Origin of the sequence: Micromonospora sp. DT178, from assembly GCF_049841695.1 — a bacterium.
Classification (GTDB): Bacteria; Actinomycetota; Actinomycetes; order Mycobacteriales; family Micromonosporaceae; genus Micromonospora.
This window is the reverse complement of sequence record NZ_JBNCKV010000013.1, coordinates 85,037-142,707: the sequence shown is the minus strand read 5'-3', so window position 1 is coordinate 142,707 and position 57,671 is coordinate 85,037. Positions and strand designations below refer to the sequence as shown.

The 57,671-nt window shown below is 73.9% G+C and carries 40 protein-coding genes and 1 pseudogene (2 of these 41 running past the window's edge); 27 read left to right on the top strand and 14 right to left on the bottom strand.

The window, feature by feature from the left end; genetic code table 11:
- From ACLQ22_RS22775 to ACLQ22_RS22730, 10 genes are all read left to right on the top strand, one after another.
- Positions 1-1,629: the 3' portion of an RICIN domain-containing protein gene (locus ACLQ22_RS22775; RefSeq protein WP_425694102.1), read on the top strand. The gene continues 456 nt to the left of window position 1, outside the view; the window shows 1,629 of its 2,085 coding nt (coding positions 457-2,085); the start codon falls outside the window, past its left edge; it ends in the stop codon at positions 1,627-1,629.
- 363 nt (positions 1,630-1,992) lie between these two features.
- On the top strand, positions 1,993-2,982 hold the full coding sequence (locus tag ACLQ22_RS22770; protein WP_425694101.1) for a LacI family DNA-binding transcriptional regulator: 990 nt from the start codon (positions 1,993-1,995) through the stop codon (positions 2,980-2,982).
- 150 nt (positions 2,983-3,132) lie between these two features.
- Entirely contained in the window at positions 3,133-4,731 is a 1,599-nt protein-coding gene (locus tag ACLQ22_RS22765) for a glycoside hydrolase family 64 protein (RefSeq protein ID WP_425694100.1), read from the top strand.
- Positions 4,732-4,905: 174 nt separating this feature from the next.
- A complete protein-coding gene (locus ACLQ22_RS22760; protein ID WP_425694099.1) occupies positions 4,906-6,042 on the top strand; it encodes a CaiB/BaiF CoA transferase family protein in 1,137 nt (378 codons plus the stop codon).
- A 339-nt stretch (positions 6,043-6,381) separates the two neighbouring features.
- Complete coding sequence (gene kdpF / locus ACLQ22_RS22755) at positions 6,382-6,471, top strand: K(+)-transporting ATPase subunit F (protein WP_425694098.1); 90 nt, start codon at positions 6,382-6,384, stop codon at positions 6,469-6,471.
- A complete protein-coding gene (kdpA, locus tag ACLQ22_RS22750) occupies positions 6,471-8,126 on the top strand; it encodes a potassium-transporting ATPase subunit KdpA (protein ID WP_425694097.1) in 1,656 nt (551 codons plus the stop codon). Before kdpF ends, kdpA begins: the two co-directional genes overlap by 1 nt.
- A gap of 20 nt (positions 8,127-8,146) precedes the next feature.
- A complete protein-coding gene (gene kdpB, locus ACLQ22_RS22745) occupies positions 8,147-10,333 on the top strand; it encodes a potassium-transporting ATPase subunit KdpB (RefSeq protein WP_425694096.1) in 2,187 nt (728 codons plus the stop codon).
- Positions 10,333-11,214: a potassium-transporting ATPase subunit C gene (locus tag ACLQ22_RS22740; protein ID WP_425694095.1), complete on the top strand. Its 882-nt coding sequence runs from the start codon at positions 10,333-10,335 to the stop codon at positions 11,212-11,214. The genes kdpB and ACLQ22_RS22740 overlap by 1 nt, the downstream gene beginning before the upstream one ends.
- Positions 11,215-11,306: 92 nt before the next feature.
- Positions 11,307-13,859: a DUF4118 domain-containing protein gene (locus tag ACLQ22_RS22735; protein ID WP_425694094.1), complete on the top strand. Its 2,553-nt coding sequence runs from the start codon at positions 11,307-11,309 to the stop codon at positions 13,857-13,859.
- Complete coding sequence (locus tag ACLQ22_RS22730; RefSeq protein WP_425694093.1) at positions 13,856-14,539, top strand: response regulator; 684 nt, start codon at positions 13,856-13,858, stop codon at positions 14,537-14,539. Before ACLQ22_RS22735 ends, ACLQ22_RS22730 begins: the two co-directional genes overlap by 4 nt.
- Before the next feature lie 80 nt (positions 14,540-14,619).
- Here the strand turns inward: ACLQ22_RS22730 and ACLQ22_RS22725 are convergent, their stop codons facing one another.
- A complete protein-coding gene (locus ACLQ22_RS22725; protein WP_425694092.1) occupies positions 14,620-15,963 on the bottom strand; it encodes a carbohydrate-binding protein in 1,344 nt (447 codons plus the stop codon).
- Positions 15,964-16,227: 264 nt separating this feature from the next.
- Here ACLQ22_RS22725 and ACLQ22_RS22720 point away from each other — a divergent pair, with 264 nt between their 5' ends.
- The gene (locus tag ACLQ22_RS22720) at positions 16,228-16,587 is read left to right on the top strand and encodes a hypothetical protein (protein ID WP_151457056.1); all 360 of its coding nucleotides are present in this window, start codon (positions 16,228-16,230) and stop codon (positions 16,585-16,587) included.
- A 57-nt stretch (positions 16,588-16,644) separates the two neighbouring features.
- On the opposite strand, the gene ACLQ22_RS22715 is transcribed toward ACLQ22_RS22720, so the two are convergent.
- Positions 16,645-18,513, bottom strand: coding sequence for an adenylyl cyclase (locus tag ACLQ22_RS22715; protein ID WP_425694139.1), 1,869 nt, complete (start codon positions 18,511-18,513; stop codon positions 16,645-16,647).
- Positions 18,514-18,917: 404 nt separating this feature from the next.
- On the opposite strand from ACLQ22_RS22715, the gene ACLQ22_RS22710 reads away from it, so the two are divergent.
- Entirely contained in the window at positions 18,918-20,864 is a 1,947-nt protein-coding gene (locus ACLQ22_RS22710) for a DUF6461 domain-containing protein (protein WP_425694091.1), read from the top strand.
- Positions 20,865-21,003: 139 nt separating this feature from the next.
- Here ACLQ22_RS22710 and ACLQ22_RS22705 read toward each other — a convergent pair whose 3' ends face one another.
- Complete coding sequence (locus ACLQ22_RS22705; RefSeq protein WP_425694090.1) at positions 21,004-21,291, bottom strand: DUF1905 domain-containing protein; 288 nt, start codon at positions 21,289-21,291, stop codon at positions 21,004-21,006.
- 119 nt (positions 21,292-21,410) lie between these two features.
- Here ACLQ22_RS22705 and ACLQ22_RS22700 point away from each other — a divergent pair, with 119 nt between their 5' ends.
- On the top strand, positions 21,411-22,259 hold the full coding sequence (locus tag ACLQ22_RS22700; protein WP_425694089.1) for an ATP-grasp domain-containing protein: 849 nt from the start codon (positions 21,411-21,413) through the stop codon (positions 22,257-22,259).
- Between the two features lie 290 nt (positions 22,260-22,549).
- Positions 22,550-23,947, top strand: coding sequence for an endo-1,4-beta-xylanase (locus tag ACLQ22_RS22695; protein ID WP_425694088.1), 1,398 nt, complete (start codon positions 22,550-22,552; stop codon positions 23,945-23,947).
- 111 nt (positions 23,948-24,058) lie between these two features.
- Here the strand turns inward: ACLQ22_RS22695 and rox are convergent, their stop codons facing one another.
- From rox to ACLQ22_RS22675, 4 genes are all read right to left on the bottom strand, one after another.
- Positions 24,059-25,543 (bottom strand): rifampin monooxygenase, encoded by a 1,485-nt coding sequence (rox, locus tag ACLQ22_RS22690; RefSeq protein ID WP_425694138.1) that lies wholly within the window; start codon positions 25,541-25,543, stop codon positions 24,059-24,061.
- A 330-nt stretch (positions 25,544-25,873) separates the two neighbouring features.
- Entirely contained in the window at positions 25,874-27,160 is a 1,287-nt protein-coding gene (locus ACLQ22_RS22685) for an MFS transporter (RefSeq protein ID WP_425694087.1), read from the bottom strand.
- Complete coding sequence (locus tag ACLQ22_RS22680) at positions 27,157-27,729, bottom strand: ArsR/SmtB family transcription factor (protein ID WP_425694086.1); 573 nt, start codon at positions 27,727-27,729, stop codon at positions 27,157-27,159. Before ACLQ22_RS22680 ends, ACLQ22_RS22685 begins: the two co-directional genes overlap by 4 nt.
- 198 nt (positions 27,730-27,927) lie before the next feature.
- Positions 27,928-30,558, bottom strand: coding sequence for a CHAT domain-containing protein (locus tag ACLQ22_RS22675; RefSeq protein WP_425694085.1), 2,631 nt, complete (start codon positions 30,556-30,558; stop codon positions 27,928-27,930).
- Between the two features lie 186 nt (positions 30,559-30,744).
- Between ACLQ22_RS22675 and ACLQ22_RS22670 the strand changes: the two genes are divergently transcribed.
- Genes ACLQ22_RS22670 through ACLQ22_RS22660 form a run of 3 tightly spaced genes read left to right on the top strand, consistent with a single transcriptional unit; the run spans position 30,745 to position 33,164 of the window.
- Positions 30,745-32,055 (top strand): S8 family peptidase, encoded by a 1,311-nt coding sequence (locus ACLQ22_RS22670; RefSeq protein WP_425694084.1) that lies wholly within the window; start codon positions 30,745-30,747, stop codon positions 32,053-32,055.
- A 31-nt stretch (positions 32,056-32,086) separates the two neighbouring features.
- Positions 32,087-32,725, top strand: a complete 639-nt coding sequence (locus ACLQ22_RS22665; protein WP_425694083.1) for an RNA polymerase sigma factor — start codon at positions 32,087-32,089, stop codon at positions 32,723-32,725.
- A complete protein-coding gene (locus tag ACLQ22_RS22660) occupies positions 32,700-33,164 on the top strand; it encodes a hypothetical protein (RefSeq protein WP_425694137.1) in 465 nt (154 codons plus the stop codon). The genes ACLQ22_RS22665 and ACLQ22_RS22660 overlap by 26 nt, the downstream gene beginning before the upstream one ends.
- Positions 33,165-33,261: 97 nt before the next feature.
- Here ACLQ22_RS22660 and ACLQ22_RS22655 read toward each other — a convergent pair whose 3' ends face one another.
- The 3 genes from ACLQ22_RS22655 to ACLQ22_RS22645 all read right to left on the bottom strand — a co-directional run bounded on the left by ACLQ22_RS22655 (position 33,262) and on the right by ACLQ22_RS22645 (position 35,089).
- Positions 33,262-34,305 (bottom strand): hypothetical protein, encoded by a 1,044-nt coding sequence (locus tag ACLQ22_RS22655; RefSeq protein ID WP_425694082.1) that lies wholly within the window; start codon positions 34,303-34,305, stop codon positions 33,262-33,264.
- Positions 34,306-34,479: 174 nt separating this feature from the next.
- A complete protein-coding gene (locus ACLQ22_RS22650) occupies positions 34,480-34,908 on the bottom strand; it encodes a hypothetical protein (RefSeq protein WP_425694081.1) in 429 nt (142 codons plus the stop codon).
- Positions 34,898-35,089 (bottom strand): helix-turn-helix transcriptional regulator, encoded by a 192-nt coding sequence (locus ACLQ22_RS22645; protein WP_121399264.1) that lies wholly within the window; start codon positions 35,087-35,089, stop codon positions 34,898-34,900. The genes ACLQ22_RS22650 and ACLQ22_RS22645 overlap by 11 nt, the downstream gene beginning before the upstream one ends.
- 260 nt (positions 35,090-35,349) lie before the next feature.
- Here ACLQ22_RS22645 and ACLQ22_RS22640 point away from each other — a divergent pair, with 260 nt between their 5' ends.
- The 3 genes and pseudogenes from ACLQ22_RS22640 (at position 35,350) to ACLQ22_RS22630 (ending at position 38,653) form a co-directional block, all read left to right on the top strand.
- Positions 35,350-36,684, top strand: a complete 1,335-nt coding sequence (locus ACLQ22_RS22640; RefSeq protein WP_425694080.1) for a hypothetical protein — start codon at positions 35,350-35,352, stop codon at positions 36,682-36,684.
- Positions 36,685-36,810: 126 nt separating this feature from the next.
- Positions 36,811-37,107, top strand: coding sequence for a hypothetical protein (locus tag ACLQ22_RS22635; RefSeq protein WP_425694079.1), 297 nt, complete (start codon positions 36,811-36,813; stop codon positions 37,105-37,107).
- Positions 37,108-37,319: 212 nt separating this feature from the next.
- A pseudogene (locus ACLQ22_RS22630) lies at positions 37,320-38,653 on the top strand (GNAT family N-acetyltransferase).
- 92 nt (positions 38,654-38,745) lie between these two features.
- On the opposite strand, the gene ACLQ22_RS22625 reads toward ACLQ22_RS22630, so the two are convergent.
- On the bottom strand, positions 38,746-39,468 hold the full coding sequence (locus ACLQ22_RS22625) for a VOC family protein (protein ID WP_425694078.1): 723 nt from the start codon (positions 39,466-39,468) through the stop codon (positions 38,746-38,748).
- 161 nt (positions 39,469-39,629) lie between these two features.
- Positions 39,630-40,040: a nuclear transport factor 2 family protein gene (locus ACLQ22_RS22620; protein ID WP_425694077.1), complete on the bottom strand. Its 411-nt coding sequence runs from the start codon at positions 40,038-40,040 to the stop codon at positions 39,630-39,632.
- An 80-nt stretch (positions 40,041-40,120) separates the two neighbouring features.
- Here ACLQ22_RS22620 and ACLQ22_RS22615 point away from each other — a divergent pair, with 80 nt between their 5' ends.
- The 7 genes from ACLQ22_RS22615 (at position 40,121) to ACLQ22_RS22585 (ending at position 55,181) form a co-directional block, all read left to right on the top strand.
- Positions 40,121-40,570 (top strand): MarR family winged helix-turn-helix transcriptional regulator, encoded by a 450-nt coding sequence (locus tag ACLQ22_RS22615; protein ID WP_425694076.1) that lies wholly within the window; start codon positions 40,121-40,123, stop codon positions 40,568-40,570.
- A gap of 359 nt (positions 40,571-40,929) precedes the next feature.
- Positions 40,930-41,787, top strand: a complete 858-nt coding sequence (locus ACLQ22_RS22610) for a DUF4132 domain-containing protein (RefSeq protein WP_425694075.1) — start codon at positions 40,930-40,932, stop codon at positions 41,785-41,787.
- Between the two features lie 5 nt (positions 41,788-41,792).
- Positions 41,793-46,841 (top strand): hypothetical protein, encoded by a 5,049-nt coding sequence (locus tag ACLQ22_RS22605; RefSeq protein WP_425694074.1) that lies wholly within the window; start codon positions 41,793-41,795, stop codon positions 46,839-46,841.
- A gap of 117 nt (positions 46,842-46,958) precedes the next feature.
- Complete coding sequence (locus tag ACLQ22_RS22600; protein ID WP_366642378.1) at positions 46,959-48,149, top strand: ATP-binding protein; 1,191 nt, start codon at positions 46,959-46,961, stop codon at positions 48,147-48,149.
- Positions 48,146-51,838, top strand: a complete 3,693-nt coding sequence (locus ACLQ22_RS22595; RefSeq protein WP_425694073.1) for a vWA domain-containing protein — start codon at positions 48,146-48,148, stop codon at positions 51,836-51,838. The genes ACLQ22_RS22600 and ACLQ22_RS22595 overlap by 4 nt, the downstream gene beginning before the upstream one ends.
- Positions 51,835-53,748, top strand: coding sequence for a hypothetical protein (locus ACLQ22_RS22590; RefSeq protein WP_425694072.1), 1,914 nt, complete (start codon positions 51,835-51,837; stop codon positions 53,746-53,748). Before ACLQ22_RS22595 ends, ACLQ22_RS22590 begins: the two co-directional genes overlap by 4 nt.
- 425 nt (positions 53,749-54,173) lie before the next feature.
- Positions 54,174-55,181 (top strand): hypothetical protein, encoded by a 1,008-nt coding sequence (locus ACLQ22_RS22585; protein WP_425694071.1) that lies wholly within the window; start codon positions 54,174-54,176, stop codon positions 55,179-55,181.
- 25 nt (positions 55,182-55,206) lie between these two features.
- Here ACLQ22_RS22585 and ACLQ22_RS22580 read toward each other — a convergent pair whose 3' ends face one another.
- Both ACLQ22_RS22580 and rph read right to left on the bottom strand, forming a co-directional pair.
- Complete coding sequence (locus tag ACLQ22_RS22580; protein WP_425694070.1) at positions 55,207-57,198, bottom strand: acyl-CoA dehydrogenase; 1,992 nt, start codon at positions 57,196-57,198, stop codon at positions 55,207-55,209.
- A gap of 248 nt (positions 57,199-57,446) precedes the next feature.
- Positions 57,447-57,671, bottom strand: partial view of a rifamycin-inactivating phosphotransferase gene (rph, locus tag ACLQ22_RS22575; protein ID WP_425694069.1) — the end only. The gene runs 2,373 nt beyond the window's last position; 225 of the gene's 2,598 nt are visible here — the last part of the coding sequence; its start codon lies beyond the right edge, outside the window — the gene reads right to left on this strand; it ends in the stop codon at positions 57,447-57,449.

Below are 57,671 nucleotides of genomic sequence, written 5' to 3'. Positions count from 1 at the left end.
AACTCGAACAGGGCGATGGAGGTGCAGAACGCCTCGACCGCCGACGGTGGCAACGTCGTGCAGTACGACGACTTCAACGGCAGCCACCAGCAGTGGCAGCTGGTCCGCGTCGGCGACGGCGGAAACCCCGGCGGCACCTTCACCAACCCGGTCGTCTGGCAGGACTTCGCCGACGTCGACATCGTCCGGGTCGGCGACGTCTACTACATGTCCGCCTCCACCATGCACTACTCGCCCGGCGCCCCCGTCCTGCGGTCGTGGGACCTGGTGAACTGGGAGTTCGCCGGGCACTCGGTGCCCCGGCTGGACTTCGGCGCGAAGTACGACATGGCCAACGGCAGCCACGGGTACGTGGACGGCATCTGGGCCTCCACGCTGAACTACCGGCCGAGCAACCGGACCTTCTACTGGGCCGGCTGCGTCGACTTCGCCCAGACGCACATCTACACCGCGTCCGCCGTCGACGGCACGTGGAGCCGGCACACCACCATCCCCAACTGCTACTACGACGCCGGGATGCTGATCGACGACAACGACACCATGTACGTCGCGTACGGCAACGGCACGATCAGTGTGGCGCAGTTGTCGGCCGACGGGCGCACCCAGGTGCGGGCCCAGCAGGTGTACCAGACGCCGTCGAACATCGGCACGCTGGAGGGAGCGCGCTTCTACAAGCGCAACGGCGCGTACTACATCTGGCTCACCCGCCCCGCGAACGGCCAGTACGTGCTGAAGTCGACGAGCGGCCCGTTCGGCCCGTACGAGCAGCGGCAGGTGCTGCTCGACATGGCGGGCCCGATCTCCGGCGGTGGCGTGCCGCACCAGGGCGGGCTCGTGCAGACCCAGCACGGCGCCTGGTACTACATGGCGTTCACCGACGCCTACCCGGGTGGTCGGATGCCGACGCTGGCCCCCATCACCTGGACCGGCGACGGCTGGCCGCAGGTGCAGACGGTGAACGGCTCCTGGGGCGTCAACTACCCCAACCCGTTGCCGCCGCGTCCGGTCAAGCCGCTCACCGGGACCGACACCTTCCCCGGCACCGCCCTCGGCGTCCAGTACGAGTGGAACCACAATCCGGACGACAGCCGGTGGTCGGTGGACAACGGGCTTCGTCTGCAGACCGCGTCGGTGACCGACGACCTCTACCGCGCGCGCAACACGCTGACCCACCGGATCCAGGGTCCGACCTCGACGGGCACCATCGAACTGGACTACTCCGCCATGCGCGACGGCGACCGGGCCGGACTGGCGATGCTGCGTGACACCTCGGCGTGGATCGGCGTCAAGCGGGACAACGGGGCCGCCCGCGTGGTCATGACCAACGGCCTGACCATGGGCAGCGACAACTGGAACACCACCGGCAAGGGAACGGAGACAGCCGGCGCCCCGGTTTCCGGCGGGCGGATCTGGTTGCGGGCCAACGCCGACATCCGGCCCGGCCCGGGTCGCCAGGCCAGGTTCTCGTACAGCACCGACGGGGTCACCTTCGTCCCGCTGGGCAACGCCCTGACCCTCAACAACGCCTGGCAGTTCTTCATGGGATACCGGTTCGGCATCTTCAACTACGCCACGCGGTCCGTTGGCGGCACGGTGACGGTGCGTCAATTCGCCCTGACAACGCCGTGACGTCACCTACCCCCTGGTCCGGTTCGGCGCATTCCCGCAACGCCGCACATCGCCGCTCGCGCCGCGGGCAGTCATGTTCGGCCGCCCCGTCGAATCGCTGGAAAAGGACGCGGTATTCCGCCCCGGCAACTGGCGCTGATCGCGATTGGGCAACCCCGACCATCGGCTCAGCCGCACCAGGGCCGGCGGTACTGCTGGCGTAGACTGTCGGCGTTCCAGCCTCGGCCATCCGGCACGCGCGTCGGCGTGCCGGCGGCGAGGGTGATTTCGTACCACGAAGGCCGCTCCCGTCGTCGTCGGACGTGGCGCAGCCGCCGGACGGGGCGGGCGGGGGGAGGCGAGGTGGCCGTGCGCGGTCCTGCGATGACGGACGTGGCTCGCCTCGCAGGCGTCTCCCACCAGACGGTGTCCCGGGTCCTCAACGGACACCCCAACGTGCGCGAGCAGACCCGGCTGCGGGTCCAGGCGGCCATCGCGGAGCTCGGCTACCGGCCCAACCGCGCGGCCCGGGCGTTGGTCACCGGCCGGTCCCAGGTGATCGGCGTGGTCGCGCAGAACACCACCCTCTACGGTCCGGCCTCGCTGCTGGCCGCCCTGGAGCAGGCGGCCGCCGAGGCGGGGTTCGCGGTCAGCGTCGGCAGCGTGAGCGACCTCGACCACCAGTCCATCTCCGCGGCGGTGGAGCGGCACCTCGCGCACCGGGTTGCCGGCATCGTGGTGATCGCGCCGGTCGAGTCGGCGGGGGAGGCCCTCGAACGGCTCCCCAAGGACGTCCCGTTGGTCACCGTCGACGGCGACCCGCGCCGCCCGGTGCCCCTGGTGACGGTCGACCAGGTCGCCGGGGCCCGAGCCGCCACGCAGCACCTCCTCGACGCCGGGCACCGGACGGTCTGGCATGTCTCCGGGCCGTCGGACTGGTTCGACAGCGCCGGCCGGATCGACGGATGGCGGGAGACGTTGCAGGCGGCGGGCGCGGAGTTGCCGCCGCTGCTGCCGGCGGACTGGTCGGCGGCAGCGGGCTACCGGTGCGGGCAGATGCTGGCCCGGATGCCCGAGGTCACCGCGGTCTTCACCGCCAACGACCATCTGGCGCTCGGTGTGCTGCGGGCGTTGCACGAGCACGGCCGGCGGGTGCCGGACGACATCAGCGTGGTGGGCTTCGACGACGTGCCCGAGGCGGCGTACTTCATTCCGCCGCTGACCACCGTGCGCCCCGACTTCGCCGCGGTCGCCCGGGCGAGCCTGGACCTGCTCCTGACGCAGATGGAGTCCGGCATCGCCGGCCCGCTGCGGCAGACGGTCGCGCCCACCCTGGTCGCCCGCCGCAGCGTCGCCGCCCCGCCGCGGCGCTGACCCGGCCGGCCGTCCCGCCGGTCGCTGGCGGCGCCCCGGATCGGTGGGCGGGAGGCTGCATCGGCATGTGTCTATTGACAGGAGGGCCGCTTCGGGCCGACGCTGAGAGAGCGCTCTCTCAGCCGTCCACCACCTTGAGGAGGACCTTTCGTGAAGCTACGAAGAAGGCTGCTCGCCGCCGTGTCCGCGCTGGTCGCCGCCGTCCCGGTGACCCTCGCCGCAGCCCCCGCCCACGCCGTCGGCCCCGCGCTGCTGCCCGTCACGGTCACCAACAGCACCGGCCGCGGCGAGGCCGTCCACCTGTACGTGATCGGCGTGCAGCTGTCCAGCGGCCGCCTCGGCTACGTCAACCAGGGCGGCACCTTCGTCCCGTGGTCGGGCGGACAGCTCCCGCCGTCGCCCGCGCCGGACGCCTCGATCCCGGGCCCCGGCAACGGCGGCAGCACGACCATCCGGTTCCCGCGCGGGTTCTCCGGCCGCGTCTACTTCTCCTTCGGCGAGAAGCTGAAGTTCTTCCTCACCCCGGACGGACTGGTCCAACCCGCGCCGTGGGCGGCCGGCGACGCCAACCGCGACATCCTGTTCGACTGGAGCGAGTTCACCTACAACGACGCCGGACTGTGGCTCAACAGCTCGCAGGTCGACATGTTCGCGGTGCCGCACGCGGTCACGGTGACCGGTGCCACCGGCGTCACCAAGCGCACCGGTGACGTCGTCGCGGGCGGCCGCAACGCGATCATCGAGGGCGTCCGGTCCCAGCCGGGCTGGGCCAACACGGTCTACACCCGCTCCGACGGGACGGTGTTGCGGGTGCTCGCGCCCGGCAAGGCGGCCGGCGCCGGCCTGTTCAGCGCCACCTACCTGGACTCCTACATCGCGTCGGCCTGGAACGCGTACACGACCAGGACGCTGACCGTGGTGCCGTTCGCCGACCAGCCGAACACCCGCTACTTCGGGCGGACCTCGGGCAACGTCATGACCTTCACCAACAGCGCCGGCCAGCGGGTCGCCTCCTTCAACCGGCCCTCCTCGGCGAGCGTCTGGGGCTGCGACGGCGACCTGCCCGCACCCAACGACCCGGTCGTCGGCCCGATCTCCCGCACGCTCTGCGCCGCGCTGAACCGGGGCACGCTCGGCACCATCGACACCCAGCCCAGCACCAACGCCGCCGAGTTCTACCGCAACAACCCGACGAACCACTACGCCCGCGTCATCCACGCCAACATGACCGACGGCAAGGCGTACGCCTTCGCCTTCGACGACGTCGGCGCGTTCGAGTCCCTGGTCCACGACGGCGACCCCCGCGCGGCCGGGATCGTCCTGAGCCCGTTCGGCGCCACCGGCGGCGGGCCGGGGAACCCCGGCGGCGCGGTGCCCGTGCTGAGCAACTGGAACAACAAGTGCATCGACGTGCCGAACGCGAACTTCGTCGACCGCGCGCAGTTGCAGATGTGGAGCTGCAACGGCACCGACGCCCAGAAGTGGACGTTCACCGGCGACACCGTGCGCAGCCAGAACAACAAGTGCATGGACGTCGACGGCGGCGCGACCGGCAACGGCGCGGTCGTCCAGCTCTACACCTGCAACGGTACGGGCGCGCAGCGGTTCACCCTGACCGCGGCCGGTGACCTGGTCAACGTCCAGGCCGGCAGGTGCGTCGACATCCGGGAGTGGAACAGCGCCGACGGCGCGAAGCTCCAGCTCTGGGACTGCGCGGGCACCGCCAACCAGAAGTGGCGCAAGGGCTGACCCGCTCGGCGGATGGCGGCGACCCCGTCGCCATCCGCCCCGGCCCGGGCCGTCGGGGCGACCGACGTCCGTCGCGTCCGCTGTGCCATCGTGGTCCTGCCATCGGACGTGCCGGGACGCCGGCACCCGGCAGGTGCCGCGCCGGCCGTGGCGTCGACGGGAAGGGGAGCGGCGATGGGGGAGCAACGGTCCGGGCCGCTCAGCGGCATCCTCGTCGCCGACTTCTCGCGGATCCTCGCCGGACCGTACGCGACCATGCTCCTTGCCGACCTGGGCGCCGAGGTGATCAAGGTAGAAGGGCCCGGCGGGGACGACACCCGGACCTGGATGCCGCCCGTGCGCGAGGGCACCTCCACCTACTACCTCGGCGTCAACCGCAACAAGCGGTCGATCGCCCTCGACCTCGCCGACCCCGACGACCTGGACGTCGCCCGGGAACTCGTGCGCCGCGCCGACGTCATGATCCAGAACTTCCGGCCCGGCGGCCTGCGGCGCTTCGGCCTCGACTACGACAGCGTCGCCGCCGTCAACGAGCGGATCGTCTACGCCTCGATCAGCGGGTTCGGCGCCGGCGCCGGCGCCAACCTGCCCGGCTACGACCTCGTGGTCCAGGCCGCGTCCGGCCTGATGAGCCTCACCGGCGAGCCGGACGGCCCGCCCTACAAGGCCGGGGTCGCCGTGTTCGACGTGATCGCGGGCCTGCACGCGGCCGTCGGCATCCTCGCCGCCCTGCACCACCGCGACCGCTGCGGCACCGGCCAGCACGTCGAGGTGGACCTGCTCTCCTCCGCGCTGTCCGGCCTGGTCAACCAGACCAGCGGCCACGTCGCCGGCGGCGCGACGCCGTTCCGGATGGGCAACGGGCACCCGAGCCTGTTCCCGTACGAACCGCTGCCCACCGCCGACGGCGACCTCGTCGTCATCGCCGGCAACGACGGCCAGTTCCGCAAGCTGTGCCAGGTCCTCGGCCTGCCGGAACTGCCCGACGACCCCCGGTTCGGGCGCAACCAGGACCGCACGGTCAACCGGGAGGCCCTGCGGCCCCTCCTGGTTGCGCGACTGGTGCGGCGGACCCGCGACGAGTGGTTCCGGGACCTGCGCGCGGCCGGCGTGCCGTGCGCCCCGATCAACACGGTCGCCGGGGGCGTCGAGCTGGCCCGGGAACTCGGGCTCGACCCGGTGGTCACCACCGGCGGCGTGCCCGGCATCCGCCACCCGATCGGCCTCACCGCCACCCCGGCGCGCTACGACCTGCCGCCGCCCGGGCTCGACGAGCACGGCGACGAGATCCGCAACTGGCTGGCCGGCTGACGCCGCCTCCCGCCACGCCTGCCGTCTCGCCATGCCTGCCGTCTCGCTCTCGCCGCGCCAGCCGGGCGGTGATCCGGCAGGAGGTCGCCGGTGAGCGGCGTCACGCCGGAGCCCGGCCGCGTGAAGAAGGCGTCAAGAAACGCGTCGCCGCCGTCATGATCGCGTGATGACCCCTGTCCCTCGCGGAGCCACGGAGTTTCGATTGCCCGGCACGGCCGGAAGGCGGTCGTGACGAGCGGTTCCGGCAAGAGGAGTCAGCGTGTCCGACGTGGTGTTCGTCCTGGTGACGGTGGGGCTGTTCGCCGCACTCGCCCTCGTGGTGAGGGGCGTGGAGAAGCTGTGAACGTCGTCGATGCCGTCGGCCTGGCGCTGGCGCTGGGCCTGGGTGTGTTCATGGTCGTCGCGTTGCTGTTCCCGGAGCGCTTCTGATGTCCACGACGGCAGCCGGCGCCCTCTTCGTCCTGTCCCTGGTGGGGGCCCTGGTGGCCGTCCACCGGCCGTTCGGCGACCACCTGCACCGGGCGGTCGCCGGGACCCGGCACTCGCGCGTCGAGCGCGGTGTCTACCGCCTGGTCGGGGTCGACCCCGCCGCCGGGCAGACCTGGGGCGTGTACGCCCGCGGCGTACTGGCCTTCTCCGCCGTGTCGATCTTGTTCCTGTACGCCTTCCAGCGCTGGCAGGACCACCTGTGGCTGTCGCTCGGCCGCGACCCGGTCGTCGCCCACGGCGCCTGGAACACGGCGGTGTCGTTTGTGACCAACACGAACTGGCAGTGGTACGCGGGCGAGTCGACGATGGGCCACCTCGTGCAGATGGCCGGCCTGGCGGTGCAGAACTTCGTCTCCGCCGCCGTCGGCATCGCCGTGGCGGTGGCCCTGGTCCGCGGCTTCGCCCGTGCCCGCACCGGTGAGCTGGGCAACTTCTGGGTCGACCTGACCCGGATCACGATGCGGGTCCTGCTGCCCGTCGCGGTCGTCGGGGCGCTGGTGCTGATGGCCGGCGGAGTGGTGCAGAACCTCTCCGGCGGCACCGACGTCGCCACCCTGGCCGGTGGCGCCCAGACCGTCACCGGTGGGCCGGTGGCCAGCCAGGAAGTGATCAAGCAGCTCGGCACCAACGGCGGCGGCTTCTACAACGCCAACAGCGCGCACCCCTTCGAGAACCCGACCCCCTGGACGAACTGGATCGAGATCTTCCTGATCCTGCTGATCCCGTTCAGCCTGCCGCGCGTCTTCGGCCGGATGGTCGGCCAGACCCGGCAGGGCCACGCGATCGTCGCGGTCATGGCCGTCCTCGCGATCGCGAGCGTCACGCTGACCAACGCCTTCGAGCTCGCCGCCGGCGGCACCGTCCCGCAGGCCGTCGGTGCCGCGCTGGAGGGCAAGGAGGTCCGCTTCGACGTGTCGAACTCGGCCACCTTCGCCGCCGCGACGACGCTCACCTCGACCGGGGCGGTGAACTCGTTCCACGACTCGTACACCGCGCTGGGCGGCATGATGACGCTGGGCAACATGATGCTCGGCGAGGTCGCGCCGGGCGGCGTCGGCGCCGGCCTCTACGGGATGCTGGTCCTCGCCCTGATCACGGTGTTCGTGGCCGGGCTCATGGTCGGCCGCAGCCCCGAGTACGTGGGCAAGAGGATCGGCTCCCGCGAGATCCGCCTGGCCTCGCTGTACTTCCTGGTCACCCCGACCCTCGTGCTGGTCGGCACCGCCGCCGCCTTCGCCACCGGCAACCACGTGACCGCGCTGAACGTCGGCCCGCACGGCCTCACCGAGGTGCTCTACGCGTTCACCTCGGCCAGCAACAACAACGGCTCGGCCTTCGCCGGCATCACGGTGAGCACGCCGTGGTGGAACACGGCGCTGGGCCTGTGCATGCTGCTCGGCCGTTTCCTGCCGATCATCTTCGTGCTCGCCCTGGCCGGCTCGCTGGCCCGCCAGCGCCCCGTGCCCGCCTCCGCGGGCACCCTGCCGACCCACCGGCCCCTGTTCGTCGCGATGGTCGCCGGCGTCACGGTGATCCTCGTGGCGCTGACCTTCCTGCCCGCGCTCGCGCTCGGCCCGCTGGCCGAAGGGCTGTGACCCCCATGAGGAAAGAGACCATGACCATCGTCACGCGGGCATCCCAGGCCCGGGCCGAACCGGACATCCCCGCGCTGCGCGGCGGCCGGGGTGGGGGCCTGCTGGACGCGCGGCGGCTGCTGCGGTCCCTGCCCGACGCGCTACGCAAGCTCGACCCCCGCACCCTGTGGCGCAACCCCGTGATGCTGATCGTCGAGATCGGCGCGGCCTGCACCACCGTCCTCGCGCTGGCCGACCCGTCGGCGTTCGCGCTGGCCGTGACGGCCTGGCTCTGGCTGACCGTGCTCTTCGCCAACCTGGCCGAGGCCGTGGCCGAGGGCCGGGGCAAGGCACAGGCGGCCAGCCTGCGCCACGCCCGGGAGGACACCGTCGCCACCCGGCTGCGCGGCTGGACGCCGGGCGCCGCGGCCGACACCTGCCGCGACGAGGCGGTGCCCGCCCCGGACCTCGCGCAGGGCGACATCGTCCTGGTGGAGGCAGGGCAGCTGATCCCGGGCGACGGCGACGTGGTGGAGGGCGTCGCCAGCGTCGACGAGTCGGCCATCACCGGCGAGTCCGCCCCGGTGATCAGGGAATCCGGCGGCGACCGCAGCGCGGTCACCGGCGGCACCCGGGTGCTCTCCGACCGGATCGTCGTGCGGATCACCCAGCGGCCGGGGGAGAGCTTCGTCGACAGGATGATCGCGCTGGTCGAGGGCGCGAACCGGCAGAAGACGCCGAACGAGATCGCGCTGAACGTCCTGCTCGCCGCGCTCACCATCGTCTTCCTGCTGGTGGTGGCCACCCTCCAGCCGATGGCCGTGTTCGCCAAGGGCCACCAGGCGGCGGCCCCCGACAACGGCGCGATCACCGACGCCGGCGTGACCGGCGTGGTCCTGGTGTCGCTGCTGGTCTGCCTCATCCCCACCACCATCGGCGCGCTCCTGTCGGCCATCGGCATCGCCGGCATGGACCGCCTGGTCCAGCGCAACGTCCTGGCCATGAGCGGCCGCGCCGTGGAGGCCGCCGGTGACGTCGACATCCTGCTGCTGGACAAGACCGGCACCATCACCCTCGGCAACCGGCAGGCCGCCGGCTTCCTGCCCGTCGACGGCGTCGACGTCAGCCGGGTCGCCGACGCGGCGCGGCTGGCCAGCCTCGCCGACGAGACCCCCGAGGGTCGCTCGGTCGTCGTACTGGCCAAGGACGGGTTCGGGCTGCGGGAGCGCGAGCCGGGCCCGATCCCGCACGCCACGTTCGTGCCGTTCACCGCGCAGACCCGGATGAGCGGCGTCGACCTCGACGCCGACGACAGCGTGCCCTGGCCGGCCCGGCGGATCCGCAAGGGCGCCGCCTCCGCCGTCACGGCGTGGGTGCGCGAGCACGGCGGGGACCCCACCGCGCAGCTCGGGCGGATCGTCGACGAGATCAGCGGCGCGGGCGGCACGCCGCTCGTGGTCGCCGAGCACGTCGACGGCGAGCCGGCCCGCGCCCTGGGGGTGATCCACCTCAAGGACGTGGTCAAGGCCGGCATGCGGGAGCGGTTCGACGAGATGCGCCGGATGGGCATCCGCACCGTGATGGTCACCGGCGACAACCCGCGTACGGCCGCGGCGATCGCCGCCGAGGCGGGCGTCGACGACTTCCTCGCCGAGGCGACCCCCGAGGACAAGCTCGCCCTGATCAGGCGCGAGCAGCAGGGCGGCCGGCTGGTGGCGATGACCGGGGACGGCACCAACGACGCCCCCGCCCTCGCCCAGGCCGACGTCGGCGTCGCGATGAACACCGGCACGTCGGCCGCGAAGGAGGCCGGCAACATGGTCGATCTCGACTCCGACCCGACCAAGCTGATCGAGATCGTGGCGATCGGCAAGCAGTTGCTGATCACCCGGGGTGCGCTGACGACGTTCTCCATCGCCAACGACGTGGCGAAGTACTTCGCGATCATCCCCGCGATGTTCGCCGGCATCCACCCGGGCCTCGACACGCTGAACGTCATGCGGCTGGCCAGCCCCGAATCGGCCATCCTCGCCGCCGTCGTCTTCAACGCCGTGGTCATCGTCGCCCTGATCCCGCTGGCCCTGCGCGGCGTGCGCTACCGGCCGGCGTCGGCGTCGCGGCTGCTGCGCCGCAACCTGCTGGTCTACGGCCTCGGCGGCATCGTCGTGCCGTTCCTCGGCATCAAGCTCGTCGACATGCTCCTGCAACTCGTCCCGGGGGTCTCCTGATGCGCCTGCCCACCTGGCTCTCCGCACACGTGGCCGCGCTGCGCGCGCTGCTGGTCCTCACGGTGCTGCTCGGCCTGGCGTACCCGCTCGCCCTCGTCGGCGCCGGCCGGCTGCCCGGGCTGCGTGACAGGGCGGACGGGTCCCTGCTCACCGCCGACGGCCGGCCGGTCGGCAGCGCGCTGATCGGTCAGGCGTTCACCGACGCCGACGGCGAGCCCCTGCCCCGCTACTTCCAGTCCCGGCCGTCGGCCGCCGGCGACGGCTACGACCCGACCTCCACCGCGGCGTCCAACCTCGGCCCCGAGAGCGTGGTCGACACGCTCGCCGCGGACCCGCGCGAGTCGAGCCGGAGCCTGCTCAGCCAGGTCTGCGCCCGCAGCCGCGCCGTCGGCGAACTCGAGGGCGTCGACGGCCGGCGTCCCTACTGCACCGCCGACGGCGTGGGAGCGGTGCTGGCGGTGTTCCGCGCGGACGGGCTGACCGGCCCCGTCACCCGGGTCGTCAGCGTCAACCAGAGCGTGCCGGCCACCCCGTTCCTCGCTGCGTACCAGGGGGTGGCCGTGGAGCTGGCCCGGCCCGGCGAGGACCTGGTGGCCGCCGGAGGGCTGATCGTGCCGGTCCGCGGCGACGCCCCGCAGGCCCCCGCCGTGCCCGCCGACGCCGTCACCGCCAGCGGCAGCGGCCTCGACCCGCACATCAGTCCGGCGTACGCCGACATCCAGGTGGCCCGGGTGGCCCGCGAGCGTGGCGCGGACCCGGCGGTGGTCCGGCGCCTCGTCGCCGAGCACACCCGTGGGCGGGCGCTCGGCTTCATGGGCGCCCCCGCCGTCGACGTGCTCGCCCTCAACCTCGCCCTCGACGAGGCGCTGCCCGTCGCGTGAGCGTCGGCGTGGGGCGGGGCCAGCTCGCCCCGCCCCACCCGTGGTCCGTGGTCCGACGGCCGGCCGTGCCGGTGATCAGGGAGGATGTCTGCGTGCCCAGGGGAGAACTGCGCATCTACCTCGGGGCCGCGCCCGGCGTCGGCAAGACGTACGCGATGCTGGAGGAGGCCCGGCGGCGCGCCGGGCGCGGCACCGACGTGGTGGTCGGCCTGGTCGAGACCCACGGCCGCGCCCAGACCGCCGCGATGCTCGGCGACCTGGAGGTGCTGCCGCGTCGGGTGGTGACCCACCGAGGCGCCGCGTTCACCGAGATGGACCTCGACGCGGTGCTGGCCCGTCGGCCCGAGGTCGCCGTGGTCGACGAGTTGGCCCACACCAACGTGCCCGGCTCCCGTCACGAGAAGCGCTGGCAGGATGTCCAGGAACTCCTCGACGCCGGCATCAGCGTCCTGTCGACCGTCAACGTCCAGCACCTCGAATCAGTCAACGACGTCGTCGCGCGCATCACCGGCACCACCCAGCGGGAGACGGTGCCCGACGCGGTGGTCCGCGCCGCCGGTCAGGTCGAGCTGGTCGACATGACCCCGGAGGCGCTGCGCCGCCGGATGGCCCACGGCAACATCTACCCACCCGACCGGATCGACGCGGCCCTCGGCAACTACTTCCGGATCGGCAACCTCACGGCCCTGCGCGAGCTGGCCCTGCTGTGGTTGGCCGACAAGGTCGACGAGCAGCTCGGCGCGTACCGCGCCCAGCAGGGCATCTCCGAGCCCTGGGAGGCCCGCGAGCGGGTGGTGGTGGCGCTCACCGGCGGGCCGGAGGGCGCGACGCTGGTCCGTCGTGCCGCGCGGGTCGCGGCCCGCAGCAAGGGCGCGGACCTGCTCGCCGTGCACGTCGCCCGCAGCGACGGGCTGGCCGGCGCCGACCCGGCGCAGCTCGCCCGGCAGCGTGTCTTGGTGGAGAGCCTCGGCGGCACGTACCACCAGGTGCTCGGCACCGACATCCCGGCGGCGCTGCTCGACTTCGCCCGGGGCGTCAACGCCACCCAGCTGGTGCTCGGCGCGAGCCGGCGCGGGCGGTTCGCGCAGCTCTTCTCCCGCGGCGTCGGGGTGACCACCACTGCGCTGTCCGGGCCGATCGACGTGCATCTGGTCACCCATCCGCAGGTGGGACGGGGGCGGCGCGGCGCGGGCGTGCCGGCCGCGCTGTCGCGACGGCGCCGGCTGCTCGGCTTCGGCCTCGCCGGGCTCGGCATGCCGCTGCTGACCGTGCTGCTGCGGGCGCTGCCGGACCTCAGCCTCACCAACGACATCCTGCTCTTCCTCACCGGCGTCGTCGGGGTCGCGCTGGTCGGCGGGCTGTGGCCGGCGCTGGTCGCCGCGCTCGGCGGCTCCCTGCTGCTCAACTGGTTCTTCACGCCCCCGTTCCGGACGCTGACCATCGCCGAGGCCGACAACCTGCTCGCCCTGGGCGTCTTCGTCGCCGTCGCCGTCGCCGTCAGCGGGGTCGTCGACGTCGCGGCGCGGCGCACCAGGGAGGCCGCGCGTGCCTCCGCCGACGCGCAGACCCTGGCCACGGTGGCCGGTGGCGTCCTGCGCGGCGAGCGGCCGCTGCCCGCGCTGCTCGACCGGCTGCGCGAGACGTTCGGGCTGCGCGCGGTCAGCGTCCTCGAGCTCGTGGCCGACGCCGGGGGTCGGCCGGGGCGGGCCAGCGAGGACGAGGCGTGGCGGATCGTGGCCAGCGTCGGCGAGGATCCGGCGGGCAACCCGGGCGCGGGTGAGACGGCCGTGCCGGTGGACGACCGCCTCACGGTGGTGCTCTCGGGCCGGCGGCTGGAGGCGGCGGACCGGCGCGTGGTGGAGGCGTTCGCCGCCCAGGCCGCCGTCGCGCTGCGGCAGGAACGCCTCGCCGAGGAGGCGGCCAGCGCCCGGCCGCTCGCCGAGGCCGACCGGATGCGTACGGCGCTGCTCGCCGCGGTCAGCCACGACCTGCGTACGCCGCTGGCCTCGGCGAAGGCCGCGGTGAGCAGCCTGCGCAGCCCCGACGTCGAGTTCGACGCGGCCGACCGCGAGGAGCTGCTGGCCACCGCCGACGAGTCCCTGGACCGGCTCGGCCGGCTCGTGGCGAACCTGCTGGACATGAGCCGCCTACAGGCCGGTGTCCTCGGCGTGACCCGCGTGCCGCTCGGGTTGGAGGACGTCGTGCCCCGGGCCCTGGACGAACTGGGTCCGGCGGCCGCCGACGTCAGCACCGACATCCCCGCCGACCTGCCCGCCGCCACCGCCGACCCGGGGCTGCTGGAACGGGTGCTGGTCAACATCGTCGCCAACGCGCTGCGGCACAGCCCGCCCGGGCGGCCCCCGGCCATCACCGCCAGCGCCCACGCCGGGCAGGTGGAGTTGCGGGTCGTCGACACCGGCCCCGGCATCCCCGAGGACCAGTGGGAGCACGTCTTCCTGCCGTTCCAGCGCCTCGGCGACCGGGACAACGCCACCGGCGTCGGTCTCGGCCTGGCCCTGTCCCGTGGTCTCGCCGAGGCCATGGGTGGCAGCATCACCCCCGAGACCACGCCCGGGGGCGGTCTCACCATGGTGCTGCGGTTGCCCGCCGCCACCCCGAGCGTCGCGGAGGGGCAGCAGGAATGACCCGCATCCTGGTCGTCGACGACGAGCCGCAGATCGTCCGCGCCCTGCGGATCAACCTGCGGGTCCGGGGCTACGACGTGCAGGCGGTCGCGACCGGCACGGCGGCGCTCAAGGCCGCCGCCAGCGACCCGCCCGACCTGGTGGTGCTCGACCTCGGCCTGCCCGACATCGACGGGGTCGAGGTCATCCGGGGCCTGCGGGGCTGGACGCACGTGCCGATCATCGTGCTCTCCGGCCGGGCCGGCAGCCAGGACAAGGTCGCGGCCCTGGACGCCGGTGCCGACGACTACGTCACCAAGCCCTTCGGCATCGACGAGCTGCTCGCCCGCATCCGTGCCGTGACCCGGCGCCTGCACGCCAGCGCCGACGCGGCCACCGCCACGCTGCGGGTCGGCCGGCACACCGTCGACCTCGCCGCCCGTACGGTCACCCGCGACGACGGCGCCGACGTCAGGCTCACCCCCACCCAGTGGGGGGTGCTCGAACTGCTGCTGCGGCACCCGGGCAAGCTCGTCAGCCAGCGCCAGCTCCTGCACGACGTCTGGGGGCCGGAGTACCAGGACGAGACCAACTACCTGCGCCAGTACCTGGCCCAACTGCGCCGCAAGCTGGAGGACGATCCGGCCCGCCCGCGCCACCTGATCACCGAGCCCGGCATGGGCTACCGGTTTCGGCCCTGAGCGCGGTCCGGGCACCCGGCCGCGCGGCCCGCCTCCCTGCCGTGAGGAGGGGTACGACCGCGCGGCCGGTGTCCGGCGGCTCAGCGGCCCTGGAGAGCCCTGACGTTGTCGCCGAAGGTCCAGCCCTTCGACCCGTCCCAGTTCAACGACCAGGTCATCAGGCCCTTCAGGCCGCCGCGGTAGGTGTTCCACGCCTGGGCGACCGTCGCCGGGGCCATGTGGCCGCCCCCGGCGCCGGGCTGCGCCGGCAGTCCGGGGACCTGCTTGTCGTACGGGACCCGGATGGTGGTGCCCTGCACGACCAGCCCGGCGTTGAGGCAGTCGGTCTGGGCGGTGAAGCCCTGCACGGTGCCGGCCGGGTAGGAGTCGCCGGAGCAGCCGTACATGCTGCCGTTGTAGTACTGCATGTTCAGCCACCAGAGCCGGCCGTTGTCGGCGTACCGCTTGATGATCGGCAGGTACGCGCCCCAGATGGAGCCGTAGGTGACGCTGCCGCCGGTGACGTACGCGGTCTCCGGAGCCATGGTGAGGCCGAAGCCCGCCGGCATCCGCGCGAGCACCCCGTCGATGATGCGGATGAGGTTCGACTGCGACGGGGAGAGCTGGGAGATGTTCCCGCTGCCGGTGAGCCCGGTCTCGATGTCGATGTCGATGCCGTCGAAGTTGTACCGCTGGAGGATCGGTACGACGGTCGCGACGAACCGGTCGGCGACCGCGGCCGAGCTGAGGTCGATCCCGGCGGTCGCGCCACCGATCGACAGGAGGAGGGTCAGGCCGGCCGCCTTGGCGCGGCACATCTCGGCGGGGGTGGGCACCCTGACGGTGGCGTCCATGCCGTCCTCCCAGAGCACGGTGCCGTCGGCGCGGATGACGGGGAACGCCGCGTTGATCACGTTGTACCCGTGCGCGGGGATCCGGGGATCGGTGATCGGGATCCATCCCAACGGCGGGTGGACGCCGTTCGCCGCGCCGTCCCAGTTCTCCCAGTAGCCCTGGAGCACCTTGCCGGTCGGCTTCGGCTTGCCGGCGCAGGTGTCGGGGCCAGGGGGCGTGGGCGTCGCGGTGGGTGTCGGCGTCGGGGTGGGGGAGGGCCCCGACGTGGCGGTCGGGGTGGGTGACGGCGTGCCGCCGCCGTCGCAGGCGCCGAGGTCTTTCCAGAGGGAGGGCGTCGCGGCGGGGTTCCAGCCGGCGCCCGGCGGGGGCGTGTGCGTCACCAGCGCCTGGTAGGAGCGTCCCGCGTAGCTGACCCGGCTGCCGGCGGCGTACGTGGTGCCCTCGGCCCAGGCCGGCGCGGCGCAGGCCGCGAGGGCGATGTCGGGGGCGGTCCTCGCGGCGGCGCGGCCGTCCACGGCGGGCACGGCCGCCAGGGCGGCGGTGAGCGCCGCGCCGGCCAGCAGCGCGGGCATCGTACGTCGAAGTCGCATGGCATTCCTCCTCGTCGATGGCGGGAGGTTATCAATTAACTTTGTTAAATGTAAACGGTGAGCCGGAGGCTGGTGTGGAGCGGCCCATCGCGGAGCGGCTGGCTGCGCCCACGCCACCGGGCTCGACGGCGGGCGGCGCGACCGCCGGCGGCCGGGCGACCCGGTAAAACTTTTCGCCAATATCGATGATGGCCGTGGAGCTAATCTCCGCAACGGGATACCCTCCTGTGGACCACCTGCCGTCCATCGTGGAGGAGATCGAGCATGCGCAAGTTGATGTCGGCGATCGGAGCCGGAGCGATGCTGACCGTGGGGCTGCTCGCCGGCGCCGGCCCGGCGCAGGCGGCGAGCTGTACGCTCGTGCAGTCCGAGATCTACAACGGGGCCAACATCATCGCCTGGTCGCAGGGCCTGCAGGGCTGCTCCGGCGACGTCTACTGGGAGATCCAGTCGGGCGACGCCGGCGGCTGGCAGGTCGCGCAGAGCGGCACCACGCACTACGCCAACGAGGTGCAGAGTTACTACGGCGACGTCGAGCTGCCGTGTTACCTGCGGGTCTACGCGAAGTTCGGCACCCAGGAGAAGCTGACCCAGCCCGCGCGCAACAACAACTGCGCCGGCTGAGGACCGGGTCGGACGGGGCGGGGTGCGCGCCCCGTCCGACCCGGTCTCCCGCGACGGCTACGGAGCCGGGTACCGCGTGACGTAGACGGGTTCGCCGACCCGCGTCATGTCGGCCGCCGCGCCCACGCCGTTGACCACGTGGTCGATCGTGCCGGCGCTCAGGTTCACGGTCATGACGTGGTGCAGCCTGACGCCCGGGGCGACGGGGACCTCGAAGCCGTTCTCGGTGCGGATCGACGGGTTGTTCTGGTTGAACACGTACACCCCGCCGCCGTGCAGCGTGTGGTGCCGCACCCGGTCGCCGACCTTGTACCCGGCCCAGCCCTCGACGGCGCCGTTCATCCAGTCGGCCTGCGTCGGCGGGTCGTACGGCAGCTCGTTCTGGTAGAGGATCGTCGTGCCGTGCTCGCCGTTCCAGACCGTGTTGTACCGCTGGAAGTGCTCGACGAACAGGCCGGTGGCCGTCACGTGGTCGCCGTTGATGACGGCGCCGTAGCGGCCGGTGTTGGTACGCCAGCGGTCGGTGTCGCCGTTGATGCCCTCGGTGAAGCCCTCGACTCCGTGGTCCCCGCGCCACACCCAGGTGTGGTCGATCAGGACGTGGTCGGCGTTGACCTCCAGCGCGGTGTGTGTCCTGCCGATGTGCGGCCCGCCGACGCGGAAGTACACGTCGGACAGCGTGATCGGGTTGCGCGGGGTGCTGGCGTTGCGGCCGTGCTTGCGCCCCACGCGCAGCAGCACCGGCGACTCGGTGCGGCCGGCGTCGACGGTGACCCCGGCGACGACCACGCCGGGCACGCCGGCGACGTCGAGTGGAACGGCGCCGTCGACGGCGGTCAGCGTGGCGTGGCCGATGCCGAGGACGACGGTGTCGGGCCGCTTGACCTCGATGCTGCGGGCGATGTCGTACACGCCGGGGGTGAGCAGCAGGTGCTTGCCGCGGGCGAGCTGGCTGTTGATCACGTGCACCGGATCGGACGGCTTGGCGATGAAGAAGTCCCGGATGCCGATGGTGCGGCCCGGCGTCACGCCGTCGCCCCAGGAGACACCCCGGCTGTCGCGCCGGACGGCGGGGACGCGGACCTGGTACCGGCCCCGGTCGTCGACGAACAGGTACGGCTTCTCCCTGCTCACCGGCGTGGTGTCCAGCGTGGTGTACGGCGGGTCGGGGAAGTCGGCGTCGTCGGGGGCGCCCACGGTGCCCGCGAAGACCTGGTTCCACACCGCGTTGGACCAGCTCTCGACCTCGCTGTTGCGGGTGAGCCACTGCTGCTGGGAGCCGTTGGTGGTGGCGGGCAGCCGGGAGTCGGCGATGAAGCCGCCGCTGGCGTACTGCGGGCCGGGGGTGCAGTAGTCCATCAGCGACAGGCCGCCGCCGCTGATGTCGAGGCGGCGCATGGACACCGCCTGGGACACCGCCCAGAAGTTCGCCGAGGAGCGGCAGCCGTCCTGGCCGGTGGCGTTGATGGACAGCGACAGGTTGGACAGGGTGCGCCAGAAGTTGACCAGGGCGATGCAGTTGCCGGTCCCGCCGCCTTCAAGGCAGCGGTTGTAGGTCTCGATCTTGCCGTTGACGGTGACGTCGGTGGGGGAGGCGCCCAGGCCGGAGACCTCGGTGTAGTAGCCGACCTTCACCTGGAGGGGCTGCGCGGCGGTGCCGTAGCTGCCGGGCTTGAAGAGGTACGCGTGCCGTGCGGTGCCCATCTCGGCGTCGACCTGTCGGGCATGCGCCGCGTCGAGGGTCGCCTGGATCTCGGCGACCGGTGTGTCGGGGTCGAAGATCGTCACGTTGGGCCCGAAGTCCGGGGCGCCGTGGCGGGCCGGTCCGGCGGTGGCGGCCGTGCCGGTGGTGCTGGTGACCGCCGTCAGCACCAGGCCGAGGGCGAGCGCCCGGCGGAGCCGCCGTCGCGCGTCGGGGGACTGCATCCTCATCGTTCGTCCTCTCCGCCGGCCGGGACGGGTGCCGGGCTCGGCGACGTGGTGGGGGAGGTGTTCCGGCGCGGGCGCGGGTGGGCGCGCCGATGGCCGGCTCGCGGTCGTCGTCGACCTGCCTCGTGGGGCGGCGGCGGGGACAGCGCGCCCGTGAGAGCGCTCTCTCGCCGCCGCGACTTCTATCACGCCGTGAAAGAAGGGTTGGCATGTTTCTACCCTGTCGATCCGTCCGGCGCTACCGCTGCGCCGCCGCGATCAGGGCAGGTTCCCGTGGGGCCCGTTCCCGCCGGGCCACCGCACGTACGCGGCCGGCGTTCCTGCGTGACGGCGTGGGCGCGGTGCCGCTCCACGACCTCGGGGGCTCGACCGATGTCGTGAGGGCCGTCGATGGTAGGAATGTGCGTCCGGTACGGGTGGTCGGCGGGGGTGCGGTGTCGGAGATTCCTGACGCGGTGGTGGCGGAGTTGGCGGGGCCCGTGGCCGCCGCGTTGCCGCTCATCGCCGCCCGTGTTCCGGCGGCACCGGCGGCCGAGCTCGGCCGGCTGCGGGCGGTCGCCGAGGGCGACACCTGGCCGACCCGTGAATCAACCCTCGGACACCGGGCGGTGACGGGGTTCTACTCCGGCTCGGGGACCGGGCTGGACGACTCGCCGGTGCGGGACGCTCTCGGCTCGCTGCCACCGTTGCTCACCGAACGCCTGCTCGGCGCGCTGGAACTGACCGTGGCGGAGCTGGACCTGGCCGGCACCACCCCGGACCTGACCGGCCTCCTGGGCGCACCGTTCACCGGCACGTTCGGCATCGCGATCCTGAGCGGGCAGAGCGAGGCGATCACCGGCGCAGCCGTGCTGGAACAGGTCCGGCCCGGCGTGTCGGCGCTGGTCGCCGCGCTGGCCCGCCGGCTGGCCAGCCACCCGCAGACGGCCGCCCTCCTGACGGTCGGACCCGGCATCACCGCCGAGCAGGACATCGCCGCGGCGCACGGTGCGAACCAGCTCGCGCTGGCCGTGGCCACCGCCACCGCCGTCCTGCACCGGGTCGGCATCCACCCCAGGGCCACCGAACCACCGGCCGTGCTCGGCGTGGCGATCGGCACCGCCGTCCTGCTGCTCCGCCAGGCCCCGATGCCCACCGGCTACGCCGCGGCGTTGCTCGCCCGGGCCCGGGCGGAGTACCTGCTGCCCCGCCACTCCAGCGGGTCGGCGTCGGTGTCGGGGCACCGGTTCGCGCTGCTGGAGGGCGCCGGCGTCCCGGACGTCGACTTCGGCGGCAACGGACTGGTCGCGGTCGTCCCGGGCGGCGCGGTGATCCGCACCGGTGTCGAGAGCGGACACGTGCGGATCATGCTGAGGGTCCTGGACGGGCCGCCACCGGAGGTCGCGACCGGCTGGGAGGAGATCGTCGAGGTCAGCTGGCAGGCGGCCGTCGGCGGCGCCTCGGTGCTCGTGCCCCGCGCCGGTGAGTCACGCCTCAGTCAGGCCACCCCGCCCTGGCCGGGCGACTACCGGCTGCGGGTGCACGCCCGGGGGCGGGACGAGACCGACGAACGCGACGCCGAACACTACGAGCTGGTGGTGTGGCAGGCACCCGCCGCACCCGAGGTCGTGCATGCCCGGACGGACCGGCTCGGCCACCGGCTGCGCGGCGAGCCGGAGCCGGCGCGGCCCGAACGGCCCGAAGCCGCCTATCGGTGGGTACGTCAGAGCAGCCTGGGCCAGGCGGCGACGGTCACGGTGGTGACCGGGGCAGGCGTGGCGGACGTGCTGCGCGCCTTCGGGGCGGACCCGGCCCGACCGGAGTCGATGCGGGCCATCGGCGAGGAACTGATGCGGCGGCGGTCGATCGACTCGTGGGTGGCGGTGGCGGACATCGGTGGCGCCGTGCTCGCCGTCGAGTACAACGGCTGGCAGGGCTCGACCGCGCCCGTGCTGACGCGCGCGTCCGCCCACGGCCGGGCCGCCAGCATGTACTGGAACGTCAACGCGGTCACCCGGCTGTCGTTCGCCGAGCACGGCGAGGTGCTGCTGTCGGTGGAGCCGTTCGGCGACCTCGACGCGCCACCACCGGTCGCCGCGACACTCGCGGGCCTCGACTTCGCCGACCACCACCGTGGCAAACCGCTGATGGGCCTGGTCGCGGTGCAGCGGTTCACCGGCCACGACGTCACCCGCGAGGACCTGGCCCGGATCGAGGCCGCCGACGTCGGTTTCCGGATCCAGCCGGACCAACCCACGCTGCATCCGCGCCGGCCGCAGCCCGACGGCGCGCTCGGCCGGGCCCTGCCCACGCCGGTTCCACTCCCGTCGCAGCCAGGCGGACCGCTCGGCCCACCCCCGACGCGCTGACCGGACTGTCCGAACCGGAACTGCGGGGCCTGGCCTGGTGGATCGCCGCTCAGGCGGCGCGCGGGCGCGGCCCCTCGGGCCCGGGTCCTCCGGCCGTGCCGGCCGGGCCGGTGGGGGCACGGGGAGCGGAGCCGACCGGTCACCCGTCGACGGCCAGGCGGACCGTCACCGTGTCTCCCACCGCCAGCCCCTCGGCCCGTCGCACGGCCGCCTTCACCGGCACGATGTAGCGCCCGTCCTTGGGGAACAGCGACGTGCTCCAGCCGGTCTTCCCGATCCGGGCCGCGACCGGGATCATGCCCCAGCCGTAGCTCACCCCCGCGGACCGCGCGGCCAGCTCCTGGCACCCGTCCTCGGGGACGGTGACGAAGTGCCACGGCGCGGGGCCTCTCCAGAACCACAGCTCACCACTGAACTCCAGGTCCATCGGCTCAGCATAGGAGCGGGGACCGACTTCTTCGGACGGGCGGGTACCGCCGGCCCGGGTACGCGGTGCGCCGCCCGGCGGCACTCGCGTCGCCGGCGCCGATGGGGCAGCATTCCCCCGTGCTCCTGATCGTTCCCTCGGACCCGCTGCGACCGCGCCACCCGGACGCCCACTTCGCTCCTGAGGCACGCGCCGCCGAGGAGGCCGGCGTCGCGGTCGCCGTCGTCGACCACGACGCGTTGGCCCGTGGCAACGACGTGTCGCGGGCGGTGTCGCGGGTGACGGTCGAGGGCGTCGCGGTCTACCGCGGCTGGATGCTGCGCAGCGAGCGGTACGCCGCCTTCGCGGACGCGTTGGCCCGCCGGGGCGTCAGCCTGCGTACGAGCGGCGAGCAGTACCGGCGCGCCCACGAGCTGCCGGGCTGGTACCCGGACCTGGTCGAGCTGGCGCCACGCTCGGCGTGGACGGTCGGCACGGAGCGCGCCGACTTCGACCGGGCGAGGCGCGCGCTCGGCGGCGGGGCGGCGGTGCTGCGCGACTTCACCAAGTCGTTGAAGCACCACTGGCACGAGGCGGCGTTCGTTCCGGATCTCGACGACGGCGATGCCGCGTGGCGGGTCGCGAGCCGCTTCGTCGACCTGCGTGGCGACGACCTCGTCGGGGGTCTGGTCCTGCGGCGGTTCGAGCGGTTCACCACCGCCGAGGTCCGCACGTGGTGGGTCGACGGCGCCTGTGTGCTGGTCGGCGCCCACCCCGACACTCCGCACGACACGCCGCCGGAGGCGTTCGACGCGGGTCCGGTGAGCGGGTCGGTGGCGGCGCTGGGGCTGCCGTTCGTGACCGTGGACCTGGCGCGGCGCGCCGACGGCGTCTGGCGGATCGTCGAAATCGGTGACGGGCAGGTCAGCGACCGACCGTCCACCATCGACCCGGCCGCTCTGGTCGGTGTCCTGCGTCGTGGGGCCTGACCTCCGAAACTTCCGGTCCCTCGGCCGGTGCCGGGTCGGCTGACTGGCAGGGTGGGAGCCCGACTGAGGTGAGGGTACGGAGCGGATCCATCGAAAGAAACCGATAACCGGGCGTTGAGGTTCCGGACATGTTCCGATACGGTCCGATGGAAGGGCTTCGATCAACTCACGGCGTCGAGGATTCTGACGGCGGTGTGGTCTCCGGGCGACCACTCCACCGGCCCCACGCCGTGGCGGGCGGTTGCCGAGGCGGCCTTCCCCATCCATTCGGCTCATCGAAAGGCTCTGCCATGGACAACTCGCTCGCCCGTGCCAGCGGGCGCCCGGTGACCCGCCGGCGGCCCCGCGTCGCGCTGGCGTCGGTCGTGGTCGGTCTCTCCGTCGTCGCGACGACGGTGGCGGTGGCGTCCGGCGCCAGCGCCGGGACGACCCTGGGGGCGTCCGCCGCCGAGAAGGGACGCTACTTCGGCGCCGCGGTGGCGGCCAACAAGCTCTCCGACGCCACGTACGTCGGGATCCTCAACCGGGAGTTCAACTCGGTCACCCCGGAGAACGAGATGAAGTGGGACGCCACCGAGCCGTCCCAGGGCCAGTTCACGTTCGCCAACGCCGACCGGATCGTCAACCACGCCCGCGCCAACGGGATGCAGGTGCGCGGCCACGCCCTGGCCTGGCACTCCCAGCAGCCGGGGTGGGCGCAGAACCTCAACGGCAGCGCGCTGCGCCAGGCGATGGTCAACCACGTCACCCAGGTGGCGACCTACTACCGTGGCAAGATCCACTCCTGGGACGTGGTGAACGAGGCGTTCGCCGACGGCGGCAGCGGGGCCCGCCGCGACTCGAACCTGCAACGCACCGGCAACGACTGGATCGAGGTGGCGTTCCGCGCCGCGCGCGCCGCCGACCCGAACGCGAAGCTGTGCTACAACGACTACAACACCGACGGGCAGAACGCCAAGAGCAACGCGGTGTACGCCATGGTGCAGGACTTCAAGGCCCGGGGCGTGCCGATCGACTGCGTCGGCTTCCAGTCGCACTTCAACAGCGCCTCCCCGGTGCCCGCCGACTACCAGGCCAACCTGCAACGCTTCGCCAACCTCGGCGTGGACGTGCAGATCACCGAGCTGGACATCGAGGGCTCGGGCCAGACGCAGGCCGACAACTACGGCCGGGTGGTGCGCGCCTGCCTCGCCGTGACCCGCTGCACCGGCATCACCGTGTGGGGCATCCGGGACACGGACTCCTGGCGCGCCAGCGGCACCCCGCTGCTCTTCGACGGCAACGGCAACAAGAAGCCGGCGTACACCGCCACCCTCGACGCCCTCAACGGCGGCACCACCCCGCCGCCCACCACCGCACCCCCGACGACCCCGCCGCCCACCACCCCGCCGCCCTCCGGCGACTGCGCCGCGACGGTGTCACTGAACTCGTGGAGCGGCGGCTTCGTCGCCACGGTACGCGTCACCGCGGGCGCCGCGGCGATCAACGGCTGGGCGGTCGCGCTCACCCTGCCGGGTGGCGCGACGGTCACCAACACGTGGAGCGCACGCGCCACCGGGGCCAGCGGCGCCGTGACGTTCCACAACGTCGACTACAACGGCCGACTCTCCGCCGGAGCCGTCACCGAGTTCGGCTTCCAGGGCACCGGAACCGGTCCCACCGGCACGCCCACCTGCACCGCGAGCTGACCCGTCAGCGGCCCGGCGCGGATGCTCTCCCGCGCCGGGCCGTCGGCGTCGCACGCGCCGCACACCGTGCGCACCGGCACCCCACGGCGTCCGCAGTCCTCGACGCGTCCCTCACCCGGCCGTAGGAACTCCGGCGGCCGGCGCTCGGCTGATCCGGCCGGTGCGGCCGGGCGCGCCGAACCACCTGGCCAGCGCGACATCGAGCGTCTGCTGGTCCTCGCCGACCCACGCGACGTGCCCGTCCGGCCGGAGCAGTACCGCCGGCACGTCCAGCTCTCCGCTGCTGTCGGCGACGCGGTCGACCCGGTCGGCCCAGCCGTCCACCGAGAGCCGCCCCGTCTGGTCGAGCAGCAGCCCGCCGCCGGCGCGCATCAGCTCGAACAGGCGCCCGTGCGTCAGCTGGACGTCGCGCAGCCGCCGCCCGAGCAGGGCATGGCCCGCACCGAAGTCGTACCGGATGCTGATCGCCGTGATCTTCTCGATCAGGAACCGGTTGACGTCGTCGAGGTCCATCAGCTGCGCCAACAACCGCCGGACGGCCTGCGGCCCGGGCTCGTTGGTCGTCAGCTGCATCTGTGCACGGGTGTTGGTCAGCACGTCGGCGGCCACCGGGTGCCGCTCGGACCCGTAGCTGTCCAGCAGGTCGTCCGGCGCCCAGCCGTTGACGGCCGCCGCCAGCTTCCAACCCAGGTTGAACGAGTCCTGGATCCCGAGGTTGAGGCCCTGCCCACCCATCGGCGGGTGGACGTGCGCGGCGTCCCCGGCCAGAAACACCCGTCCGACGCGGTAGCGCTCGGCAAGGCGGGTCGCGTCGCCGAAGCGCGACAGCCAGCGGGGCGAGTGGGCGCCGAAGTCGGTGCCGGCGTACCTGCGCAGCTGGCGCGTGAACTCCCCGAGCGTCGGCGGCACCGAACGGTCCTCGGCCACGCCCTCCGCCGGCACGACCGCCCGGAACACCCCCGGCTTGCCCGACGGCCCGATCCCGAAGCGCTTCTCGGTCTTGCGCACCTCGGTCATCACTGCGGTGATGTCGTCCGGGGACGCGGTCACCTCCATCTCGCCCAGTAGCGTGTCGATTGTCGACGGCTCGCCGGGGAATCCGACCCCGAGCAGTTTTCGGACCGTGCTGCGCCCACCGTCGCAGCCGACGACGAACCGCGCCCGCAGCGGCGTGGCAGTTTCACTTCCAAGGTGGACGGTCACGCCGTCGTCGTCCTGCTCCAGCCCGACCACCGCACAGCCGCGCCGGATCTCGGCTCCGACGTCGGCCGCGTGCTCGGCGAGCAGCCGGTCGGTGAGCGTCTGCGGAATGCCGAGCACGTATCCGTGGGCGGTGTCCAGCCCGGTGGGAGCGGGCTTTTCGATACCCGCGAAGAATCCCCGGATCGGGTACCGCGTGCCGTTCTCGAGGAACCGCTCCAACAGCCCTCGCTGATCCATCACCTCGATACTGCGTACGTGCAGCCCGAGCGACCGCACGAACGGCGGAGGCTCGGCCTCCTTCTCCAGTACGAGCACGTCGACGCCCCGCAGCCGCAATTCGACTGCCAGCATCATGCCGGTCGGCCCGCCGCCGACAATGATCACATCGAACATGAATTCCCCCATGGCGTGCCAATTCCTGCGCTCGGCCGACGATTGTGCGCCACGACCGGGGTCTTGCCGCAAGCCCGGGGGTGCGGTATACGTTAATAGTGGCAAGGAGTTCTCCTCCTTGCCTTTGTTGTTCTCAGGCCGGCACACGTGTTCTCAGGCCAGCACGCGCAGCCGAGGCCCACAGTTCGCCGGCCGGCGTCGATACCCGGCAGCACCGCCCTGCCGGCGGGTCAGGTCCCTGCGGAATCGCCATCGCCCGAACCGCCCCGGTACGCCGTCGTACAGCCCCTCCCAGCACCGCGGGAAGATCAGGGTCGGGGCCCCCGGGCGTCAGCCGGGCCGGGCCTCGGCGGTCGTGGCCGTTCCCTCCGGCTGCCGCTGCTCGGGAACCGGGGGTCGTCGCATCGTCCGCCAGGGGCCGCCGAGCAGCGGGGTGAGCACGACCAGCAGGTAGCAGGTGCCGACGGTGAGCAGGGTGGAGGTGGTGCCGAACCGGTCGGCGGCCAGGCCGGCTGCGAGCGCGCCGAGCGGCATGGCGGCCCAGGCGCCTGCGCCGATCACGCCGTACACGCGCGCCCGCATGAGCGCGGGCACCCGTTCGAGTTTCACCGCGCCGATCAGCGGGTTGATCGCGCCGGCGGCGAGGCCGGCGACCGCGAAGACCGCGGCCACCACGGGCAGCGGCGGGGCGGCGGCGAGGGCCCAGAAGGGCGGGGCGCCGGCGACAGCGAAGGCGGTGACGAAGGTGGCCCGGCGGGGCAGCCGGTGCCCGACGGCGCTGAAAAGCAGCGATCCGACCAACGCGCCGCCGCCCATCGCGCCGACCAGCAGGCCGAACGCGGTGGCCCCGCCGAGGTCCCGCGCGGCGACGACCGGCAGCAGCACGTTGCTCTTGGTGGCGTCGAAGAGGTTGGTGACCAGCACCAGCAGCACCATGGCACGCAGCAGTGGTTCGCGGATCAGGAAGCGCAGCCCGGCCATGAAGTCCTGCCAATAGCCGCCGGAAGCTGCCGTCGGGCTGTCGGCCGGCCGCAGGCTCGTCGGCACCAGCACCGCGACCGCTGCCGCCGAGACGGCGAACGTGACCGCGTCCACTGCCAAGGCGGTCAACGCGCCGAGCGTGCCGACCAACAGGCCGGCCACCGGCGCGCCGAGCAGGCGGGCACCGCGTTCGGTGGCCTCGAACCAGCCGATCGCCCGTTCGATCGGCACCCCGGCGGCGGCCGCCGCCTCGGGCAGCAGCGCGGTTCGGGCCGTCTGACCGGGGGTGTCGAGCAGACCGCTGACGAAGACCAGGGCGAGCAGCGCCGGGAAGGGCAGCCCGACGGTGGCGTGCAGCAGCGGTACGGCGGCGATCGTCACGCCGGAGACCAGGTCAGCCAGCACGCTGGCCCGGCGGTAGCCGATCCGGTCGACGAGCACGCCGCCGAAGGCACCACCGAGCACGACCGGGGCGGTGGCGAACGCGCCGGCGAGCCCGGTGGCGGCGAGGGAGTCCGTCTCGGCCAGGACGTGGAGCGGCAGCGCGATCAGCGTCAGCATGTTGCCGGTCAGCGAGACCGCGTGGCCGATCAGCAGCCCGAGCAGCGGGGCCCGGCGTGACGTGGCCGGTGTCATCGCGGGTCCCGGAATGCGTGGTAGATGAGGGCGATCGTGCGGGCGTCGGCTCGGCCGGCGTCGCTGCGGGCGCGCCAGCGTTCGGCCAGGGCCGCCAGGTCCGCGCGCAGCTCCACCAGCTCGTCGCTGGTCAGGTGCAGCGTGGAGTCACTGCTGGTGGTGCCGCGTACCCACTCCGGATCGAGGGTGGCCTCGGCGTCGAGGTAGGTCCGGATGCGGTCGACGTACCGGTCGAGGATGGCGCGGCGCAACAGGTCGGAGGCGGCCTTGCGTTCCGGGTCGGCCAGGGCCTCGACCGGCTCCCAGGAGGTGCGGGTGTGCGCCGCCCGCCACCAACGTTCGCGCCGGTTGCGGGCCAGCTCGGGGACCTCCCGGACGAAGCCGTGCTCCGCCAGCTTGCTGAGGTGGTAGCTGACCGAACCGACCGCTTCGCCGGTGACCTCGCTGAGCGCCCCGACTGTCTGCGGGCCGCGGACCCGCAGCTCGCCGAGCAGGCGCAGCCGCGTCGGATGCGCGAGCGCCCGCATGGCACGGGGATCGGTGAGGTGCAGGGTCGAATCATCCGTCATTGCACCAGACTAGATATACAAGAAATGAAGCACAAGAACCCTTGTGTATGGCGGGTACGCGGCGTGTGACGGGGATTCTCGTGACATCGACGTTGCACAGCTACTGCCCGACAGCCCGCTTCACGGCCTCTGGCAGGTCCTCGGGGGGCCGGGCAGGTCCGTGCCCGCGGACACGGGTGTCGCGGTCTTTCCCCGCGGTCAGCCGGCGCCGAAGCAGACGAAGGCGGCGGCCGTGGCATGGGCGGCACCGCCGCCGTCGGTGTCGAACGCGCGCTGGGCCTCGGCGAGCGCCACCGCCGGCGCAGCACCGGCACGCATCCGCCGGTGCAGGTCCAGCATCAGCGCGGTGGTCAGGTCGGCCGGGACCGGCAACACGGTGGCGATCAGGCTGCGGGTGCCGAGGGCCAGCAGCACGGCGGTGAAGCCCATCACCTCGTCGCCCGGCCGGACGCCGGAGAGGCCGGAGTCGCAGGCGGAGAGCACCACGCAGCCCGGTGGGCGGGTCAGCCGTTCCAACTCGTACGCGGTCAGCGGCCCGTCGGCCAGCTCCAGTGTGGAGAAGAGCGGGTTGTCGGCGCGGAAGGTGCCGTGCGCGGCGATGTGCGCCAGCCCGGTCCCGTTCAACGCGTCGGTCACCGCGTCGGCGGTGGCAGCGCAGCCGGTGAGGGAGCGGGAGCCGGACAGGGCCGCGCCGAGCTGGCGTACCTCGGTCTCGGCGGCAGGCAGCCGGGGTCCGGCCACCAGCACCGGCGGGCCGGCCGGGACGATCCGGCCGACGGCGCGCAACCAGACCGTCGCCGAGGGCGCCACGGTCACCGGCCGGCCGGCACAGGTCGGCAGGCCCGACCAGGGCACGGCGTGCAGCGCGCCGATCGGGACGATCACCAGTGGCCGGTCGCCCAGCAGCCGGCGTACCGGGTCGAAGAGCTGCCGGTCCAGTGCGGTGGTGGCGAACTCGACCCCGGCCCGGGTGTCGGCTGAGTCGCCGGTGGTGACCAGCCGGCGCAGGCCGAACCGGTGCAGGCGGGCCCGGCCCAGCGCCTCGTCGAGCGGGCCGAGGTCGTGCAGGCTGGTCCGGCCGCCGCGGACGAGTACCGCCCGCAGCCGTGGCCCGTGCGCCACCAGCTCCAGCAGTACGGCGTCACCGAGCGCGGCGGCGAGGGCGCCAACCGTGGGCGGTGCCACCAGGCCGCCGCCGTCCGACTCCCGGGCCCCGCCGTCCGCGCCCCGGGCCAGTTCCCGGATGCGCTGTTCGAGTCGGCCCTGGCTGCGCCGCAGCGCGTGCACGGGATGCCCGGCGAGCAGCGCGTCCTCCAGGGCGGTGCTGACCATCCGCAGCTCGGCCAGGGCGGCGGCCAGCTCGGGGTCCTGGGGCGGCTGCACCGCGCGCATCCGCAGGGCGTTGGCCCGCCAGCGTTCCGCCCAGGCCAGCACCTGGGCGGGCGTGCCGGTGCGGACGGCGATGTCCAGCCCTTCGGCGGCCAGTTCGTGCCCGTACGCGCCGCTGTGCGCGCGTAGCTCGGTGGCGCCCAGGGAGGCCCGGTGCCCGTCGAGCACCGCCAGTCCCCGGCGCAGGGCCCGGGCCGCGCCCCGCAGGTCACCGTCGAGCCGACGACGCAGGGCGAGCGCGTACCAGCCCTGGGCCCGGTGCGGCGCGGTGCCCCGGCGGTGCGCGCGGGCCGCCACCGCCAGCAGCTCGGCCGCCCGGGCGGGCCGGCCCATCGCCTCGGCCAGCCGGGCGGCCTCGATCCGGGTGGTCAGTGCCGGCGACGGCCAGCCGGTGGCGTCGAGCTGCCCGGCGGTTCGCACCATGGCGGTGAGCAGGGCCGTCGACCGGGCGCCCCGGGCGAACTCGGCGCGCAGCTCGACGTGCCGGGCGAAGGCGGCCCAGATGCGGCGTCCCTGGCGGCGGAAGCGGGCCCGGGATGAGGCGGCGGCGGTCGCGGCCGTGTCCAGCTCGCCGGCGAGCAGCGCCGCCCGGGCCCGGGCCAGCAGCGCCTCGGCGAGATCCGAGGCCATGCCCCGCCGCCGCAGCTCCGTCACGGCGGAGGTGGCGACCTCGACCGCCTCGTCGACCAGCGGCACCGAGAGCAGCAGTTCGAACCGGTCCAACAGCAGTGCCGGGCGGGGCACCGACAACCGGCGGTACTCGTCGCCGACGGTGGCGAAGGTGCGCAGCGCGCCCGCGACGTCGCCGCGCTGGCCTGCGGCGATGCCGATGTTCCAGCGGGTGTCGGCGGCGGCCAGGTCGAGCCCGAGCCGGCTGAAGATGGCCGCGGAGCGGAACAGGTCGTCGTCGGCGTCCCGGCTGGTGCCCCGGTGGGCGTTGAGCAGTCCGCGGTTGTTGCGCGCCCGCGCCTCCAGCAGCAGGTCGCCCTCGCGCTGGGCGATCTCCACCGCGATGCCGTAGTCCCGGACCGCCTCGTCGAACCGCCCCCGGTAGTGCAGCACGACGCCCCGCTGCATCCGGGCCCGGCCGGCGTCGGCGCCGGTCAACCGGGGGAGGGCGAGGGTCACCGCGCGTAGCGCCGCGCCGGTGCGTCCGGCGTTGGCCAGGACGTACCCGAGGCTCATCCGGGCCAGTGCCCGCACCCGGGGCGAGTCGGTGACCCGCACCGCCCGGCGCAGGTGCCGTAGTGCCCCCGGCAGGTCGTTGAGTTCCCGCAGGGCCAGCCCGATGGCGCGTTCGGCGGTGGACCGCTCGTCGGCGTCGGGGTGACCGGCGACGAGGACCTGCCGGGCGATCGCGATCGCCTCGCGGGGGTAGCGCTGGACGGCGTCGAGCGCGGCCTGGGCCGGGACGGCACCGGGAACGGCGCTGTCGGCCATGCCAAGAAGAATCCCGCAGTCGCGCTGCCCGGTCAATCGCGTCGGGGTGGACGGGCATCAGTCGCCTGGCCGACGATCAATTGACACCCGACTATCCTTTGAAATAATCGTCCGGTGCCTCGGAGAGCGCTTCCGTAGCCGCCCGGCCCGTCGCCGACCACGCATCTTCGACCGCCTGGAGGACCGGTGCCGTCTGACGACTCCCTCGCGTCGCGCCCGCCCACCGGGTTGTCCCGTCGGCAGGTCGTGGCCTGGTCCACCCTGGCCGCCGCGGCGGCGCCGCTGGGTCCCGTCGGGCGGGGCGGCCCGGCCGCCGCCGGTGAGTCACCCGACGCGGCCTACCAGCGCGTCTTCCTGGAGGCCCTGGCCGCCGACCCCGACCTGCGCAGGTACGCCGTCGAGGGCCGGGAGTTCCTCTACCGGCCCCGGCAGTTGCTGGTGGCCCACCCGGACGTGCAGCGGGTCGTGAGTCGGCTGCGCAGCTACGGCCACCCGGTCACCGAGGGCGTCGGCTTCGGCGGGGTCGCCCGGCTCCGCTTCGCCGCCGAGACCGACATCCCGTCGGTGGTGACCAGGCTCCGCGACCCGCAGCAGTGGCCCGGGCAGCCGGCGCCCCTGGTCCAGCCGCACCACGCCCTGCTCGGCTTCGGCAACATCATGGGCAACCCGGGCGGTCCGCCCCGGGTCGCCGCCGCGCTGCCGGCGCCGGATCCGGCGCGCGTGGGTGAGGGCGCGGGAGTGACGGTGGGGATCTGCGACACCGGCATCTGGCGGCAGGCCGGTTCCCGTCATCCGCAGTGGCTGGCCGGCAGCTATCTTCCCGAGGTCGACGACGAGGACGCGGTCTACGTCGGCGCCGACGTGCTGGCGCTGCAGGGTGGTCACGGCACCTTCGTCGCCGGAGTGGTCCGGCAGGCCGCGCCGGGCGTACGTTTCGATCCCGAGGCCGCGCTGAACGCCACCGGCGTCGGCGACGAGGAGATGCTGGTCGCCGCCCTCGGCCGGCTCGGTCCGCAGGTGTCGGTCGTCAACCTCTCGTTGGGCTACTTCACCCAGGACGACCAGCCCCCGCTGCCCGTGGTCAACGCGTTGGTCGGGCTGCCCGGCAGGGCGGTGGTGGCGTCGGCGGGCAATGCCGGCAGCAGCCGGCCGGCCTGGCCGGCCGCCCTGGACCGGGTCCTGGCGGTGGGCGCGGTGAGCGCCGGCTCCACCGGCCCGGTGCCGGCGCCGTACAGCAGCTACGGGTCGTGGGTGGACGCCTGCGCCCTGGGGGATCGGAGCAGCACCTACGTCAGGGGTCGGCTCCAGTTGCCGGGACAACCGATCCGGTACTTCGACGGCTTCGCCGCCTGGGCCGGCACCTCGTTCGCCACCGGCCACGTCGCCGGCCGGCTGGCCGCGCTGATGACCAGCGCCGGACTCGGCGCGGAGGCGGCCCGAGCCGCGCTGGTCGCCGGCCCGCGCTGGCATCCCGACTACGGCGTACTCGTCGCGTGAGGTCGGCATCGGCGCGCCGGGCGTCGTCCCGGTGAGCGAGCGCGGCACCGTCGGGCTGGTCGCCGCCGCCTCCTGCGGTGACGAGCGGGCGTGGGGTGAGTTGGTGCGCCGCTACACCCCACTGGTGCTCTCGGTGATCCGGTCGTACGGACTCGACCAGGTCGACGCGGCGGACGTCAACCAGACCGTCTGGCTGCGTGCGGTGGAGCACCTGGGGCGGCTGCGGGAGTCGAACGCCCTGCCCGCCTGGCTGATCACCACCACCCGACGCGAGTGTTACCGGCTGCTTCGCCTCGGCCGGCGGACCCAGCCGTTCGACCCGTACGACGACTCGGTCGACGGGCACGTCGGTGCCCACCTGCTGGTGGATCCGGTCACCCCGGACGAGGACCTGTTGCGTGCCGAGCGGCAGCAGGCGCTGCGGGAGGCGTTCGCGCAGTTGCCGCCGCGCTGCCGGGACCTGCTGGCGCTGCTGATGGCCGATCCGCCGGTCAGCTACCGCGAGATCGGCGCCCGGTTGGGCATGCCGGTGGGTAGCGTCGGTCCGAGCCAGGCCCGGTGCCTGCGCAAGCTGCGGAACTGTCCGGCACTCGCCCCGTTCCTCAGGGCGCGTCCCGGCGACGAGGGGAGCGGAGGTGACCGGGATGGAGCCGTGGCCGCCAGCCGCTGACGACGCCCTGCTGGCCGAGTTGAGGGCCGCCCTGCGGGACTCCGGCCCGGTGCCGGAGGAGTTCCTGGCCGCGGCCCTCGCCGCGTTCAGTTGGCGGACCGTCGACGCCGAACTGGCCCTCGCCGAGCTGACCTTCGACTCGGCCTGCGATCCGGAACCGGCCGGTCTCACCCGGTCCGCCGGCTCGGCGCGCACGCTGACGTTCCGCACCGGTGCGGTGGTGGTCGAGATCGAGGTGACCCCGACCGGCATCGTCGGGCAGCTCTCCCCGGCCCGGGGAGGGCGGGTCACCGCCCGGACCTCCGTCGGCCCGTACGAGGAGGTGCCGGTGGACGCGGTCGGCTACTTCTCGATGGGGATGCCGCCCGCCGGTCCGGTCCAGCTCTGCGCCCGCACGGCCGGGTACGCGGTGGCAACCACCTGGGTCACCCTGCGCTGAGCCGGACACCGGACGGGCCCCGAGGACACCGGCCGGACGGGCGGAACGGAGGTCGCGGGCCCCGTCCGCGACCTCCGCCCCTGCCCCTTGCGGGCGCCTACTTGGCCCGCGGGGCCACCGTGATGTCGTACCGCACCCCGCCGAGGTCGGCCCGCGCGGCGCCGGTGGTGTCCGGGCCCACCTGGGTCACGTCGACGGCCATCTTCTCCTGGGTCGGCACGGTCGCCGTGAAGTACAGCGAGAAGGCGAGCCGCTCACCCGGGTTGAGCTCCAGGTTGTCCAGGCTGGCCTGGCCGATGTCGACGATCTCGACCTGGTTGCGGCCCACCTCGCGGACACCCTTGCCGGCCTTGCCGCCCTTGGCCCAGCGCTCGAACAGGGTCGGGCCGAGGTCGGCGACGAGCCGGCCACCGGCGGCCTGGAACGGTGCCCCGGTCTGGCTGAAGACCACGCTGCTGCGGGCCGGCCGGGTCAGCGTGTTGCCGATGGCGAACGGCCGCGTCTGCGCCTGGCCACCGGCGGTCACCGCCACCGAGTCCACGTTGCGCCAGGCGATGTTGTTGTTGTGACGGGTGTTGACGCCGATGTCCGGCCCCTCGAAGGTCATCGGGTCGTTGGGGGAGACCCAGCGGGCCAGCAGGCAGAAGTGACCCGGGCCCGGCACGTTGTCCCACGGGATGGTGACCGAGGTGACGCCCGGGTAGACCGGCACCGCCATCGCGCCGATCTGCGTCCACGCGCCCGGCCAGGCCGCCCCGCCGCCGGGCGTGGTCCGGTAGATCCAGATCGTGCCCTCCTCCATCACGCTGTCGCCGTACGGGCCGGGGTTGCGCAGCTTGATGAAGATGTAGTTCCGCTGGCCGACGATCGGGTTCTGGCTGGTCGCGCACTCGACGGCGGTGTGGCAGACCTTGATGTCCGGGCTCTGCCAGAGCGGGTTGAGCGCGTGCGGTTCGAGCCCCACGTCGGCGGCCGTGTCCTTCATGTACACGTCGACCGCGGCGGCGGTGGCGGGGCCGTCCGCCGGGCCGGCCAGTGGTGCGGCACCGGCCGCGGTGACGGACAACAGCGTCGCCAGTGCCGCGCCGGTGAGCAGGGCGAGCGTCGAACGACGCGCTCTTCCTGCGAGTCTGGTAGACACATTTCCTCCCGATGATGGGGGATCGCCGTTCGCCCCGAGGTGGTGGCGTGGGCGGGTGGACATCCTTACGGAGTCCGATCGATGCGAGTAGATACATCTGCCGCCGGCGGGTGATGTCAGATGGTGGGAGTTGCCGTCAAGCCGGCGAAAGCCGCACAGCGCTCGGATGCGCGCTCAACTGCGTCGGTTGATGACCGCGAAGGCGGTCGCCCCGACCAGGATCTCCGCCAGGATCAGCAGCGCCAGCATCATCTCGACCGCGGCGCCGAGCCCGATCGCGATCCCCGCCGCACCGGTGAGCGGTAGCGCGAGCAGCCCGAGCACGGCCAGGGCGCGGGTGAGGACGGCGTCGTCCCGCTCGTCACCCGACTGGGACCACGCCCGCTCGAAGGCCGTCGTGCGGTCCGGTCGCCTGCTGAGCCGCCACGCCATCACCGCGACCCCGATCAGCCCGACCGCCGCGCCCAGGAGGAAGCCCACTCCCATGTTCCCGGGCGCGTGCTCGCGCAGCAGCAGGCCCACGGCGATCAGCAGCGCCACGATCGCCATGCCGACGCCGAGAGCCAGGGCCCTGCGCCTGTCCGTGTGTCGATCAGTCGACATGGAAGATCTCCTCGACGGTGCGGTGGAAGTGGCGCGCGATGGCGATGGCCAACGGCAGGGAGGGGTCGTAGCGGCCGTTCTCGATCGAGTTGATCGTCTGTCGCGAGACGCCCAGCGCCTGGGCCAGCTCGCGCTGGGACAGCCCGGTGGCCAGCCGGAGCGCGCAGAGGTCGTTCTTCATGAACACCCCCTGATGTCAAGTGAGCTTGTCGCGACAAGCGTGCTTGACACTCTCCGGGATTGTCAAGCTCGCTTGTCTCCGGTGAGGGCGCGCCGGCCCGACCGACGCCCTGTGGCGACGTTCCGGCCGGGACCGCGGGCGACGGCCCGCTCACTGTCCGATGGCCGACGCGCTACTGACTGCCACGGCCCTTCGGGTGCTACCTCTTCGCGGGCGTTCGGCCGACCGGGCCGGGCCGGCAGAGCGAAGGAGCCCTCCACATGTTCCCGTTTCCCGACGAAGCGACCAGGAAGGCACTCGATCTCGGCCGGCGCGAGGTGTTCCAGACCTACCGGGTGCTGATGGCCTGCGAACTGCAGCGGCTGCGGCCCGTCGTTCGGGCACTGCCGGCGGGGCTGCGCCGCGACCGGTTGACCGCCCGGCTCGACAAGGTCGCCGCCCTGGCCGTCGGGACCTGGCTGCAGCAGATCTCGGAACGCGGCGCGACGATGCACCAGGCGGCCACCCTGTTCAAGGAGGTGCAGGACTCTCTCGACGGGGTCGTGCCCTCCGTCGTCGGCAATCCCCACCTCACCGCCGCTCTGGACGAACTGAAGACCAGGATCGTCGACGTCATGGACGACGACAGGAGTCCCACGCACGTCGCCGTCAACACCGCGTTCGCGCGTCTGTTCGGGTCCACCTCATCGGTGGCCAAGGCGCGTTTCGCGCAGACGGTCACGGCCCTGCGGGCGCTGCTCACGCGCACCGACGGCCGACGGTCGGGATTCGTGTGCAACCTGTCGCTGCCCGACGGGATGGGCGCCCTGGCCAGCGGTCAGGGCGACACCGCCATCATCAACGTGGGTCGCTCCGCGCTCGACGGGACGATGCACCTGTGGGAGCTCGCCGCCACGCTCGTGCACGAGGGTACGCACACCCTGGCGGACAACCCGACGGTCGACATCGTCTACCGCCACCGCAACGCCGCCTACTACCTGCAGGGCCAGATCGCCCTGCAGAACGCCGCCAACTACGAGCAGACCGTCTACGAGGCGTTGGGCGAGGGCGGCCCGTTCCCCACCGACGCCGAGGTGGCCGCCATGCGGGGCCGCAGCGCGCCCCGGATGGACTCGCTGCACACCGTGCTCGCGTCCCGCATCACCCGTGCGTGGGTGCGCACCTACGACTTCACCTGCCTCGACTTCGCCAGGGCCGACCTGCCCAAGCCGGTCGCTCTCGTGCTCACCGACCTGCCGCAGGACCGGGCGTACGCGCCGTTGACCAAGGCGTACATGGAGGCACTGCACGCGGCGATGCTGGCGCTGATGCGGGCGGAGGAGCGGCTGGTGGTGCGGGCCGAGCCGAAGATGCTGAACCACTCGACGGTGATCAACTCGGACGGCACCATCCGGTTCACCATCAACTCCGACCTTGCCGCTCAAACTTCCATGGCCCAGCTCCTGCACTGGATGCTCGACGAGCTCGTCGCCGAGGCGAAGTGCCAGATCCCCAAGGACACGGCGCAACTGCTGGCCCTGATCCTGGGCATCGAGAAGTTCGACCGGGACAACGTGCACGACGTGCTGAACGACTTCTACGGCTCCTTCCACTGAGCCGCGGCCGCGCCGCCCCGGCGACGCCTGGCGGTGGGTCGACTCGATGCCGCCCCCCGTGACGCCGGGGGCGTACCCATCGACCACAATCGGAGGCCGTCAGCGTCCACAGTCGAAAGGACACGAGTGAAACGCCGCCTTCTACACGCCCTGACGGTCGCGACCGTCGTCTTCTCCGGTACGGCCGTGGTAGCCGCGCCGGCCTCGGCGAGCGACGCGTGGGGCATCGTCTGCAACCTCCGGCAGAACACCTGGCTGCGCGCCGAGCCGCACGGACACGTGCTGCTCACCCTGACTGCCGGGCGCGGGTTCCGCTGGCACGGTCAGGTCTCGGCCGTCGACGACGACGTCTGGATCTACGGCCACGGCGCTGAGAACCCGTCCGTGGACGGTTGGGTCCCGGCCGGCAACACCACCTGCTGAACCGGCACCTCCGCAGGGGCGGCCGCCGCGCGCTGCCGTCCCGTCGCAGAGCGACGGCCGGGATCCGCTGACCACGCCGATCCCGGCTGTGCGCCGAGCCTGGGCACCGAACGCCACCGCGGCGCCGACCCGATCGGGTCGGCGCCGCGGGTGGTTCCGGCGCAGCCCGCTTCGGCACGCCACCGACGGAGGTTCCTGTGCGAAAGTAAGGCATGACAAGGCAGAGCGACGGTTACGTGATCCGGGCCGGCCGCCCCTCCGACGCACCCGAACTCGCCGCCCTGCACGCGTTGGTCCAGCTGCAGTGGGTGACCGGCGGAAAGCCGCACCCCGGCATCGCCGCCTGGGTCGAGAGCCTGCTGACCGGCCATCCCTCGGTCGTGCCCGACGACTTCCTGGTCGCCGTGGACCTGGCGACCGGCCGCCCGGTGGCGAGCCTCGTGGGACTCCGGCAGGACTGGAGCGTGGCCGGGGTACGCCTGCCGGTGGCCCAGGTCGAGCTGGTCGGTACGGCGCCGGAGCACCGCGGGAACCGGCTCACCGAGCGGCTGTTCGCCGCGCTGCACGAGCGGTACGCGTCCCGCGGCGTGCCCGTCCAGGTCATCGAGGGGATCCCCTACTTCTACCGGCGGCTCGGCTACGACTACGCCCTCGCCAGCGGCGGCGCGCCGGCGGTGCCCGCCGCCGCACTGCCGGCCACCGGTCAGGACCGGCCGGGCGACCCCTCCGACGGCCTGACGCTGCGCTCGGCGACCGCCGCGGACGCGGGTGCCCTAGCCGACATCGACCGGCGGCTGGCTGACGGTGACGCCCTGGTCTGCCGAGGGACGCGGGGGTGTGGCGGTACGAGATCGCCGGACGCCGTCAGGCGGACCTCGCCCGGCGCGTCGTCGCCGTCCTGGTCCGAGGCGCCGAGGTCCGTGGATACCTGGTGCACGGTGCCCGGCTCAACGCCGCCGGCGAGCTGGCCGTGTTCGCGGCGGCCTGTGCGCGTACCGCCGACTGGCCGCGGGCCGCCGTAGCCATGCACGCGTACCTGGCCCGGATCGGTCGAGGGTACGAGGCGGCGGCGGGTCAGCCGTTCGTCGCGGTCTGCCCCGCGCTCGACCACGGGCACCCGCTGGCGCGCCTCGGCCCGCCGGGCGTACCGAGGCGGCCCAGAGGCTGGTACGTCCGCACCGGCGATCCGGTAGAACTCCTCGCACGGCTGGTGCCGCTGCTGCGGGCCCGTTGGCGCGCGGCCGACCTGCGGTGGCGTGAGGCGACGCTGACCATCGACATGTACGGCCGCGCCGCCCGGCTGATGTTCATCGACGGCGAGCTGACGGCGGTGACGGCAGTGCGCGGCACGGTCGGCCCGGCCACCGACCCGGCGACCCACGCCGCCGTCCCGCCGGGCGCTCTGCTCCAGCTCGCCCTCGGCAACCGCACCCTGCCCGAGGTGCTGGACGCCTGGCCGGACTGCCTGCTGCGGGACCGCCTCACCGAGCACTTCCTGACGGTGGCGTTCCCCCGGGTGCCGGTCCGCGTCTGGCCCCGCAACTGAGCAGGGTGCGGTCGCCGCCGTACCGGAGGTCGCGGCTGTGCTGACACCTGCCGCCGACCTTCCGGAGGCCCGCGCCGTCGGGACCGGCGTGGCTACCGGGGCGGCAACACGCAGAACTCGTTGCCGTCCGGGTCGGCCATGACCACCCAGCCGACCTCGCCCTGACCGATGTCGATCCGGGTGGCCCCCAGGGAGAGCAGCCGGTCGACCTCCGTTTGCTGATCGCCGTCAGCAGGCGGGGCGAGGTCGAAGTGCAGGCGTTGCTTGCCGGTCTTCGGATTCAGCGGTGGGCCACCCCACGTGATCTTCGGGCCGCCCAGCGGTGAGCGGATCGCGGTCTCCTGGTCCTGGTCCCAGACCAGCGGCCAGCCCAGCGCTTCGCTCCAGAAGTACCCGACCTCCTGCGAGCCGTCGCAGGCCAGCGCCCCGACGAATCCGCAGTCGGCGAGGAAGTTGTTGCCCGGCTCGATGACGCAGAACTCGTTGCCTTCGGGGTCGGCGAGCACCACGTGACCCTCTTCGGGGCGCTGGCCGACGTCGATGTGCCGTGCGCCTAGTTCCAGCGCCCTGGTCACCGTCTGCTGCTGGTCCTCAAGGGATGCGCTCGTCAGGTCGAAGTGCATCGGGTTCGGGCCGCCCTTCGACCGCTCGGTCGGAAGGAAGCGGAGTCGGAACCCGGTGTCGTCACTGGGCAGCAGCGCGACACCGTCGGGTGGAGCGTCGGCCATGTCCCAGCCCAGGACCCCGGACCAGAACCGGGCGAGACGCGGAGGTTGGTGCGCATCGAAGCTGAGCGCGAACAGGTGGCACGTCATATTCTGCGCATCTCCGATCGGCGGTGTGACCGCTGTCGACAGGACGCCTTGCCGGCGCGTAGGTCGGGAGCCTAAGGGCGGGCCGGCGGCGTCCGCAGCCGAGTATTCGACGCCGCCGGTCCCGCCGGTCACCTCGCCGCTGTCGGCGGATGGCGCCGAGTTCAGGAGGGCGACGGGACCTGCTGCCAGAGCGGGGAGATCCGGGCCCGCGCGAATCGCCAGCCGGTCGGCGTGCGTGCGGCGGTGTAGCGGGCCTCGACGCCGGCGGTCCGGTGCGGCGCCTCGCCCCGGTGGAAGAAGTACACGAGCTGATGGGTGCCGACCTCGGCGTGGTCGCCGTCGAGATCCACCACCACGTCGGTGTTGAAGTGCTGGGTCAACTCCTCCTCCGGGCTGGTCCGCCGTACGACGTCGACGATCTCGTCGATGCCGCGCAGGGCCCCGCGCGGGCTGCTGGTCTCGGCGTCCGGGGTGTAGACGGCCCGCAGGTCCTCGAAGCGCCGCTCGTCCAGTGCCCGCGCGAGCCTGGCGACCAGTTCGGCGATCTCGGCGCGGTCGGTCACGTGTGACATCTTGATCCTCCGTATCGTTGGTGCGGCCAACGGTATGGCAGATCGTTGGCGCCGCCAACGTCCTGTTAGCATGGTCACCCGTGGAACCGACACCGGACCGTCTCGCCACGAAGGCGAGCTGGCTCATCACTCAGACGGCCGTGCACGCGAGGCGGTTCGTCTCCCAGGGGTTCGCCGCCGCCGGCGCGCGGGGCTACCACTACCGGGTGCTCGCCGCGTTGCGGGAGTTCGGCCCCGCGAGCCAGGCGGAGTTGGGGCGGCGCTGCCGCATGGACCGCAGCGACGTCGTCGCGGCCGTGACCGAGCTGGAGGGGGAGGGCTTCGTCGGGCGCAGCGCCGACCCGGCGGACCGCCGACGCAACATCGTCACCATCACCGAGGCGGGCGTCCGGCAGCTCCGGCGGCTTGACCGCGCGCTCGACGACGTGCAGGACGAGTTGCTCGCCCCGCTGTCGGCCACCGAACGGCAGGCCCTGGTCGCGTTGCTCGGCAAGGTGCTCGACCACCACGGCGGCGCACCGACATCGTGATCAGCCGCCCGTAGAGCTGCACCGCCGCCCGGCCCGACGTCGTCGGTCCGCCGCTGCTGGACCCGCACCGCCATGCCCACCACCATGTCGGGGCCGACTGTGGCCGCCGACGGCCCCGGTGTGACCTAGATCATCGACTTGTCTCCCGCGGGACCACGAGCGACCGTCCGCGGCGCGTTCGGACCGGCCGGACCTGCGACTTTCGCGGATCGCGTCCTCTCGTACCGCCGACCCCGGTTCGGCTGACCGGCCGATGGGTCGCTGTCGTGTCGGTCACTACTGTTAGCGTGCCCTCGTTGTCGATCACGGCCGATTCCTCACGAAATCTGGCTGTTCTGCCACTGCGGAGGGTATTCCTGATGGGCTGGCTACCGGTGGGGGACTCGTACGAGATCTCTCTCGTGGACGGAAAGGTGGCGGCCCGGTCCATCGGCCCGCGGGCCGGCGGCCGTCCGCTGAAGACTCTGCCGAAGGCGCTGCGGGACGACCCCGAGGTCGACCGGCTGCGCCAGCTCGCCCAGTGGCTGGACCGGCACGCCGCGGAATGCCTGGCCCGGGTCGACGCCTGGGTGGTGTCCTCGCTGCCGGTGCCGACCGGGCTGCTGGCCCGGGTCTGGCCGGATCCGGCCTGGCAGGACGCGTTGCGCGACCTCGTGGTGCTCGGGGACGACCCGGCCGAGCCGGGCTTCCTGCGCGACGTCACCGACACCGGCGACCTGCGCGTGGTCAACCTCGACGGGGAGACCGTCCGGCTCTCGCCGGTCAGCGCCACGCTGCCCCACCCGGTGCGCCTGCCCGAGCTGGCCGACCTGCGCGAGTTCGCCGACGAATTGGACGTCACCCAGCGGATCGAGCAACTGCACCGGGGCACCTGGGGCAGACCCGACGACCTGAAACAGCGCGACACGACCATCACCGACTTCCGCGGCGCCACCGTGCCGAACCGGCTCGCCGCCCGGGCCGCCACGCTCGGCTTCCGGGTCTCCGGGTCGCAGGTCAAGTGCCGGGTCTGGGAGGCCGGCCGCACGGTCGAGGCCGCCATGCGGTTCGACGAGGACTACTGGGACTCGGAGGCGACCCTGGGCAACCTCTCCTGGTCGGTGGTGGACGGGCCGACGTTGCGGTTGACCGAGGTCGGGCCGGTGGCCTGGTCGGAAGGAATGCGGATGGCGACGGCCCTGTCCGGCGCCGTGACCGGAACGGGGAAGAAGGCGTGACCGGGATGACGACGACGGCTGACGACGGCGCGGTCGAGAACCTGCTGACCGCCGGCGCGGTGCTGCCGGCCGACACCGCCGGGGCCGGTGACCGGGCGGTGCCCCTCACCGCCCGCACCTACCGGCACCCGGCCCTCGACGACCGGCCGGTGGTCCGCCTGGTCGACGCCGCCCTGGGCGAGGGCGAGGACATCGCCGTCGGGTTCCTCGGCCTGTCTCCCGGCGCCGAGCCGGTCGTCGTCGGGCTGGGTCCCCGCCGACCGTTGGCCTTCCCCGAGTGGGTGCTGGTGCACCACCCGGCGGACGGCCGGCACGCGTTGGCGGTGGTGCCGGAGCTGCAGAAGCTGGCCAAGCAGGTGCGGTCGCGGCCGAAGGCCGCCCTGGACGGGCACCAGAGCATCGCCGACCGGCTCGCCCGTACGCTGCCGCACCTCCTGCCGACGTTCTTCGAGCAGGCGGCGCGGGTGTTCCTGGCCGCCGGGCAGGACGCGTACGCGACGCAGCTGTTCAACAAGGCGCGCAAGGCGGAGGCGCAGCACGGCCTGCCGGTCGACCTGGACCGGCTGGACGAGGTGTACGTGGAGTTCGCCTCGGCCAAGGTGGTGTCCGCGACCGCGTTGGCCGGCTACGCCAAGGAGCTGTCCGCCCAGTTGCCGGCCGACGAGGCGCTGGAGCGGTTCTGCCGGCTGGCACTGCGGGCCGCGACCGCCGGCGTGGTCCCGTCCACCCAGTCGGCCGCCGTGGTGAACCGGCTGGTCCGGGCCGCCACCAAGGCCGCCGGCAAGGCCGGGGCCGCCGCCGTCGCCGAGTGTGAGGCGGCCTACCTGACCGAGCTGCTCCGGTTGCCGGTGGCCGCCGAGGCGCCGGCCGGCTGGTGGAAGGCGCACCTGCCGGCGGTGACGGCGCTGGCCGGCCGCGACCCGGCGATCCGCGGCAGCCTGCTCGACCTGATGCCCGCCGACCGGGACGACCTGGTCACCTGGCTGGCCCTGCTGACCGACACCGGTGCGTTCGCCGGGCTGTCCGACCCGGACGTGCCGGACCCGGCCCGCCCGCAGGACGGCTCCGTCGGCTGGCTGCGCCGCTTCGTGAGCCGGGTCAACTCCGGCCACCAACGCCGTCGGCTGCCGCAGCTGTACCCGCTCGTCGAGCGGATGGCCGACCGGCTGCGCGCCGAACTGGCCGACAGCGGCGAGACTCTCGGGGCCGACGGGGACCTGGAACTGCTCGACCTGCTGCTCGCCCTCGACCTGCCGGTGGCCGCGCCGAAGGAGCACGAGGCCCTGGACCTGGCGAACTGGGCCACGCGTGGGGGAGAGCGCGACCTGCTCGCCGTCGCCGGCGACGACCGGTTCACCGCTGCCCTGCGCCGGGGCCTCGACCAGCTCGACGACCAGCAGAGCGCCCTGCGCCGGATGGTCGAGACGCCGGGCATCCGGCCGATGCTGATCGACTGGCTGCGGGCCCGCATCCGCGACCGGTTCGCCGCCGGCCTGCCGTACCTGCCGGCGTCGGTGGACTGGCTGGGCAGGCTCCCGGTCGAGGCGCTGCGCCTGGTGTCCGACGAGCTCGACGGAACCGGTGAGCCCGGACAGGGCGGCGACCTCGGGCAGGCCCTCGGCGTCGACCTCGCCGAGCGCGTCGCCCGCAGCCTGCGCGGCGGGATCCTCGACGAGCTGGGCTGGCCGGACTGGGAGCTGGCCTGGCAGGAGGTGACCGGCGGCGACCGCCGGGTGGAGGTGATCCGGCAGGAAGCCTGGCCGTACGTGATCCTGGGCGGGCCGACCACGGTGCGCGTGATCGGCGCCGAGGGCATCGTGCTCCGCCACGACCTGCGCATCCCGGCCGGCGACATGTGGGGTCAGCCCGGCTACCACTTCGTCGACGGTCAACTGCTTGTCTACTGGCGTTCCAAGGCGCTCGACTACGACCTGCGAGGCTACTGGCACTCGTCGCCCGGCGAACCGCAGCTCATCCAGGGCCGCCACCACGGCAAGCAGCCGCGCGGGAAGCAGATCACCCTGCCGCTGGCCGGCGGCGGGCGGACCACCGGCGACGGCGTGCTGCACGCCGGTGACACGGCCGTCCCGTCCGAGCTGCCCGTCATCACCGACGGCACCTCGCACTGGGTGTACCGGCACAGCGAGGAGGACGACGCCTACGGCTGGCGCGAGTACGACCCGGTCGCCAACACCCACGGCCGGCGCGGCCTGCCCCGGTTCCTGGCCGACCTTCCGGTCGACGGAAGCCACCTCCGGGAGTCGGCCAGCTGGCTGCGGCCGGCCCTGTCCGAGCGGGCCACCCCGGCCGCCGTGCCGGTGGACGGGCTGCTCGGCTGGCGGGTGGTCACGCTGCCGGACGGCTCGGTACGCGGTGAGGACCTGGCCGGTCGTACCGTCACCGTGGCCGCCGGCCAGGAACCGATCGCGGCGCTGGTGCTGCCCGGCGACGACCGGCCGCGGGCCGTGCTCAACGGTCCCGTCCTGGTCGACCCGGACGGGATGGTGTCGGCCGCCGCCGGGCCGCCGTCCAGCCGGGACTACAGCCCCGACGCGGTCCCGCTGCCGGCACGGCAGTTCCTCGGCAACATGCTGCCCCGCGACCCGGCCGGCTCCACCGCCCTGCGCCGGATGGACCGGGAGACCGCCGCCGCGCTGCTGAAGGCCGCCCTCGACGAGCGCCGCGCCGCCCTGGCCGAGGAGGCCGCGCGGGCTGCGGCCCGCGCGGCGGCGCGATCCGGGTTGACCGCGGCCACGCAGGCCGTCACCGGCCTTCCCGTCGCGGTTCCGGCGGCCATGGTCGGCGCCGGCTCCGGGCCCGCCACCACCGGCGCGACCGCCGACGAGGACGACACGGACGCGCTGGTCGAGCTGGTCCGCTCGACGCTGCCGGCCGTCAGCCACGACGCCGTGCTGACGGGGGTGGCCGGGGTGCTGCGGCTGGCCGCCCGGGTGCGCACCGACCTGGACGCGGTGACCGAGCGGCTCACCAGGTCGTTGTCCGCCCCGGCGGCGGTGGCGCCGGCGGTCACCGTGGCCGGACCCACCGACCGGCAGCTCAACGCGGCGCTGGACGGCCTGCGTGGCTCGGCCCATGGGGCGGGCACCGCGACCCACGCCTTCACCCAGTTCCAGGCGTTCACCACCCAGTGGTCCACCACCGGCGGGTCCGCCTCCGCCGTACGCCTGCACCTCGACGGGCCGTCGCTGCCGTCCGCGCTGGACTGGTGGTCCCTGCTCGGCGGGGTGGCCGCCGTCGCCTACCGGGCCGTCGCGGCGGTCACCCCGGACGAGGACCGGGAGACGCTGCGCGCCCTGCTCGCGGCGCTGGACCGGCTCGACCTGGGCGCGGCGGCCGCGCCGGGGCGCTGGCGCCGGTGCAGGCTGCACCTTCGCGACGACGACCTGAAGAACCCCGACGGCTCGCGCCGCTACCCGAGGCCGGGCATCCTGCCGTTGCCCGACGGGGCGTTCCTCGCCGTCCTCAACTCCAGGGGCACGGCCACCGGCTACTTCTTCGACGCGTTGCACCACGACCCGGCCGGCGTGTTCGCCGTGCCCGAGCCCTACACGGCGCAGTCCTCGGAGCCGGTCGGTGACGAACGGCCGGCCGGTTGGCTGGCCGGCTTCCTCACCGAGGCGGCCGCGCGCGGCCCGCTGCCCTGGCGGCCGGAGGCGGCCGAGCAGTTCGCCGAGCTGACCGGCGTCACCCCCACCGCCGCGAAGCTGGTGCTGGCCGGCCTCCCGTACGTGGACTCGGCGAACACCGTGCCGACCGAGCTGCGCAAGGCGCTCGGGATCAGGCAGGTCGGGGAGGTCAAGCTGGCCTTCGGGGTGCTGAGGGAGGCCAGGCCGGGGTTGCGGCGGGCCGTGGTCTCGGCGCTGCTGCCGGCGGACCCGGCCCGGCTGTGGACCGACGGCCCCGACGTGGCCGCCGCCGCGGCGGTGTGGAACGCCGCCCTGGGACGCCGGGTGGTGGTGCCCGAACAGTTGCTCGCCGAGGCGACGCGCACGGTCCGCACCGGCTGGGAGCCGGCCAAGGCGTTGCCGGCGCTGCTCGACCCGGCCCGTTCGGCCGAGCTGAGCACCGACCTGGCCTTCGAGATCAGGGGCGACCGGGTCCGGCCGGTCGACGGCCGCGCGGCCGGCTTCACCGGTCACGTGCTGCGCTCCACGGTCGCCCTGGCGGCGTGGGTGGCCCACCACACGCCGGCCGGCGACCCGTGCCGGGCCGCGCTGCCCGCCGCGCTGGCCGCGATCCGGGACCGGCTGGCCAACCCCGGCCTGCTGCTCGACCTCGACCAGTACGTCTCCCTGCCCGCGTTCCGGCAGGTGGCGGGCACCCCGTCGGAGACCGGCCCCGGCTGGGAACGGTACGGCGCCATCGTGCTGTCCACCCACGACGGCCAGCCGTCGCCCGCGCTGCGGCCGGACCTGCTCGACGCCGACGGGTCGGACCCGTACCTGCCGGCGCTGCGCGGCGACGCCGCCAAGCCGTACCCGATCGAGGTGGCGCTGCGCCTGGTCCGCGACCCACGCTTCGCGGCGCTGCTCGGCGATCCGGGGGAGCCGGGCGGCGGCGCGCGGGCGGCGGACGGCACCTGGTGGCCGCAGGATCCGACCCGGTCGGTGCCGGACCTGGTCGCCGAGGTGGCCGGGGCACACGGCCTGGGCGCCGACGCGGCGGCGGTGTACCTGATGCTGCTCGCCATGCCGGACCCGACCGACCGCAACACGGCGAAGTGGACCGCCTGGAGGCCGGCCCGGCTGAAGGCGGCCCGCGCCGAACTGGCCGGCACCGACCTGGTCGTCGAGGCCAGCCGGTCGCGGGCCGGCCGGTCGCTGTTCCTGCCCGGCCCCTGGCTGGAACGCGGCAGCGGGCAGGCACCGATCGAGGGCTGGAAGGTGACCCTGTTCGACCTCGCACCCGACGGTACGGCCGCGCTCGGCGTGACCGTTCCGTTCGAACCGGCCGCCGAGCTGCACCGGCGGGCCTGGCAACGCCTGCGCGACGGCGACCGGCCCCGCTTCGACAACCTGCCCACCCGCCGCTGACCCACCCCTGACGCGGCGGTGGTGCCACGACGACCTGCCCGGCCGTCGCGGCACCACCGGGCCGCCGACCCCTGTCCCGACCCACCCCATCCGAACCAGAGAGATCGAGGAACGCCCGTGACCGTGACGGAACACGTCCGCCCCACCGTGGCGCCGGAGACCGCCGCCCAGGTCCTCTCCGCCGAGCAGCGGTACGCCGACGAGCTGGCCTTCCTGGCCGCGTACGACGACGGGGCCCGGCCGCCGGGCTGGGCGCTGACCCCGCGCGCCGTGGTCACCTTCATCCAGGGCAGCGACGGCGAGGCGTTGAAACTGCCCGCCGACCGGCGCACCGGCCCGGACGGCACCGAGCTGCCGGCCAGCATGACCATCCCGGCGAAGTTCGTCGGCGAGCGGAGCCTGGTCGAGCGGTGCGTGGTCACCCTGGCCGGCGAGCGGGGCCTGCTGCTGGTCGGCGAGCCCGGCACCGCCAAGTCCATGCTCTCCGAGCTGCTGGCCGCCGCCGTCTGCGGCACCAGCGCGCTGACCGTGCAGGGCACCGCCGGCACCACCGAGGACGCCTTCCGGTACGGCTGGAACTACGCCCTGCTGCTCGCCCAGGGCCCGACCCCGCAGGCGCTGGTCGACTCGCCGGTGCTGACCGCCATGCGCACCGGCCGGGTGGTGCGCATCGAGGAGGTCACCCGCTGCCTGCCCGAGGTGCAGGACGCGCTGGTGTCCATCCTGTCCGACCGGCGGATGAACGTGCCGGAGCTGTCCGGCACGGAGGACGGGCTGATCCGCGCCGTGCCCGGGTTCACCGTGATCGCCACCGCCAACCTGCGGGACCGGGGCGTGTCGGAGATGTCCTCGGCCCTCAAGCGCCGGTTCAACTTCGAGACCATCCACCCGATCTCGGACGCGGACGTCGAGACCGACCTGGTCCGCCAGCAGGCCACCGCCGCCGTGCAGCGCGCCGGCGCGGCGTACACGGTGGACGACGCGGTGCTGGACGCCCTGGTCACCGTGTTCCGCGACCTGCGGTCCGGCCGGTCGGGCGAGGGCTGGGACGTGGAGCGGCCCGGCACGGTCATGTCCACCGCCGAGGCGGTGCAGGTGGCGGTGTCGCTTGGCCTGGCGGCCGCGTACCTGCCCGGCGGGGACGCGCTCGACCTGGTGCCCGGGCACCTGCTCGGCGTGGTCCGCAAGGACGACCAGAACGACCACGCCCGCCTGCTCGGCTACTGGGACGGCCCGGTCCGTCGCCGCGCCGAGGACGGCTCGGCGATGTGGCGCCGGCTCTGGGACCTGCGGGAGAACCTGCGGTGACGACCCTCTCCAGCCCACCGACCGGTGCGGCCCCGGCGACCGCCGCCCCGGTGGGAGCCGACGCGACGTCGGCCGATCCGCGTGCCGTGGTCGACGCGCTCGCCGGTTCGGTGCGGCCGTACCTGATCGGGGTGCGGCATCACAGCCCGGCGCTGGCGGCGGCCGTCCCGGCGCTGCTGGACGCCGCCGGGGCCGAGGTGGTCTGCATCGAGTTGCCGGCCGACTTCCAGCGCTGGCTGCCGTACCTGTCCGATCCGGCCGCCCGGGCCCCGCTGGCCCTGGTCGGCAGCCACGGCGCGGACGGGCCGATGGGCTTCTACCCGTTCGCCGACTTCTCCCCGGAGCTGGCCGCGATCCGCTGGGCCCGCCAGCGCGGCGTGGAGGTGGTCTGCTGCGACCTGCCGCTGGCCGATCCCGACTGGACCGCCGGCCCCACCGACCCGGCCACCGACCCCGACCCGACTGCCGGCGCCGAGCCGGCCGCCGGTGGCGAGCCCGCACCGGACGCGGGGGAGCCGGTGCCCGGCCTGCGCCGGTCCTATGCCGCCGCGCTCAGCGCCAGCGGCACCGGTCGGGACGGCGACGACCTGTGGGACCGGGTGGTCGAGGTGCGCGCCCCGGGCTGCCCGCCGGAGGCGGTCCGCCGGGCCGCGCTCGGCGTCGGCTGGGCGATGCGTACCGACAGCGCCAACCGCGACGGCGTGCCGGCCCGGGACCTGGCCCGCGAGCGGCACATGCGCCGGGTGCTGGCCGAGGCCGGCGTCGACGGCCGGCGGGTCGCCGCCGTCATCGGCGCCTTCCACGCCCCGGCCCTGGTCACCACCCCGTCGGCCGCCGAGGTCGCCGTCGCGTCCGCCCGGCCCGGCACCGCCGCGGCCGATCCCGTCCGCTCCGTGACGACCCCGCCCCGACCGGCCGCCACCGACGGCGGCGGCACGGCGGTCACCTCGCTGGTGCCGTACGCGTTCGACCTGCTCGACTCCCGGTCCGGCTACCCGGCCGGGATCCGCGACCCGCGCTGGCAGCAGTCCGTCTTCACCGCCGCCGGCGACCCGGAACGGATCCGGGCCGCCGCGGCCCGGGCGGTCACCGACCTGTGCCGGGAACTCCGCGCCGCCGGCCACACCGCCGGCACCGGTGAGGCCACCGAGACGGTACGGCTCGCCGACGACCTGGCCCGGCTGCGGGACCTGCCCGCCCCCGGCCGGGGCGAGGTGCTGGAGGCGGTGACCACCGTGCTCGGCCAGGGCGAACTGCTCGGCCGCGGCCGGGCGCTGGCCAAGGCCCTGGAGAGCGTGCTGGTCGGCGCCGAACGGGGCCGCATCGCCCCCGGCACGCCGCGCTCCGGGCTCGGCCCGGCGGTCGAGGCGGAACTCACCACGCTGCGGCTGCCCCACCCGGACAGCCCGAAGGCCCGCGAGGTGCGCCTGGACCCGCTGCGCACCGAGCTGGACGGGCGGCGGGAGATCCTGCTGCAACGCCTCCAGGTCTGCGGCGTCGGCTACGGCGAGCCGATCGCGGTGTCCGGCACCGGCGACGGCGCCGCCCTGACCACCCGCTGGCAGCTGGCCTGGACGCCGTCCGTGGCGGCCCGGCTGGACCTGGTCGGCGTACGCGGGGTGACCGCGGCGCTGGCCGCGGCCGGCACCCTGCGGGAGCGGTTCCGCCGAGAGGCCGCCGACGGCGGTCCCACCGCCGCGCAGCTGCTCACCGGGCTCCGCGACGCCGCCCGGTGCGACCTGCCGGAGCTGGTCACCGACCGGCTCGAGCTGGCCGCCACGGTGCTGCCGGGCACCGGCACGCTGCCCGAGCTGCTGGCCGCACTGGACCTGCTGGAGGCGTTGCGCCGCGAGCACCTGCCCGGCACGACCCCCGACGGCCGGGCCCGGGCGGCCGAGCTGGCCGTCGTGCTGCTGGACGCGGCGGTGCGCGGGCTGCCCGGCCTGGCCGGCAGCGACACCCCGGCGGACGCCGCCGCGCTGGTCGACCTCGCGGTCCGCGCCGGCGAGGACCGCATCGGGCTGCGCCTGGACGAGGCTCTCGACCACCTGGCCCGCACCGGTTCGCCGCTGATCCAGGGCGCCGCCCTGGCCGCCCGGGTGCTGCTCGACCTGACCGACCTGGAGACTTTGGGCACCCGGGTGGCCGGCTGGATCGACGCGGCGACCGGACCGGACACGCGACGGCACCTGCACCGGCTGCTCGGCGGCCTGCTCACCGGGGCGCACCCGCTGTTGCAGTCCGCCCCGGCCGCCCTGGACCCGCTGCTGGAGCGGATCGAGCGGCTCCCCGACGCCGACTTCCTGGACCGGCTGCCCGCGCTGCGCGGCGGGTTCGACGTGCTCACCCCGGCGGCCCGGGGCCGGCTGCTGGACACCGTCACCGAGCGGCTGGGCGACCGGCTCGACCTGAGCCTGTCCGCCCCGCCGGAGCTGCTGGCCCGCTGGGCCGCCGCCGACGCGGCCGGCCGGGCCGCCCTGCTCGCCCGCCGCATCCCCGTTGCGGGCACGCCGACCGGCCCCGGCGACGCCGACGCCGATGCCGGCGCGACGCCCGGGCCGGGCACGCCGGACGCCCGGCTCACCGCCACCGACCGGTGGCGGCTGCTGCTGGGCCGCCAACCCGACCGGTTGCCGGCCGACGCCCGCCGCTACGCCCGCGCCCTGGACGAGCTGTACGGGGCGGGTCAGGGCGAGGGCGCCACCGACCTCGGGCAGGCGGCCGGCGGCGGCCAGGAAGCCTCCTTCCCGACGGCCCGCGAGTGGGCCGACGAACTCGAGGCGCTGTTCGGCACCGCCGTACGCGAGGAGGTCATCGCCCGGGCGGCCGAGAACGGCCGTACCGACGTGCTCACCGAACTCGACCCGGCCGCGGTACGCCCATCGATGGAGCTGCTGACCTCGGTGCTGTCGCTGGCCGGCGGCCTGCCCGAGGGGCAGCTGGCCAAGCTGCGGCCCCTCGTGCGGCGGCTGGTCGAGGAGCTGACCAGGCAGCTGGCCACCCAGGTGCGTCCGGCGCTGACCGGGCTGACCAACCCGCGGCCGACCAGCCGTCCCGGTGGCCGGATCAACCTCGCCCGTACGCTGCGGGCCAACCTGGCGCACACCCAGCGCCTCGGCGACGGCCGGACGGTGGTGGTGCCGCAACGCCCGGTCTTCAACAGCCGCACCCGCAAGGAGGCCGACTGGCGGCTGGTGCTGGTGGTCGACGTGTCCGGCTCGATGGAGGCGTCGGTGGTGTGGTCGGCGTTGACCGCCGCCGTGCTGGCCGGGGTGCCCACCCTGTCCACCCACTTCCTCGCCTTCTCCACCGAGGTGGTCGACCTGACCGACCGGGTCGACGATCCGCTGTCGCTGCTGCTGGAGGTGCGCGTCGGCGGCGGTACGCACATCGCCGCCGGGCTGGCCGCCGCCCGCTCGCTGGTGACCGTGCCGAGCCGCACGATCGTCGCGGTGGTCAGCGACTTCGAGGAGGGTTATCCGCTGGCCGGGCTGCTCGGTGAGGTCCGCACGCTGGTCGGTTCGGGCGTGCACCTGCTCGGCTGCGCCGCGCTGAACGACAGGGGAGCGCCCTGCTACTCGGTGCCGGTCGCCGAGCAGCTCGTCGCGGCCGGGATGCCGGTCGCCGCTCTCAGCCCGCTCGAACTCGCCCGCTGGGTGGGCGACCGCATCCGCGGAGGATCACGTTGACGGACCGCACAGCCACTGCCGTGGACACCGACCGGTTGCCGCCGGTGCTGCCGGCGGTCGCCGCCGCAGCGGTGGCGGCCCTGCCACCCCGGCTGCACAAGCGGCTGGACGCCGCCGTCGAACGGCTGGCCGGCGCACCGGTCGGCCCGGTCGACGGGGGCGTGTCGGTCGACTGCGGCCCGGAGTCGCTGGTCACCCTGACGCCCGGAGCGACCGGCGCGGTCACCGACCCGCACCAGGCGCGGTGCAGCTGCCTGCTGGCGCCCCGCTGCCTGCATCGCGCCGCCGTCCTTCTCGCCTGCCCGGTCGCCGACCCGGCCACCCACCCCGATCCGGCGTCCACCGCCGCGGCGTCGTCGACGCCGGGCCGCGCCGACGAAGGGACCGGCCGCACCGGGCGTACCAGGAAATCGGCTGGCGCGGCCGGTGGTGCGGCACCAACGAAGGCGCAACGGGCCGCTGCCGGCGCGCTGTGGCGGGCGGCCGCCGCGGTGCTCGCGGCCGGCGTGCCGGCGGCCGGGGCGGTGCCCCAGGCCGAACTGCTGCGGGCCGCCCACGGCGCCCGGCTGGCCGGCCTGCCGCGGGCCGAGAGCGCCGCGCTGCGCACGGTGCGTGGACTGCGCGCGCAGCGGGGACGGCAGAACGGCCACCGGTTGGCCGAGCTGGTCGAGGTGCTGCACGACCTGCTGTACGTCGCCGGCCGGCTGGCCGCCGGCGATGCCGACCCGGCGCTGGTCGGCGTCCTGCGGCGGGCCTACCAGCCGGACGGCACCCTGGAGGTGCACGGCGTCTGCCGGGAGCCGGTGATCAGCGCGACCGGGTACGCCGGGGTGGTCACGCACCTGGTCGCCGCCGACGGGCGCCAACTGTCCTTCGGCGACGTGAAACCGGGCGGTCCGGACCGGGCGCGGGACTGCGCCCGGGCGGTCACCGAGATGGGCGCGGTCGCGGTCAACCACGCGGTGCTGGCCCGTGGCGGCCTGCGGATCACCGGCACCACCGTCTCCCCGGACGGCCGGCTCGGTGCCGGTAAGGGGGTCCGGGCCACCCCGCTCGCCGGCACCGACTGGTCCACCGGGCCGCTGGCGCACCTGTTCGCCCGCCCGCTCGCCGAGGTGGTGACCGCGCAACTCGCCACCGACGACCCGGAGGACCCGGCCCGGGCGGGGACCGCGCTGTTCGGCGGCGACCTGATGGTGGTGGGTGCCGTCGGTGACCAGGTGCTGGCCCGCGAGCTGGCCCCCGCCACCGACGCCGGACGCGAGCGTGCGCCGGTGCCGGACGGGCCGGTGATCCGGCTGGTGCCGGTCGACTCCCACCCGATGCTGGCCCACGTGGCCAACCTGCGGCGGCTCGCCTCCCGGCCCGGCCTGCGGGTCCGGGTGGTCGGTCGGCTGGACCCGGACCGGGCCAGCACGCTGCGACCGCTCGCGGTCGGCCCGGTGCCCGGTGTCGCCGCCACGTTGCGGCTGCCGGCGGACTGGCACGGCCGGGCGGACCTCGGCTACGACGAGATCCAGGGCGGCCACCTGCCGCCGCGCGACCCGGCCGAGACGACCGAACCGGTTCTCGCCGTCGGCGCCGACGCGGTTGCGGAGTCCCCGCTGTGGCGGGTCCGCCGCCTGGTGGAGTTGGCCGTCTCCGGCGGTCGCCGCGCCGTCGCCGAGGCGGCCCGCGGCGACGGCACCGGCCTGGCCGGCCCGCTGCGCCGCGCCGGCTTCACCACCGCCGCCGCGCTCACCACCGCGTTGGCCGACGAGTCCGACCGGCGCGGCCGGGACGTGTTCGGCCGGCGTACCGATCCCGATCCGGACCGGTACGCGTGGGCCTGGCTCGCCGCCACCGCCCACCTCGCCGCCGCCGAACGGGAGCTGATCCGGTCCTCCTGGACGACCCCACCTGTCGGCTGACTCTGCCGGCGCCGGCCACCTGCGCCTCGGCGCCCGCCCCCTCCCGGGCGGGCGCCGGTTCTCGGGCGACAGGGCGTATGGGCGTGACGCCGGTGGACGTCATGGCCGGCTGTCACCCGAGGACAGACGGTGAGCGACGCAGGCGATGCCGGAGGGGTGGTCGGGCCCGAGGTCGGCGTGGCCGGCGCGGTGGGGCTCAGGTGGCTCCGCCGCTGTCGAAACCGATTGCCGGACCGCTTTGCTAATTCGTATTAGCATCTTGACGCCGCTGAGACGGCGCGCGCAGACTCATCGACCAACGGCACCGCCCGCGACGAGCGTCCGCACCGATCGGCCGCTCGGCGAGGCGGAGTGACACCTGACTTGTCACGGCCGGCCCGCTTCCCCTGCCCCCGTCGGCCCGCCCCACGAACGGAGGAAACGCGATGACGCGTACCCCGGAAGGCTCCTTCTCCCGACGCACGCTGCTGCGTGGTGCGGCGGCCGCCGGTGTCGCGACCGCGACCACCGGCGCCGGCCTCGCCGCGACGCCCACGCCGGCGCTCGCCGGACCGGCCGGCTTCCCCAACTACCGGTACGTGCGCGACGCGTTCGACAGGCCGTTGCGTTACAACCCGACCGGCGAGTTCATCTTCCCGTGCGTGCGCGGCGTCTACGACAAGATCGGCGGCTACCTCGGCCGCTACTACCTCTACTACGCGCCGCACGACGCGCCCGGCGGGATCTGCCTCGCCTACGCCGACCGGCTCGAGGGCCCCTACACCGAGTACGCCAACAATCCCGTCATCGACCGGGTGCTGCCGTCCACGACGGTGAGCCACGTGTCGTCGCCGCACGTCGTGTGGGACGCGCCGACCCGGCAGTTCTACCTGTACTTCCACGGCGAGAACCACACGACCCGGGTCGCCCGCTCGACCGACGGCGTCCGCTTCACCGACGAGACGCCGATCCTGTCGACGAACCTGGTGCCCAACACGACCGAGACCTCGTACGCGCGGGTCTTCGAGCACTCGGTGGCCGGCAAGGGAAACCGCTACGTGATGGTGTTCATGGGCGCCCACACCATCCGGCCGGGCACCCGGAAGATCTTCTGGGGCTGGTCGCCGAACGGCTGGAGCGGCTGGCAGTTCTCCCCGAACCCGCTGGTGTCGCCGTCGGGCGACGGGCTCACCGACATCTCCGCGCCGCACCTGCTGAAGCGCAACGGCACCGCGTACATCGCGTACCACGGCGGCAGCGGCAACATGTATCTGACCGAGGTCGGCAACAACTTCGACCGCGAGGTCCACCTCGGAGTGTTCCACCGGCCGATCGCGTCGGACAACGGCCGGGTGGCGTCGCCGACGTTCGGCACCGACGGCGGCGTGGAATACATGCTCTACGAGGCCGGGCCCCGCCTGGACGCCAGGATCTGCGTGGCCCGCGCGGTCTAGCCCCGGGACACACGAACCCTCCCGGCTACGCGGGGACTGCCTGCGGATCACCGGCGGCGTCGTGGGCGGCCATGCTCTCCTGCCGGCGGGGTTCCTCGCGCAGGATGGCGGCGTGCAGCCACGTGTCGGGGATGGCGAAACCGTCCACGAGTGTCCGCATGTGCGGGCGCAGCTCCTTGAGCAGACCGTTCACCACGCCGGTGACCGCCTTGGACCGGACCGGCGTGAGACGGCCGTGCTCCAGGAACCAGCCCTTGTCGGCCTCGATGACGCTGAGCGCGTACAGGTCGCAGACCCGGGAGAGCAGCGCCCGGACCGCCGGGTCCGCGGTGTCCTCGATGCCGGCGACGAACGCCTCCAGGGCGACCCGGTCGACGTGCGCGGCGGCGACGGCGAGGACGTGGTCCTGGACGTCGTTGAAGATGTCGAAGGGACGGTCCTTCTTCGTGGCCGCGCCGTTGCGCAGGCGGCGGACCGCGCCGTCGAGGAGGTGCCGCTCGCGGTCCTCGAAGGCCTTGAGCTGCCAGCCGCGGTCGGTGACGGCGACCTCCTCGTCGCGGCCGGGCACGGCGCTGACCAGCCGCTCGATGAGCGACCGCGCGGCGGTGCGCTCGAGCACCATCTCGCGGACCTGCTCGGCGACGAAGGAGGCGCGTCCCCAGCCGTCCAGCGAGCCGAACTCGTCCCGGTGGCCGGTGAGCAGTCCCTTGGCCACCAACTGCAGCAGCACCGTGTTGTCGCCCTCGAACGTGGTGAAGACGTCGGTGTCGGCCTTGAGGCTGGGCAGCCGGTTCTCGGACAGGTAGCCGGCGCCGCCGCACGCCTCGCGGCACATCTGGATGGTGCGGGTCGCGTGCCAGGTCTGCGCGGCCTTGAGGCCGGCGGCCCGGGACTCCAGCTCCCGTTGCCGGTGCTCGTCGACCGGCCCGTCGCCGCCCTGCACCTCGTCCAGCGCGGCGACCAGCTCGGCCTGGGCGAAGTGCAGCGCGTACGTGGTGGCCAGCGCGGGCAGCAGCTTGCGCTGGTGGGCCAGGTAGTCGTTGAGCAGCACCTCCCGCTCCGCGTCGGGCGTGCCGAACTGGCGGCGGATGTCGCCGTAGCGCACGGCGATGGTCAGCGCCGACCTAGTGGCCGCCGACGCGGCGCCGCCCACGCTCACCCGACCGCGGACCAGGGTGCCGAGCATGGTGAAGAAGCGCCGGGAGTCGTTCTCGATCGGGCTGGAGTACGTCCCGTCCTCCGCGACCTGACCGTAGCGGTCCAGCAGCATGTCCCGCGGCACCTGCACGTGGTCGAAGCTGAGCCGCCCGTTGTCGACGCCGAGCAGGCCCGCCTTGGCCCCGGCGTCCCCGATGGTCACGCCGGGCAGGGGCTTGCCCTGCGCGTCGCGGATCGGGACCAGCCACGCGTGCACGCCGTGCCGCCGCCCGTTGGCGATCAGCTGCGCGAAGACCACCGCCATCCGCCCGTCCCGGGCCGCGTTGCCGATGTAGTCCTTGCGCGCCGCCTCGTGCGGGGTGTGCAGGTCGAAGGTCTGCGTCCGCGGGTCGTACGTGCAGGTGGTGCGCAGCTGCTGGACGTCGGAGCCGTGGCCGGTCTCGGTCATCGCGAAGCAGCCGAAGATCCTGCCCGAGACGATGTCCCGCAGGTAGGCGTCGTGGTGCCGCCGGGTGCCCAGGGCCGCGACGGCGCCGCCGAACAGGCCCCACTGCACGCCCGCCTTGACCATCAGCGACAGGTCGACCTGGGCCAGCATCTCGGTGGCGACGATTGAGCCGCCGACGTCGGACCTGCCGCCGTACTCGGTGGGGAAGGCCGAGGCGATACCCAGCTCGACGGGGAGTTCGGAGAGCAGCCGGGTGATCCGCTCACGCGCCTGGTCGCCGGTCTCGCCGTACACCGGGAGGAAGCGCGCGTCGAGGTGCTTCCGATGGGCGTCGCGGACCTCGGCCCACGGGCCGTCGAGCACTTCCTGAAGGCGGGCGAGGTCGATGCGGCCGGACGCGTGATCGGGCATGGTCACCCCTCGGAATGGCGGACATATAGGTACAGTCTGTACCCGATCAAGAGTACCGGCCCGCTACGGTGCCCCGCTGAGCAAGACCGCGGTGAGACGGGACACCATCGCCTCCGGCCGCTGGCAGCGCACCCGACCGCGTACGACGTCCGTCCGCAGCGGCGCCGACCGGGGTCAGGTGACGGTGGCGACGAGCGACGCCACCCGATGCGTGAGCGCGGAGGCTCGCCCACCCAGCTAACCGCCGGTCAGGGCAGGATCTCGACGTACCCGTCGGTCGCGTGCACGCGAATCCGCTGCCCGTCCCGGATCAGCGTGGTCGCCTGCTCCACGCCGACGAGGGCGGGCAGGCCGTACTCCCGGGCGACCACCGCCCCGTGGGTCATGAGGCCGCCCACCTCCGTCACCAGTGCCTCGATCGCGACGAACAGGGGTGACCAGCTCGGGTCGGTGTAGGCGGTGACCAGGATGTC

Coding starts and splice junctions, on each gene's coding strand:
- ACLQ22_RS22650 (WP_425694081.1), bottom strand. CDS start 34,908: ATGTCGACTGATCGACACACGGACAGGCGCAGGGCCCTGGCTCTCGGC.
- ACLQ22_RS22610 (WP_425694075.1), top strand. CDS start 40,930: ATGGGCTGGCTACCGGTGGGGGACTCGTACGAGATCTCTCTCGTGGAC.
- ACLQ22_RS22580 (WP_425694070.1), bottom strand. CDS start 57,198: ATGCCCGATCACGCGTCCGGCCGCATCGACCTCGCCCGCCTTCAGGAA.
- kdpB (WP_425694096.1), top strand. CDS start 8,147: ATGACCATCGTCACGCGGGCATCCCAGGCCCGGGCCGAACCGGACATC.
- ACLQ22_RS22620 (WP_425694077.1), bottom strand. CDS start 40,040: ATGTCACACGTGACCGACCGCGCCGAGATCGCCGAACTGGTCGCCAGG.
- ACLQ22_RS22660 (WP_425694137.1), top strand. CDS start 32,700: ATGGAGCCGTGGCCGCCAGCCGCTGACGACGCCCTGCTGGCCGAGTTG.
- ACLQ22_RS22730 (WP_425694093.1), top strand. CDS start 13,856: ATGACCCGCATCCTGGTCGTCGACGACGAGCCGCAGATCGTCCGCGCC.
- rox (WP_425694138.1), bottom strand. CDS start 25,543: ATGTTCGATGTGATCATTGTCGGCGGCGGGCCGACCGGCATGATGCTG.
- ACLQ22_RS22680 (WP_425694086.1), bottom strand. CDS start 27,729: ATGACGGATGATTCGACCCTGCACCTCACCGATCCCCGTGCCATGCGG.
- ACLQ22_RS22605 (WP_425694074.1), top strand. CDS start 41,793: ATGACGACGACGGCTGACGACGGCGCGGTCGAGAACCTGCTGACCGCC.
- ACLQ22_RS22720 (WP_151457056.1), top strand. CDS start 16,228: ATGCGCAAGTTGATGTCGGCGATCGGAGCCGGAGCGATGCTGACCGTG.
- ACLQ22_RS22685 (WP_425694087.1), bottom strand. CDS start 27,160: ATGACACCGGCCACGTCACGCCGGGCCCCGCTGCTCGGGCTGCTGATC.
- ACLQ22_RS22695 (WP_425694088.1), top strand. CDS start 22,550: ATGGACAACTCGCTCGCCCGTGCCAGCGGGCGCCCGGTGACCCGCCGG.
- ACLQ22_RS22725 (WP_425694092.1), bottom strand. CDS start 15,963: ATGCGACTTCGACGTACGATGCCCGCGCTGCTGGCCGGCGCGGCGCTC.
- ACLQ22_RS22625 (WP_425694078.1), bottom strand. CDS start 39,468: ATGACGTGCCACCTGTTCGCGCTCAGCTTCGATGCGCACCAACCTCCG.
- ACLQ22_RS22585 (WP_425694071.1), top strand. CDS start 54,174: ATGACGCGTACCCCGGAAGGCTCCTTCTCCCGACGCACGCTGCTGCGT.
- kdpA (WP_425694097.1), top strand. CDS start 6,471: ATGTCCACGACGGCAGCCGGCGCCCTCTTCGTCCTGTCCCTGGTGGGG.
- ACLQ22_RS22645 (WP_121399264.1), bottom strand. CDS start 35,089: ATGAAGAACGACCTCTGCGCGCTCCGGCTGGCCACCGGGCTGTCCCAG.
- ACLQ22_RS22640 (WP_425694080.1), top strand. CDS start 35,350: ATGTTCCCGTTTCCCGACGAAGCGACCAGGAAGGCACTCGATCTCGGC.
- ACLQ22_RS22770 (WP_425694101.1), top strand. CDS start 1,993: ATGACGGACGTGGCTCGCCTCGCAGGCGTCTCCCACCAGACGGTGTCC.
- ACLQ22_RS22760 (WP_425694099.1), top strand. CDS start 4,906: ATGGGGGAGCAACGGTCCGGGCCGCTCAGCGGCATCCTCGTCGCCGAC.
- ACLQ22_RS22715 (WP_425694139.1), bottom strand. CDS start 18,513: ATGCAGTCCCCCGACGCGCGACGGCGGCTCCGCCGGGCGCTCGCCCTC.
- ACLQ22_RS22740 (WP_425694095.1), top strand. CDS start 10,333: ATGCGCCTGCCCACCTGGCTCTCCGCACACGTGGCCGCGCTGCGCGCG.
- ACLQ22_RS22705 (WP_425694090.1), bottom strand. CDS start 21,291: ATGGACCTGGAGTTCAGTGGTGAGCTGTGGTTCTGGAGAGGCCCCGCG.
- ACLQ22_RS22675 (WP_425694085.1), bottom strand. CDS start 30,558: ATGGCCGACAGCGCCGTTCCCGGTGCCGTCCCGGCCCAGGCCGCGCTC.